This is a genomic window from Streptomyces sp. NPDC046716, from assembly GCF_040645755.1.
GTDB lineage: Bacteria > Actinomycetota > Actinomycetes > Streptomycetales > Streptomycetaceae > Streptomyces.
In genome coordinates this window covers 13250-70755 of the sequence record NZ_JBEYYU010000048.1, presented here as the reverse complement: position 1 = coordinate 70755, position 57506 = coordinate 13250, and the positions used below count along the sequence as shown (strand labels likewise).

Annotated in this window: 52 protein-coding genes (1 of these 52 cut by a window edge); 36 read left to right on the top strand and 16 right to left on the bottom strand. The window is 72.6% G+C overall.

Translation table 11 applies throughout. The features are described from left to right. From ABZ930_RS30055 to ABZ930_RS30010, 10 genes are all read left to right on the top strand, one after another. A protein-coding gene (locus ABZ930_RS30055; protein ID WP_361554491.1) for a beta-ketoacyl-[acyl-carrier-protein] synthase family protein crosses the window boundary here: on the top strand, window positions 1–793 show its 3' portion. It extends 494 nt beyond the left edge of the window; only the last 793 of its 1287 coding nucleotides appear in the window; its start codon lies beyond the left edge, outside the window; the stop codon is at window positions 791–793. Further along, window positions 790–2010: a ketosynthase chain-length factor gene (locus ABZ930_RS30050; RefSeq protein ID WP_361554488.1), complete on the top strand. Its 1221-nt coding sequence runs from the start codon at window positions 790–792 to the stop codon at window positions 2008–2010. Before ABZ930_RS30055 ends, ABZ930_RS30050 begins: the two co-directional genes overlap by 4 nt. 59 nt (window positions 2011–2069) lie before the next feature. Continuing rightward, window positions 2070–2534, top strand: a complete 465-nt coding sequence (locus tag ABZ930_RS30045) for an SRPBCC family protein (protein WP_361554485.1) — start codon at window positions 2070–2072, stop codon at window positions 2532–2534. Between the two features lie 9 nt (window positions 2535–2543). Next, window positions 2544–2999, top strand: a complete 456-nt coding sequence (locus ABZ930_RS30040) for an anthrone oxygenase family protein (protein ID WP_361554482.1) — start codon at window positions 2544–2546, stop codon at window positions 2997–2999. A gap of 67 nt (window positions 3000–3066) precedes the next feature. Beyond that, window positions 3067–3822: an SDR family oxidoreductase gene (locus ABZ930_RS30035; protein ID WP_361554479.1), complete on the top strand. Its 756-nt coding sequence runs from the start codon at window positions 3067–3069 to the stop codon at window positions 3820–3822. Continuing rightward, a complete protein-coding gene (locus ABZ930_RS30030) occupies window positions 3822–4142 on the top strand; it encodes an antibiotic biosynthesis monooxygenase family protein (protein WP_361554476.1) in 321 nt (106 codons plus the stop codon). The genes ABZ930_RS30035 and ABZ930_RS30030 overlap by 1 nt, the downstream gene beginning before the upstream one ends. Further along, on the top strand, window positions 4132–4455 hold the full coding sequence (locus tag ABZ930_RS30025) for an antibiotic biosynthesis monooxygenase (protein ID WP_361554473.1): 324 nt from the start codon (window positions 4132–4134) through the stop codon (window positions 4453–4455). The genes ABZ930_RS30030 and ABZ930_RS30025 overlap by 11 nt, the downstream gene beginning before the upstream one ends. Then, window positions 4347–5393 carry an NAD(P)-dependent oxidoreductase gene (locus ABZ930_RS30020; RefSeq protein WP_361554515.1) on the top strand — a complete coding sequence of 349 codons (1047 nt, stop codon included), beginning with the start codon at window positions 4347–4349 and terminating at the stop codon, window positions 5391–5393. Before ABZ930_RS30025 ends, ABZ930_RS30020 begins: the two co-directional genes overlap by 109 nt. Continuing rightward, window positions 5387–7075, top strand: a complete 1689-nt coding sequence (locus tag ABZ930_RS30015) for an FAD-dependent oxidoreductase (protein WP_361554470.1) — start codon at window positions 5387–5389, stop codon at window positions 7073–7075. Before ABZ930_RS30020 ends, ABZ930_RS30015 begins: the two co-directional genes overlap by 7 nt. Then, on the top strand, window positions 7072–7386 hold the full coding sequence (locus ABZ930_RS30010) for an antibiotic biosynthesis monooxygenase family protein (RefSeq protein WP_361554467.1): 315 nt from the start codon (window positions 7072–7074) through the stop codon (window positions 7384–7386). Before ABZ930_RS30015 ends, ABZ930_RS30010 begins: the two co-directional genes overlap by 4 nt. Window positions 7387–7468: 82 nt before the next feature. Here the strand turns inward: ABZ930_RS30010 and ABZ930_RS30005 are convergent, their stop codons facing one another. After that, window positions 7469–8938 (bottom strand): MFS transporter, encoded by a 1470-nt coding sequence (locus tag ABZ930_RS30005; protein WP_361554464.1) that lies wholly within the window; start codon window positions 8936–8938, stop codon window positions 7469–7471. Between the two features lie 224 nt (window positions 8939–9162). On the opposite strand from ABZ930_RS30005, the gene ABZ930_RS30000 reads away from it, so the two are divergent. Genes ABZ930_RS30000 through ABZ930_RS29990 form a run of 3 tightly spaced genes read left to right on the top strand, consistent with a single transcriptional unit; the run spans window position 9163 to window position 13767 of the window. Further along, window positions 9163–10998: an asparagine synthase-related protein gene (locus ABZ930_RS30000; RefSeq protein WP_361554461.1), complete on the top strand. Its 1836-nt coding sequence runs from the start codon at window positions 9163–9165 to the stop codon at window positions 10996–10998. Continuing rightward, window positions 10995–12191 carry a Xaa-Pro peptidase family protein gene (locus ABZ930_RS29995; RefSeq protein ID WP_361554458.1) on the top strand — a complete coding sequence of 399 codons (1197 nt, stop codon included), beginning with the start codon at window positions 10995–10997 and terminating at the stop codon, window positions 12189–12191. The genes ABZ930_RS30000 and ABZ930_RS29995 overlap by 4 nt, the downstream gene beginning before the upstream one ends. Window positions 12192–12198: 7 nt before the next feature. Continuing rightward, window positions 12199–13767 carry a multicopper oxidase family protein gene (locus tag ABZ930_RS29990; RefSeq protein WP_361554455.1) on the top strand — a complete coding sequence of 523 codons (1569 nt, stop codon included), beginning with the start codon at window positions 12199–12201 and terminating at the stop codon, window positions 13765–13767. A 66-nt stretch (window positions 13768–13833) separates the two neighbouring features. Here ABZ930_RS29990 and ABZ930_RS29985 read toward each other — a convergent pair whose 3' ends face one another. Then, the gene (locus tag ABZ930_RS29985) at window positions 13834–15471 is read right to left on the bottom strand and encodes an FAD-dependent oxidoreductase (RefSeq protein ID WP_361554452.1); all 1638 of its coding nucleotides are present in this window, start codon (window positions 15469–15471) and stop codon (window positions 13834–13836) included. A 154-nt stretch (window positions 15472–15625) separates the two neighbouring features. On the opposite strand from ABZ930_RS29985, the gene asnB reads away from it, so the two are divergent. From asnB to cydC, 8 genes are all read left to right on the top strand, one after another. Continuing rightward, on the top strand, window positions 15626–17476 hold the full coding sequence (asnB, locus tag ABZ930_RS29980; protein WP_361554449.1) for an asparagine synthase (glutamine-hydrolyzing): 1851 nt from the start codon (window positions 15626–15628) through the stop codon (window positions 17474–17476). Continuing rightward, the gene (locus tag ABZ930_RS29975) at window positions 17473–18336 is read left to right on the top strand and encodes a DUF6410 domain-containing protein (RefSeq protein WP_361554446.1); all 864 of its coding nucleotides are present in this window, start codon (window positions 17473–17475) and stop codon (window positions 18334–18336) included. Before asnB ends, ABZ930_RS29975 begins: the two co-directional genes overlap by 4 nt. 23 nt (window positions 18337–18359) lie before the next feature. Continuing rightward, the gene (locus tag ABZ930_RS29970) at window positions 18360–19100 is read left to right on the top strand and encodes a GNAT family protein (protein ID WP_361554443.1); all 741 of its coding nucleotides are present in this window, start codon (window positions 18360–18362) and stop codon (window positions 19098–19100) included. Then, window positions 19097–20065 carry a 2,3-diaminopropionate biosynthesis protein SbnA gene (gene sbnA, locus ABZ930_RS29965; RefSeq protein ID WP_361554440.1) on the top strand — a complete coding sequence of 323 codons (969 nt, stop codon included), beginning with the start codon at window positions 19097–19099 and terminating at the stop codon, window positions 20063–20065. Before ABZ930_RS29970 ends, sbnA begins: the two co-directional genes overlap by 4 nt. Window positions 20066–20248: 183 nt before the next feature. Further along, complete coding sequence (locus ABZ930_RS29960; RefSeq protein ID WP_361554437.1) at window positions 20249–21565, top strand: cytochrome ubiquinol oxidase subunit I; 1317 nt, start codon at window positions 20249–20251, stop codon at window positions 21563–21565. Between the two features lie 37 nt (window positions 21566–21602). Continuing rightward, window positions 21603–22613, top strand: coding sequence for a cytochrome d ubiquinol oxidase subunit II (locus ABZ930_RS29955; RefSeq protein ID WP_361554434.1), 1011 nt, complete (start codon window positions 21603–21605; stop codon window positions 22611–22613). Further along, window positions 22613–24307, top strand: a complete 1695-nt coding sequence (gene cydD, locus ABZ930_RS29950) for a thiol reductant ABC exporter subunit CydD (protein WP_361554431.1) — start codon at window positions 22613–22615, stop codon at window positions 24305–24307. The genes ABZ930_RS29955 and cydD overlap by 1 nt, the downstream gene beginning before the upstream one ends. Next, the gene (cydC, locus tag ABZ930_RS29945) at window positions 24304–26052 is read left to right on the top strand and encodes a thiol reductant ABC exporter subunit CydC (RefSeq protein WP_361554428.1); all 1749 of its coding nucleotides are present in this window, start codon (window positions 24304–24306) and stop codon (window positions 26050–26052) included. The genes cydD and cydC overlap by 4 nt, the downstream gene beginning before the upstream one ends. Before the next feature lie 15 nt (window positions 26053–26067). Here the strand turns inward: cydC and ABZ930_RS29940 are convergent, their stop codons facing one another. Further along, window positions 26068–27987 carry an AarF/UbiB family protein gene (locus ABZ930_RS29940; protein WP_361554425.1) on the bottom strand — a complete coding sequence of 640 codons (1920 nt, stop codon included), beginning with the start codon at window positions 27985–27987 and terminating at the stop codon, window positions 26068–26070. A gap of 384 nt (window positions 27988–28371) precedes the next feature. On the opposite strand from ABZ930_RS29940, the gene ABZ930_RS29935 reads away from it, so the two are divergent. After that, entirely contained in the window at window positions 28372–29868 is a 1497-nt protein-coding gene (locus ABZ930_RS29935; protein WP_361554422.1) for an oligopeptide:H+ symporter, read from the top strand. Between the two features lie 11 nt (window positions 29869–29879). Here the strand turns inward: ABZ930_RS29935 and ABZ930_RS29930 are convergent, their stop codons facing one another. Both ABZ930_RS29930 and ABZ930_RS29925 read right to left on the bottom strand, forming a co-directional pair. After that, a complete protein-coding gene (locus ABZ930_RS29930; RefSeq protein WP_361554419.1) occupies window positions 29880–30386 on the bottom strand; it encodes a GNAT family N-acetyltransferase in 507 nt (168 codons plus the stop codon). 25 nt (window positions 30387–30411) lie between these two features. After that, a complete protein-coding gene (locus tag ABZ930_RS29925) occupies window positions 30412–31104 on the bottom strand; it encodes a hypothetical protein (protein WP_361554416.1) in 693 nt (230 codons plus the stop codon). Window positions 31105–31350: 246 nt separating this feature from the next. Here ABZ930_RS29925 and gcl point away from each other — a divergent pair, with 246 nt between their 5' ends. Together gcl and ABZ930_RS29915 are read left to right on the top strand one after the other, a co-directional pair. Then, window positions 31351–33129 (top strand): glyoxylate carboligase, encoded by a 1779-nt coding sequence (gene gcl, locus ABZ930_RS29920; protein ID WP_361554512.1) that lies wholly within the window; start codon window positions 31351–31353, stop codon window positions 33127–33129. Window positions 33130–33254: 125 nt separating this feature from the next. Then, window positions 33255–33686, top strand: coding sequence for a hypothetical protein (locus tag ABZ930_RS29915; RefSeq protein ID WP_361554413.1), 432 nt, complete (start codon window positions 33255–33257; stop codon window positions 33684–33686). A 368-nt stretch (window positions 33687–34054) separates the two neighbouring features. Here the strand turns inward: ABZ930_RS29915 and ABZ930_RS29910 are convergent, their stop codons facing one another. The 3 genes from ABZ930_RS29910 to ABZ930_RS29900 form a co-directional block, all read right to left on the bottom strand. Continuing rightward, a complete protein-coding gene (locus ABZ930_RS29910) occupies window positions 34055–35521 on the bottom strand; it encodes a catalase (RefSeq protein ID WP_361554410.1) in 1467 nt (488 codons plus the stop codon). A gap of 221 nt (window positions 35522–35742) precedes the next feature. Continuing rightward, complete coding sequence (locus tag ABZ930_RS29905; RefSeq protein WP_361554407.1) at window positions 35743–36639, bottom strand: 2-hydroxy-3-oxopropionate reductase; 897 nt, start codon at window positions 36637–36639, stop codon at window positions 35743–35745. A gap of 64 nt (window positions 36640–36703) precedes the next feature. Beyond that, window positions 36704–37540, bottom strand: coding sequence for a TIM barrel protein (locus tag ABZ930_RS29900; RefSeq protein WP_361554404.1), 837 nt, complete (start codon window positions 37538–37540; stop codon window positions 36704–36706). Between the two features lie 136 nt (window positions 37541–37676). Here ABZ930_RS29900 and ABZ930_RS29895 point away from each other — a divergent pair, with 136 nt between their 5' ends. The 8 genes from ABZ930_RS29895 to ABZ930_RS29860 all read left to right on the top strand — a co-directional run bounded on the left by ABZ930_RS29895 (window position 37677) and on the right by ABZ930_RS29860 (window position 44952). Then, window positions 37677–37940 (top strand): hypothetical protein, encoded by a 264-nt coding sequence (locus ABZ930_RS29895; RefSeq protein ID WP_361554401.1) that lies wholly within the window; start codon window positions 37677–37679, stop codon window positions 37938–37940. After that, a complete protein-coding gene (locus ABZ930_RS29890) occupies window positions 37937–38314 on the top strand; it encodes a helix-turn-helix domain-containing protein (RefSeq protein WP_361554398.1) in 378 nt (125 codons plus the stop codon). The genes ABZ930_RS29895 and ABZ930_RS29890 overlap by 4 nt, the downstream gene beginning before the upstream one ends. A 149-nt stretch (window positions 38315–38463) precedes the next feature. Beyond that, complete coding sequence (gene uraD / locus ABZ930_RS29885) at window positions 38464–38988, top strand: 2-oxo-4-hydroxy-4-carboxy-5-ureidoimidazoline decarboxylase (RefSeq protein ID WP_361554395.1); 525 nt, start codon at window positions 38464–38466, stop codon at window positions 38986–38988. Then, window positions 38988–39386, top strand: a complete 399-nt coding sequence (uraH, locus tag ABZ930_RS29880; RefSeq protein WP_361554392.1) for a hydroxyisourate hydrolase — start codon at window positions 38988–38990, stop codon at window positions 39384–39386. The genes uraD and uraH overlap by 1 nt, the downstream gene beginning before the upstream one ends. Before the next feature lie 5 nt (window positions 39387–39391). Then, window positions 39392–40327, top strand: coding sequence for a factor-independent urate hydroxylase (gene pucL, locus ABZ930_RS29875; protein WP_361554389.1), 936 nt, complete (start codon window positions 39392–39394; stop codon window positions 40325–40327). A gap of 88 nt (window positions 40328–40415) precedes the next feature. Beyond that, window positions 40416–41828, top strand: a complete 1413-nt coding sequence (locus ABZ930_RS29870) for a nucleobase:cation symporter-2 family protein (protein WP_361554386.1) — start codon at window positions 40416–40418, stop codon at window positions 41826–41828. Between the two features lie 45 nt (window positions 41829–41873). Further along, complete coding sequence (locus ABZ930_RS29865) at window positions 41874–43271, top strand: 8-oxoguanine deaminase (RefSeq protein ID WP_361554383.1); 1398 nt, start codon at window positions 41874–41876, stop codon at window positions 43269–43271. Between the two features lie 334 nt (window positions 43272–43605). Next, a complete protein-coding gene (locus tag ABZ930_RS29860) occupies window positions 43606–44952 on the top strand; it encodes a nucleobase:cation symporter-2 family protein (RefSeq protein WP_361554509.1) in 1347 nt (448 codons plus the stop codon). Between the two features lie 102 nt (window positions 44953–45054). On the opposite strand, the gene ABZ930_RS29855 is transcribed toward ABZ930_RS29860, so the two are convergent. The 4 genes from ABZ930_RS29855 to ABZ930_RS29840 all read right to left on the bottom strand — a co-directional run bounded on the left by ABZ930_RS29855 (window position 45055) and on the right by ABZ930_RS29840 (window position 47888). Further along, on the bottom strand, window positions 45055–45843 hold the full coding sequence (locus ABZ930_RS29855; RefSeq protein ID WP_361554506.1) for a chitosanase: 789 nt from the start codon (window positions 45841–45843) through the stop codon (window positions 45055–45057). A 189-nt stretch (window positions 45844–46032) separates the two neighbouring features. Beyond that, a complete protein-coding gene (locus tag ABZ930_RS29850) occupies window positions 46033–46455 on the bottom strand; it encodes a thioesterase family protein (protein ID WP_361554380.1) in 423 nt (140 codons plus the stop codon). 119 nt (window positions 46456–46574) lie between these two features. Beyond that, window positions 46575–47216, bottom strand: a complete 642-nt coding sequence (locus tag ABZ930_RS29845) for a hypothetical protein (protein ID WP_361554377.1) — start codon at window positions 47214–47216, stop codon at window positions 46575–46577. A 78-nt stretch (window positions 47217–47294) separates the two neighbouring features. Then, window positions 47295–47888, bottom strand: a complete 594-nt coding sequence (locus tag ABZ930_RS29840) for a histidine phosphatase family protein (RefSeq protein WP_361554374.1) — start codon at window positions 47886–47888, stop codon at window positions 47295–47297. Window positions 47889–48092: 204 nt separating this feature from the next. Here ABZ930_RS29840 and ABZ930_RS29835 point away from each other — a divergent pair, with 204 nt between their 5' ends. Both ABZ930_RS29835 and ABZ930_RS29830 read left to right on the top strand, forming a co-directional pair. After that, the gene (locus ABZ930_RS29835; RefSeq protein ID WP_361554371.1) at window positions 48093–50960 is read left to right on the top strand and encodes a DEAD/DEAH box helicase; all 2868 of its coding nucleotides are present in this window, start codon (window positions 48093–48095) and stop codon (window positions 50958–50960) included. Next, window positions 50957–52261, top strand: coding sequence for an SWIM zinc finger family protein (locus tag ABZ930_RS29830; protein WP_361554368.1), 1305 nt, complete (start codon window positions 50957–50959; stop codon window positions 52259–52261). The genes ABZ930_RS29835 and ABZ930_RS29830 overlap by 4 nt, the downstream gene beginning before the upstream one ends. Window positions 52262–52276: 15 nt before the next feature. On the opposite strand, the gene ABZ930_RS29825 is transcribed toward ABZ930_RS29830, so the two are convergent. Both ABZ930_RS29825 and ABZ930_RS29820 read right to left on the bottom strand, forming a co-directional pair. Then, complete coding sequence (locus ABZ930_RS29825) at window positions 52277–52819, bottom strand: hypothetical protein (protein ID WP_361554365.1); 543 nt, start codon at window positions 52817–52819, stop codon at window positions 52277–52279. Window positions 52820–52856: 37 nt separating this feature from the next. After that, window positions 52857–53315, bottom strand: a complete 459-nt coding sequence (locus ABZ930_RS29820; RefSeq protein ID WP_361554362.1) for a hypothetical protein — start codon at window positions 53313–53315, stop codon at window positions 52857–52859. A 72-nt stretch (window positions 53316–53387) separates the two neighbouring features. On the opposite strand from ABZ930_RS29820, the gene ABZ930_RS29815 reads away from it, so the two are divergent. Further along, a complete protein-coding gene (locus tag ABZ930_RS29815) occupies window positions 53388–54122 on the top strand; it encodes a hypothetical protein (protein WP_361554359.1) in 735 nt (244 codons plus the stop codon). Between the two features lie 350 nt (window positions 54123–54472). On the opposite strand, the gene ABZ930_RS29810 is transcribed toward ABZ930_RS29815, so the two are convergent. Continuing rightward, window positions 54473–55111, bottom strand: coding sequence for a peptidase (locus tag ABZ930_RS29810; protein WP_361554356.1), 639 nt, complete (start codon window positions 55109–55111; stop codon window positions 54473–54475). Then, window positions 55108–56316, bottom strand: a complete 1209-nt coding sequence (locus ABZ930_RS29805) for a pyridoxal phosphate-dependent aminotransferase (RefSeq protein ID WP_361554353.1) — start codon at window positions 56314–56316, stop codon at window positions 55108–55110. The genes ABZ930_RS29810 and ABZ930_RS29805 overlap by 4 nt, the downstream gene beginning before the upstream one ends. Window positions 56317–56422: 106 nt before the next feature. On the opposite strand from ABZ930_RS29805, the gene ABZ930_RS29800 reads away from it, so the two are divergent. After that, a complete protein-coding gene (locus tag ABZ930_RS29800) occupies window positions 56423–57058 on the top strand; it encodes a helix-turn-helix domain-containing protein (protein WP_361554350.1) in 636 nt (211 codons plus the stop codon). Window positions 57059–57506 lie beyond the last annotated feature (448 nt).

Here is a 57506-nt window from a genome sequence, read left to right as displayed (position 1 = left end):
CTCCACCGGCTGCACCTCGGGCCTGGACTCCATCGGCCACGCGGTGCAGCTCATCGAGGAGGGCTCGGCCGACGTCGTGGTCGCCGGGGCCACCGACGCGCCCATCTCGCCGATCACCTCCGCGTGCTTCGACGCCATCAAGGCGACCACCCCGAACAACGCGGACCCCGAGCACGCCTCGCGCCCCTTCGACGGCAACCGGGACGGCTTCGTCCTCGGCGAGGGGTCCGCCGTCCTGATCGTGGAGGAGCGGTCCGCCGCGCTCGCCCGCGGCGCCCGCGTCTACGCGGAGATCGTCGGGTTCGCCGGCCGCAGCAACGCGTACCACATGACCGGACTCAAGCCCGACGGGCGGGAGATGGCCGAGGCCATCACCGTCGCCCTGGACCAGGCCAAGCTGGATCCGACCACCGTCGACTACATCAACGCGCACGGCTCCGGCACCAAGCAGAACGACCGGCACGAGACCGCCGCGTTCAAGCGGAGCCTCGGCGCGCACGCCTACGACGTGCCCGTCAGCTCCATCAAGTCGATGGTCGGGCACTCGCTCGGCGCGATCGGCTCCATCGAAGTGGCCGCCTGCGCGCTGGCGCTGGACCGCCAGGTCGTCCCGCCCACCGCGAACCTGAGCACCAAGGACCCGCTGTGCGACCTGGACTACGTGCCGGTCACCGCGCGCGAGCACGCCATGGACGTCGTGCTCTCCGTCGGTAGCGGCTTCGGCGGCTTCCAGAGCGCCATGGTGCTGGCCCGGCCGGACACCGCGGCCGCCGCGGCCGGAAGGAGTGCATGACCGTGACCGATCCGACCGCTCCCGTCATCACCGGCCTGGGCATCGTCGCGCCCACCGGCATCGGCGTCGAGGCCCACTGGTCGGCGGTGCTCGCCGGCAAGTCGGCGCTCGGCCCCATCGCCCGCTTCGACGCGTCCGGCTACCCGGTGCGCCACGCCGGCCAGGTGCCGGACTTCGACACCGCGGCCAACGTGCCGAGCCGGCTCATCGCGCAGACCGACCACTGGACGCACCTGGCGTTCGCGGCCGGCGAGGCGGCGCTCGCCGACAGCGGCGCCGACCTCGACTCCCTGCCCGAGTACGACATGGCGGTGGTGACCTCCTCGTCGTCCGGCGGCACCGAGTTCGGCCAGAACGAGATGACGGCCCTGTACCGCAACGACCCCAGCTGGGTCGGCGCCTACCAGTCCATCGCCTGGTTCTACGCCGCCACCACCGGCCAGCTCTCCATCCGGCACAAGATGCGCGGCCCGTGCGGCGTGCTCGCCTGCGAACAGGCCGGCGGGCTCGACGCCATCGGCCAGGCCAGACGGCTCGTGCGGCGCGGCGCCCGGCTCGTCGTCACCGGCGGCACCGACGCCTCGCTGTGCCCGTACGGCCTGACCGCGCAGCTGAGCACCGGCAAGCTGTCCACCGTCCAGGACCCGGACCGGGCCTATCTGCCCTTCGACCCGGCGGCCAGCGGCCATCTGCCGGGCGAGGGCGGCGCGATCCTGGTCGTCGAACAGGCCGCGGACGCCGCCGAACGGGGCGTCGGCTACGGCCGGGTGCTCGGCTACGCGGCGGGCTTCGACCCGGCCCCCGAGTCGGAGCGGCCGCGGGCACTGCCGCGCACGATCCGGGCGGCCCTCGCCGACGCGGGGCTCGAACCGTCCGACATCGACGTGGTCTTCGCCGACGCCTCCGGGGTGCCGGCCGACGACCGCGACGAGGCGGCGGCCATCACCGCCGTGTTCGGGCCGCACGGCGTCCCCGTCACCGCGCCCAAGGTGCTCACCGGCCGGCTCTACGGCGGCGGCGCGCCGCTCGACGTGGCCACCGCGCTGCTGGCCCTGCGCGAGGGCGTCGTCCCGCACACCGCGCACGTGGCCGAACCGGCGCCCGGTCTCACCATCGACCTGGTCACCGGCGCGCCCAGGGAACGGCCGCTGCGCCACGCGCTGGTGCTGGCCCGCGGCCACGGCGGCTTCACCTCGGCCCTGGTCCTGGGCCGCTGACCCACCGCGCACCCGCACGCCCCCATTTCCGTACCGAGAGCCGTCCCGAGGAGAGTCCCATGGCCGGGCACACCGACAACCACATCGTCATCGACGCACCCCTCGACATCGTCTGGGAGCTGACCAACGACGTCCCCAACTGGCCCAACCTGTTCAGCGAGTACGCCTCCGCCGACGTCCTGGAGCGGGACGGCGACACCGTCGTCTTCCGGCTCACCATGCACCCCGACGAGGACGGCAACGTCTGGAGCTGGGTCTCCCGGCGCACCGCCGACCCGGCGGCCCGCACCGTGCGCGCCGAGCGCGTGGAGACCGGCCCCTTCGAGTTCATGAACATCTTCTGGGAGTACACCGAGGAGCCCGCCGGCGGCGTGCGCATGCGCTGGATCCAGGACTTCCACATGAAGCCCGCCGCCCCGGCGACCGACGACGCGATGACCGAGCACCTGAACGTCAACACCAAGGTGCAGATGAAGCTCATCAAGGAACGCGTCGAAGCCGCGGCCCGTGCCCTGGTCCGCTGAGGCGCGACGGTGCTGAACTATCTCGCCCCGCTGCTGCTGCTGTGCAACGGCCTCGCCGCCGGAGTCCTCTTCGGCACCCAGCTCGGCGGCTTCCCCTATCTCGCCTCGCTGCCCACCGACCGCTACGTGCACGCCCACGCGTTCTTCGGGCAGCGCTACGACCCGGCCATGCCGGTCTGCCTGATCGCCACCGTGGTGCTCGACGTGGTGCTCGCCCTGTCCGGGAACGGCACCGGCGCCCGCACCCTGTTCGCGCTCGCCGCACTGCTCGCCGCGGCCACGGCGCTCATCTCCGTCACGAAGAACGCACCGGTCAACCGCTGGATGCGGACCATCGACCCGCAGAACATCCCGGCGGACTTCCGCGACCCGCGCCACGCGTGGGGGCTGTGGAACAAGCGGCGCAGCCTGCTCACCATCACCGCGCTCGTCGTCAACTGCGCCGCGCTCGGCCTCCTGCTCTGAGCCCGCCGCACGCACTCGACGCCTTCTCACGAACCCACGAACCCACGAACTCACGGAGGACACACCCATGGATCTCGACCTCAAGGGCAAGAAGGCCCTGGTCACCGGAGGCACCCGCGGGGTCGGCCGGGGCATCGTGCTCGCGCTCGCCCGGGCCGGTGTCGACGTCGTCACCTGCTACCAGAACGACAGCGAGTACGTCGCCTCCCTGGAGCGGGAGCTGAAGGACATCGGCGGCGACCACCACGTGGTGCGGGCCGACCTGTCACGGCCCGAGGAGATCGCCGGCCTGCTCGTCCGGGTCCGGGAACTGCACGGCGACCGGCTCGACCTGCTGGTCAACAACGCCGGCGCCATCAGCCACATCCCGTACGCCGAGCTGCCCCTGGAGGAGTGGCAGCGCATCCTCACCACCAACGTCACCGGCGCGCACCTGGTCATCCAGCACGCCCTGCCGCTGCTCGGCGCCGGTTCCTCGGTGGTGTCGATCGGCTCCCGCGCCGTCGACGCGGGCATTCCGCTGCGCTCGCACTACACCGCGACCAAGGCGGCCCTCGTCGGCCTGAACCGGTCGCTGGCCAAGGAGTTCGGCGGGCAGGGCATCCGCTTCAACGTCGTCGCGCTCGGCGTCATCGAGACCGAGAACTTCCACGGCATGCCCGCGGAGCAGCAGAAGCTGATGTCCGAGCGGTACGGCGCCAAGACGGCCCTGGGCCGGCTCGGCACCCCGGACGAGGTCGCGGGCGCGATCCTGTGGCTGGCCAGCGACCTGTCCCGGTACGTCACCGGCAACACCATCGGCGTCGACGGGGGAATCTCCTGATGGCCTTCCGAGTGATGCTCCGCATGGAGATCGAGCCCGGCAAGGAGGGCGACTTCGAGCAGGCGTGGCTGGCCGGCACCGAGGCCGTCACCGGGCACCCCGCCAACCTGGGGCAGTCCCTGTCCCGCGAGTCCGGCGCCGACAACACGTACGTCATCGTCAGCGACTGGGTCGACGAGCCGCAGTTCCGCGCCTTCGAGGACAGCCCGGCCCATCTCGAGCACCGGGCCACCCTGCACCCGTTCCGCAAGGGCGGCAGCTTCCACGTCATGGAGGTGCTGCACGGCATCGAGGGCAGGGCGGCCGGCCGTGCCCGGTGACACCTCCGGCGAGGTGCGGGTGCTGGTGTACCAGGCGGCCCTCGACGACGGCCAGCTGGCCGCCGTCCGGGCCGCCTACCACCAGGTCAGCGAACGGCTGGCGGGGGTGCCCGGCATGCTCGGCAACGAGCTGCTGCGCAGCCCCGCCGACCCCACCGCGCTCGCCGTGATGAGCCGCTGGGAGTCGCTCGCCGCGTTCCGGGCCTGGGAGGAGGGGGCGGAGCACCGGCAGGACACCGCACCGCTGCGCCCCTTCCGCGACACCCGCTCCGGCGCCCCCTTCGCCCTCTACCACGTGGACGCCGCCTACTGAGGGTCGAGCCAGGCCCTGCCCATCGCCCGAGCGCACAGAGGAGACAACGCAGCATGGAAAAGCGCCAGTTGGCCGTGATCGGTCTCGGCAACATGGGCGGCGGCATGGCCCGCCGGCTGCTGGAGACCGGGTACGCCCTGACCGTCTACAACCGGACCGCCGCCAAGGCGGCCCCGCTCGTCGAGGCGGGCGCCCGGCTCACCGACGCCCCCGAGCGCGCCGCCGCCGGACACCAGCTCGTCCTGCTCAGCCTCAGCGACGAGAACGCCGTCGAGGAGATCCTGTTCGGCCGCGTGGTCCCGGTGCTCGCCGAGGGCGCGGTCGTCATCGACACCTCCACCGTGTCCCCCGGCTACGCAAGGGAGGCCGCGGCCCGCCTCGCCGCCAAGGGGCTGCGCCGGGTCGAGGCCTGTGTCGTCGGCAATCCGCTCCAGGCCCGCAAGGGCGAACTGCGGGTGTTCACCGCCGGCGAGGCGCAGGACGTGTACGAGGCCCGCCCGGTCCTGGAGGCCATCGGCAGCGAGGTCGTGCACCTCGGCGCCCCCTCCACCGCCACCAGCATGAAGCTCATCCTCAACCTCCTGCTCGGCGCCCAGGTCGCCGCGCTGGCCGAGGCCGTCGAGTACGGCGTCGGCGCGGGACTCGACCGCGACCAGCTGATCGGCGCGGTCTCGGCCAGTGGATTCAGCTCCATGGTGATGCGGTTCCGGGCCGACCTGATGCTCAAGCGCACCTACGAACCGGCGTTCTTCCGCTCCGCGCTGATGGAGAAGGACATCCGCATCGCGGTGGAGGCGGCCGGCGAGCAGGGCACCGCCATGCCCGTCCTCGACCTGGTGCGCGAACGCTTCGCGCGGGTGCTCGCCGCGGGCGACGGGGACAAGGACGCGTCGGTGCTCGTCGAGCACCCGGCGGAACGCGAGGGGGCACCATGCTGAGCAGCGCCCGGAACACGCTCAGGAACACCGATGTCCTGGTGGTCGGCGGGGGACTCGCGGGACTGTCCACCGCCGTCTTCCTCGCCCAGCAGGGCGTGGACTGCCTGCTGGTCGAACGCCGGCCGGAGCTGTCCGGCCACCCGCGCTCGCGCGGAGTGCACCCGCGCGCCATGGAGCTGATGCGGGCCGCGGGCGTGGAGGAGGAACTGCGCGCCACGCCCTCGGCCCGGACGCTCGCGGACAACTCCGGTGTCCTCGCGGCCCGTTCGCTGGCCGGGCCCGAACTGGGCGTCCTCGACGAGAAGTACGTCATGGACGTCGGCGCCGACGTGGGCAACCTGTCGCCGACCGGCTGGTGCCTCTGCCACCAGGGCGAACTGGAGGACGTGCTGCGCACCCGCGCCGAACGCCTCGGCGTCGCCCTCCGGTTCGGCACCGAACTGATCTCCTTCGAGCAGGAGGGACCGCCGGGGGAGGAGGTCACCGCCCTCGTCCAGGACCGCGCCACCGCGGTGCGGCGCAGCATCAAGGCCCGCTATCTGGTGGCCGCCGACGGCGCGCACAGCGGGATCCGCACCGACCTCGGCATCCCCTTCGACGGCCGGACCCTCGGCTCCTACGTCAACATCCACTTCCGGGCCGACCTGTCCGAGCAGCTGGCCGGGCGCCGGTTCCTGATGTGCTACACGTTCAACGACCGGCTGCGCGGCGCCCTGATGCCGCTGGACAACGCCGAGGACTGGCTGCTGCACGTCGCCTACGACCCGGCCGAGGAGGACCTGGAGTCCTTCACCGAGGAGCGCTGCGCCGATCTGGTCCGGGCGGCCTGCGGAGTGGAGTCGCTCAGCCCCCGCATCCGGTCCGTCTCCCCGTGGGAGGGCGCGGCCCGCACCGCCGGGCGCTACCGCGACGACCGGGTGTTCCTCGTCGGCGACGCCGCCCATGTGATGCCGCCCAGCGGCGGGTTCGGCTCCAGCACCGGCATCCAGGACGCGCACAACCTGGCCTGGAAACTGGCCGCCGTGCTCGACGGCTGGGCGGGTGCGGAGCTGCTCGACAGCTACGACGAGGAGCGCCGCCCGATCTGCGAGGCCACCGTCGAGCAGGCGGTGCTGCGCTCCCAGGACCGGCCCCGGCTGTTCGGCGCGGAGGCCGAGACACCGCCGGCCCCGGACGGCATCGTCGAGGACGCCCTGGTGTGGCTGTCCTGGCGCTACCGCTCCTCGGCGGTGACCCCCTGGGACGACGGGGTGCTGCCGGGCCACGGCGTCTGGTCCGCGGAGAACGACGGCCGGCCGGGCAGCCGCGCCCCGCACCTGCGGCTGCGCAGGGGAGGCGCCGAGCTGTCCGTCCTCGACCTGTTCGGCACCGAACCGGTGCTGCTCACCGGCCCCGACAACCGGGCCTGGCGGGAGGCCGCGCGGGCCGTCGCGCACGAACTCGGCGTGCCCCTCGCCCTGCACGGCATCGGCGCGGAACTCACCGACATCGAGGACCGCTGGCCCGAACGGTACGGCGTGACGGCCCAGGGCGCGGTGCTGGTCCGCCCCGACGGGGTGGTCGCCTGGCGCTGCGCGGACACCCCCGTGTTCGCCCGCAACACCCTGCGCGGCGTCGTGCGCAGGCTCCTCGCCAACGAGGGACGGCCCGAAGGACTCCAGGGAGAGGGAGCGCAGGCATGACACACAGGGTGATCCTCCGGATGGAGGTCTTCCCGGAGCTGGCGGCGGACTTCGAGCGGACCTGGCAGGAGGTGGCCGAGGCGATCTCCGCCGAGCCCGCCAACCTGGGGCAGACGCTGGTGCGGGACACCGAGGACGAGGGCGTGTACTGGGTGCTCACCGACTGGTCCGACGAACCCCGGTTCCGGGCCTTCGAGTCGAGCCCGCAGCACGTGCTGCACCGCATGCGGCTCAAGCCGTACCGCAGGGGCGGCGCGATGTACGTCACCGAGGTCGTCCGGCACCTCGAGCCCGCGGTCCCCGCGACCTGACCCGCGGGGCCGCGCGAAGGGCGCCGGCCGCGAAGGGAACTCCCTTCGCGGCCGGCGCCCTTCGGCGTTCCGGCCGGGTCCCTCAGCCGGCCGCGCCCTCCGGTACGGCCGCGATCCGCTCGTCGGCACCGGCGGTACCGGCCGGGCGCGACGGCCGCGGAATACCGATCCGCAACAGCGCCAACGCCCCGAGGCACATGGCCAGTTGGCAGCCGAGCGACCAGCCGATCGCCGGTCCCGAGCCGAGCGCGTCGCCCGCGACGCCGTAGAACACCGTGCCCACGACGGCCACCCCGGACGCGTTGCCGATCTGCCCGAACGTGGCGAACACCCCGCTCGCCGAGCCGATGCCGCCCTTGTCCATCGAGGAGAGCGTGATGTTGTACAGCGGCGGGCTCAGCAGCCCCATCCCCGCGCCGCACAGCACCAGTCCGGGCAGCACCTCCAGCGGTTCGAGGCCGGCGCCCTGCGCGAGCGTCGTCCACAGCAGGGTGCCGGTGCCGAGCGCCATCAGCAGCGCCCCGCACTCCAGAAGGGGGCGCCCGAGGCGGCCGGTCAGCGGCACCGAGGCGCCGGAGGCCACCGCGGCGGACAGGGCGAACGGGAGCAGGGTGAAGCCGGTCTGCCGCGCGCTGAAGCCCAGCCCCTCCTGCAGATGGACGACGTAGACCAGGAAGAACGAGGCCACGGCGCCCATCACGAGGAAGTTCACCGCCGCGCCGGACGGGAAGGCGCGGCCGCGGAACAGATCGGGCGCCAGCAGCGGGGTGCGCCCGCGCCGGGCGGCCCGGCGCTGCAGCGGGACGAGCCCGGCGAGCACCACCAGACCGGCCAGGGACAGCGGCATCAGCAGCCACGGATGCCCCGACTCCCGTCCCTCCACCAGCGGCACCAGGAGCAGCAGCAGCCCCGCCGTGGCGGTGCCGACGCCGACCAGGTCCAGGCGCGGCGCCCGTTCGGCGCTCCGCTCGGCGGGCAGCCAGCACAGGGCCAGCACCAGGGCGAGCACCCCCACGGGCAGATTCACCAGGAACACCGCGCGCCAGCCGACGCCGAACAGATCGGCGTGCGCCAGCAGCCCGCCGAGCACGGGCCCCGAGCAGGTGGCCGCCGCGATCACCGCGGCCTGCACCCCGAAGGCGGCGCCGCGCCGTCCGGCCGGGAACAGCAGGATGATCACCGGCGCGATCTGCGGAGCGAGCAGCGCCGCCGACAGCCCCTGGAGCACGCGCGCGGCCAGCAGCACCCCGGTGCCGGGCGCGGCCGCGCAGAGCGCCGAGGCGAGGGTGAACGAGACGATGCCCCACAGCACCAGCGGACGGCGCCCGTAGGCGTCGCCCAGCCGGCCCGCGGTCACCAGGAGCAGGGCGAACGCCAGGCTGTATCCGGCCAGCAGCCACTGCACGGCCGCGTCGGACGTGCCGAGTCCGTCCTGGATCGACGGGGCCGCGACGCTCACCACGGTGACGTCGAAGGTGTGCAGGAATCCGGCGAGCAGCACAGCGCCCAGCGCGAGCCAGGAGCTGCGCGGCACAGTCGGTCGGGTGGTCACGTACGCCTCCTCTGAGTTCTTCCGACGAGTTCTTCCGAGACCGATGACACGGTCTCCGCCACTGTCCGGACCGGTCACCGAGCGCGGCTCGAGGATCGTTGGTGCGCCCCGCGGGCCGGCCCTTCGACTGCCGCTCATGCGGGGCACGACCGCCGCCCCGGATGCTGACGCCGGCTCATCCGAACCATTCAGACGCAGACAGAGCAGAGACGAGAGGTGAGGGCGTGTCCGGGCTCGTTGGCTGGATCGACTTCGACAGAGACCTGCGCCGGCAGCGCCCGGTGGTCACGGCGATGGCCGCCACCCTGGCGCAGCGCGGACCCGACGCGGAGGCGGTGTGGACGGGCGAGCACGCCGCGCTCGGCGCCCGCCTGCTGCACGTCGACGGCGCACCCGAGGAACAGCCGTACATCGTGCGGGCCGGCGAGCACGACATCGTCGCCTGCCTCACCGGCTGGCCCACCGGCACCGACGCGCTCGGCGCCGACCTGGTCGCGGCCGGAGTGCCGCTGCCCGACGGGGCCGGCCCCACGGCGCTGATCGCGTACGCCTACCGCGAGTGGGGCGCCGACTTCCTGCCGCGCCTCAACGGCGCCTGGGCGGTGGCCATCTGGGACGGCCGCACCGAGGAGATGGTGCTGGCCCGAGACCACCTGGGCGGCCAGCCGCTGTACTGGACCCGCACCGCCACCGGCATGGTCTTCGGCTCCGAGCGCAAGGTGCTGCTCGCCCACCCCGAGGTGGACCCGGTCGTGGACGCGGCCGGACTGCGCGAGGCGGTGTCCCAGGCGCTGCCGCACGGCGGCATCTTCTCCGGCTTCGACCGGATCGGCGCGGCCGAGATCGCCCACTGGGGCCGCGCGGGCCTGCGCCGCCGCAAGTACTGGGGGATCAGCACCCGGCCGCACACCGACGACTACGACACCACCGTCGCCACCGTGCGGGAGATCCTGGCGCGCAGCGTCGAGGAGAACCTCACCGACGACCCGGCCCAGATGCTGGTGATGCTCTCCGGCGGCGCCGACTCCTCGGCCGTCGCGAGCCTGGCCGCGGACTCGATGGCCCGCTCGCAGAGCGGCAGCCTGCGCGCCTTCACCATCGAGTTCCGCAGCAGCGAGTTCCAGGCCGACGTCATGCGCAGCACGCACGACACGCCGTTCGCCCAGGAGGTCGCCGCCCACATCGGCGCCGACCACACCGTGGTGGAGCTGGAGACGGGCGACATCCTGGACCCGATCGTGCGCCTCGGCATGCTGAAGTCGAAGGACTTCCCCACGCGCCAGTACGACATGGACACCGCCCAGTACCTGACGGTGCAGCGGGCCGCGCAGGAGGGCTGCAAGGTCGTCTTCGCCGGGTACGGCGGCGACAAGTACTTCCAGGGCGCGACCTGGTTCACGCACAAGGACCTGGTCCTGTCCGGCACGTTCCCGTGGGTGGCGCTCGCCCAGAAGTACGGCGCCGCGAACGGCTTCGGCACCGGCCTGTTCAACGCCGACGCGCTCGCCGCGCTCGACTTCCAGGGCTACTACAAGGACATGTACGACACGGCGGTCGCCGAGGTCGAGTACCTGCCCGAGGAGGACGAGTGGCAGCGCCACATGCGGCGCGTCGCCTACCTGATGAACACCCGGTTCGGCATCGACGCGGGCTCCTACTCCGCGGCCGGCCTCCAGCTGCGTACGCCCATCAACCATCCCGAGCTGGTGCAGTACGCGTACAACATCCCCAACGAGATGCACAACCGGCGGGGCATCGAGAAGGGCATCCTGCGCGCGGCCGTCGCCGACCTGATGCCCGAGTCGGTCCTCAACCGGCACCGCAGCGCCTCCCCGGTCTCCAACCACCCCGACTACCCGGCCGGTCTGCAGCGCGCCATGAAGGCCGTGCTCGCCGACCCGGACGCGCCGGTGCGCCAGATCATGGACGCGACGGCGGCCGGCGCGGTCGCGTCGAGCCTGGAGCGGCTCACCAAGGACCGGATGGCCCGCGCCGACGTGGAACTGATGCTCCAGCTCAACCTGTGGCTGGACCACTACCGGGTCAGGCTCTCCCTGTGACGGGCGACGCGCGGCGCGTCGCCCGCCACCTCGCCGCGGCCGGGCTGGACGCGCTGGTGGCCACCTCCGCCGAGAACGTGCTGTATCTGACCGGCGTCTCCAGCGTCGGCGGGCAGAACCACCCCTACAGCAGCCGGGCGCTGGCCGTGGTCACCCGGGACCGGCCCGACGCCCCGTACTTCGCCAGCTCGCGCGGGGACGTGGACCAGTTCCTGGACGCCACCACCGCGCTCAGCGGTGTCGTCGGCTACGGCACGTTCCACCGCGAGCTGCCCGCGGGGCTCGAACTCACCGAGCGCGAGCGGCGGTTCAAGGAGATCGGGGTGGACGCCCCGGTCGTCCCGGACGCGCTGAGCGCCCTCGTCGGCGTCCTCACCGAGGCGGGCCTGGCCGGGGCCCGGATCGGGGTCGACGAGAACGCGGCACCGCTCGGCTTCCTGGAGCGGCTCGCCGAGGCGCTGCCCGGCAGCAGCGTCGTCCCGGCGGCCGCCGTGCTGCACAGGATCCGCAAGGTCAAGAGCGCCACCGAGATCTCCCGGATCACCGAGGCGGCGGCGCTGGCCGAGAACGGGGTGCGGGCCGCGCTCGCCATCGCCGCCCCCGGCGTCACCGAGCAGGACATGGTGCGCGAGTTCGAGACCGCCGTCGTCCGCGGCGGCGGCCGGCCCCGCTTCACCCTCATCAAGTTCGGCCGCGACGGCGTCCTCGGCCAGACCCGGCCCACCACCGCCCCGCTGCGCCGCGGCGACTCCATCTGGTTCGACGCGGGCTGCACCTGGCGCGGCTACTGGTCCGACATCGCCCGCACCGCCAGCTTCGGACCGCCCGCGCCCCGGCTCACCGCGGTGTACGCGGCGATGCTCGCGGGGGAGCAGGCGGCCCTCGACGCCGCCAAACCCGGCATGACCGGCGGAGAGCTCTTCGACCGCACGGTCGAGGCGGTCCGCGACGCGGGAGTGCCGCACTACCGCAGACACCACGTGGGCCACGGCATCGGCGCGGAGATCTACGAACCGGTCCTGATCACCCCCGGCAACCCGGATGTGATCGAGGAGGGCACCGTCGTCAACTCCGAGACGCCGTACTACGAGTTCGGCCTCGGCGGCGTCCACGTGGAGGACCCGTTCGTGGTCACGGCCGACGGCAACCGGCTGCTGACCACCCTGGACCGCGACCTCATCGTCATCGACTAGGACGGACATGTCTCCTCTCTCCCGGCGCCGCCTGCTCGGCGTCATCGGGGCCGGCTCCGCCGGTCTCGCCCTCCCGTTCGCCGCGGGATGCGACAACGGCGGTGACAGCGGTGCGGTGCTCCGCTCCGAACAGGCCGCCCTGCCCGCCCACTTCACCCTTCCCTTCAAGAAGCCCCCGGTGATCCAGCCGACCTCCAGCGCGGGCACGACCGACTACTTCGACGTACGGGCACAGGTCGCCAAGGTCGAGATCCTGCCCGGCCTGCAGACCGAGATCTTCGGCTACAACGGCCTCTTCCCCGGCCCGACCTTCGCGGTCCGCAAGGGCCGCACCGCGGTGGTCCGCACCCGCAACGACCTGCCCGTGCCCCTGGTGACCCATCTGCACGGCGGCCACACCCCGCAGACCAGCGACGGATACCCGACCGACCTGGTGCTGCCCACGTCCGGCTGGCCGGCGGCGCACGCGGAGCACCACGCCGGCATGAAGATGGCGGGGGAGACCTCCGACGGCTCGCGGGACTACACCTACCCGAACGACCACCGGGCCTCGACCCTCTGGTACCACGACCACCGGATGGACTTCACCGGACCGCAGGTCTGGCGCGGCCTGTTCGGCCTCTACCTGGTGCACGACGACGTGGAGGACGCGCTGCCGCTGCCCAAGGGCGAACGCGACGTGCCGGTGATCATCGCGGACCGGGCGTTCGACGCGGACGGCAAGCTGGTCTACCCCTCCATCGACCCGACACTCAAGACCACTCCGGGCGTCACCGGCGACGCGCACAACGGCATGACCGGCGACGTCATCCTGGTCAACGGCGTGCCGTGGCCGAAGTTCGAGGTGCAGGGCGCGAAGTACCGGCTGCGGCTGCTCAACGCCTCCAACTCCCGCCGCTACCGCGTGAAGCTGGACCCGAAGCCGGGCTCCGGCGCACCCTTCACCCTGGTCGGCAGCGACGGCGGACTGCTCGCCAAGCCCCAGACGATGGACTCCATCTACATGGTGCCGGGCGAACGCTTCGACGTCGTCGTCGACTTCGGCGCCTACGCGCCCGGCACCAAGGTCACCCTGAAGAACAGCCTCGGCGACGGCGGCACCGCGGAGCTGATGCAGTTCGTCGTCGGGGCCAAGGTGAGCGACGGCTCCAGCGTGCCGGCCACGCTGTCCACGGTCGAGCGGCTCGACCCGGCGAAGGCGGTGCGCACCCGCACCTTCACCTTCGCCGAGTTCCGCGAGAACGGGCACAGCATGTACAAGATCAACGGCCAGGTGTTCAGCCCCGACCGCAGCTGGGCCGACGTCAAGCGCGGCGAGACCGAGATCTGGGAGTTCACCTCCTCCACCCACCACCCCGTGCACATCCACCTGTCGCCGTTCCAGGTGTACAAGCGGGGCGGCTCCACCTCCCTCAACCCCGAGGACGTGGGCTGGAAGGACACGGCACGGCTGATGCCCAACGAGAAGCTGAGCGTGCTCGTCCGCTTCGACGGCTACACCGGGAAGTACGTCTTCCACTGCCACAACCTCGAGCACGAGGACATGGCGATGATGGCCAACTTCACCGTGTCGTAGCGCCCCTTCCGCACGGCGAACGGGCCGTCACCCTCTCCCCGGGGTGACGGCCCGTTCGCCGTGCGGTCAGCGCGCCAGCATCCGCAGCAGCGCCGCGGTCAGCTCCCCGGCGCCGTCCGCCGGCGCGTCCGCCGAGCGCCACGCCACGAAGCCGTCCGGCCGCACCAGGACGGCGCCGTCGGCGCCCACCCCGTACCGCGTGTGCCACCCGGCCCGCGACGGCGTGCCGAGCTCCGAGACGTCCGACCCGACCGCGCACACCCGCAGCCGCGCCCCGGCGCTCTCGGCGGCCTCCTCGCCGGCCCGCCGCCACGCCGCGCCGGCCGCACCGCACAGCAGCACCGGCTCGGTGCCGTACACGTCGAGCAGCGAGCCCTCGACGCCGTCGCCCATACGCACCGGCACGTGCGGCGCCCGGGTGCCGGGCTCACCGCTCAGCTCGCCCGGCTCCCGGAACCCGGGCAGCTGCGGATCCGCGCCCGGAGCCGCCGGATAGGCGTGGCCGAGCATCACCGTGAGCACGTCCAGGGTGGCCGCGCGCTGTTGCTCGTCCGCCCGGCCCGAGCGGGTCAGCAGCCGCAACTGCGCCTGCTCCACGGTGGCCAGGGCGACGGGCCTGCGCTCCGCCTCGTAGGTGTCGAGCAGCGCCTCGTCCGCCTCCCCGCGCAGCACCGTGGCCAGCTTCCACGCCAGGTTGTGCGCGTCGTGGATCCCGGTGTTCGCGCCGTAGCCGCCGATGGGCGGGATGACGTGCGCGGCGTCCCCGATCAGGAACGCGGAGCCGTCCCGGTACCGCTCGGCGGTCAGCGCCGCCAGCTCCCACGGCAGTACGCCGATGATCTCCACCTCGGCGTCCGGCACACCGAGCGCCGAACGCACCAGGCGCACACACCGGTCGGTGTCGAAGTCCTCCGGCTGCTCGCCCTCCTCGGGCTTGTACCGCAGGATCAGGGTGCCGCGCCGCAGCGTGTCGTCGTGGCCCAGCACCGCGCCGCTGAGCTCGTCGTTCTCGATCTGGCAGATGGAGAACCGGCGTCCGTCCAGCGGCCCTTCGAGGTCCGCCCGGAACAGGATGCTCACCTGGTGCTGCAGCGTGCCCCGGCCCGCGCGCGCGATGCCCAGCGTCTCGCGGACCGGGCTGCGCCCGCCGTCCGCCGCCACCAGCCAGCGGGCCCTGATCCGGCGCCCGGCCCCGGTCGCCCGGTCCTTCACCTGGCCCACCACCGGCCCGTCCGGCCCCTCGGGCCGCTCGAACGAGGTCAGTTCGGCGCCGAACCGCAGCTCCGCGCCGGCCCGGGAGGCCGCCGCGCGCACGATCGGCTCCACCCTGTCCTGGCCCAGCGAGATCTGCCGGGACGGGGTCAGGTCCCGCAGATCGCCGGGCTCCGGCAGCATCGCCGCCCGCACCTCCCGGCCCGCCAGCGACTCCACCGTCGCCTGCCGCCGATGGTCCGCGTACCCGGCCGCCGCCGCCAGGATCTGCTCCTCCGCCCCGACCGAGCGCAGCAGCTCCAGCGTGCGCGGGTACCAGCCCCAGGCCCGCGGATGGATGGACGTCGACGCGTGCCGCTCCACCAGGACGCAGCGCACCCCGTGATGGCGCAGGAACAGTGCGCAGCTCAGCCCCGTGATGCCGCCTCCCACGATCAGGACGTCGGTCGACTCCTCGGACGGCTCCTGGATGATCTCGGGCTCCTTGCCCACGGCCACTCTCCCTTCCGGTACCGAAGGCCCGGCCCGTGAGATTCGGGTCCCGGCCGTCCCGCATCGTCGTCATCCGCGCTGGAGGGCCCGTCCAGCCAAACTTGAGGTACCGCCGCCAGCCTGTGGCTCCACCGCCGAAAAGGAGCCCGAACCGATGTCAGGAATCACAGGCTGGATCGATCACGGAAGAGATCTGCGGCGTGAACGGCCCACGCTGCTGGCCATGACCGCGGCCCTGGCCCAGCGCGGCGGCGACGGCGAACGGCTGTGGTCCGCCGAGCACGCGGCCCTCGGCGCCCGCTGGTCCGACGCCGACGGCAGCGGGCGCCCGCAGCAGCCCTGGGTCCTCGAGGAGGGCGGCCGCACCGTCCTGGCCGCCACCGTCACCGGCGTCCTCTACGACACCGACGCGCTCCGCGCCGAACTCGGTGTCCGCGGCCCCGCCCCGCAGGCCGAACTCGTCGGCCGCGCCTATCTGCGCTGGGGCGAGCACTTCGCCGAACACCTCGACGGCGCCTTCGCCGTCGCCCTCTGGGCCGAGCGCGAGCGGACCCTGGTCCTCGCCCGGGACCGGCTCGGCAACCAGCCGCTCTACTACTACCGGCTGTCCTCGGGCGTCCTGTTCGGTTCCGAGCGCAAGGCGATCCTGGCCCATCCCGCCGTCGAGCCGGTCATCGACGCCGACGGCCTGCGCGAGCTGTTCTCCTACGCCGGCACCTCCGGGCACGGCATCCTCAAGGGCTTCCGGCAGGTGCCCCCGGGCCACGTGCTGCGCATCACGCCGCAGGGCGAAACGGCGCACAAGTACTGGGAGTTGACCGCCGAGGAGCACACCGACGACCAGGAGCAGACCATCGCCCGGGTGCGCGAGCTGCTCGGCGCCTCCGTGCGCCGCACCCTGGGCACCGGCGCGGTACCCGGCATCCTGCTGTCCGGCGGCATCGACTCCAGCGCGGTCACCGCCCTGGCCCACGAGGCGCTGCGCGAGCGCGGCGGCGAGCCGGTGCGCACCTTCACCGTCTCCTTCGGCGACGCCGAGGAGTTCAAGCAGGACGAGATCTGGGGCAGCCCCGACGCCCCCTTCGTGCAGTCCGTCGTGCGCCACCTGGGCACCCAGCACACCGACCTGGTCCTGGACACCGCCGACATCATCGACCCCGCGGTCCGCTCCGCGGTGCTGCGCGCCAAGGACGTGCCGAGCCCGCTCGGCAACATGAACACCTCGCTGTACCTGCTCTGCCGCGCGGTGCGCGAACACGTGGGCTCCGTGCTGCTGGGCGAGATCGCCGACGCCGTCTTCGGTGGCTTCGCCTGGGTGCACAACAAGGAACTCGTCGAGGCCCCCACCCTGCCCTGGGTGGCCATGGCCCGCTTCGGCGGCGGCAAGCACGGCCTGGGCGGCGACCTGCTCGCCCCCGACCTGCTCGGCAAGCTGGACCTCAACGCGTACTGCGGCGACGCCTACACCACGAGCATGGCCCAGGTCCCCCGGCTCGACGGGGAGAGCGGCCAGACCCTGCGGATGCGCGAGATCACGTACTTCCACCTCACCCGCTGGCTGGAGACGCTGCTCAGCCACGACGAGTCGCTCGGCGCGGCGGCCGGCCTCGGCACCCGGATGCCGTTCTGCGACTGGCGCCTGGTCAACTACGCCTACAACGTGCCGTGGTCGCTCAAGAGCTTCGACGGCCGGGAGAAGTCCCTGCTGCGCGCCGCCGTCGCCGACCTGCTCCCCGACGACGTCGTCAACCGGGCCAAGAGCCCCTACCCGGTCACCCAGGACCCGGCCTACGGCCGCGCCCTGTGCGACGGCATGGCCGGACTGCTCGCCGACCCCACCGCCCCGGCCGCGCCCCTCGCCGACACCGCGGCCGTGCGCTCCCTCATCGAGGACCCGTCCGTCCTGGACAGCGGCATGCGCGCCTGGGTCGCCCGCGCCAACGTCGAGATGCTGCTCGGGCTCGACGACTGGCTGCGTCGCTACGGCGTCCGGGTGGAGCTGTGAGGGCCCCCGTGATCGGCCGCGACGCCGGACCCGCCGGACGGCTGGTGCGCATCGCGGCCGGCGCCGCCGCGCTCACCCAGATCGTCACCACCAAGGCGCACGGCGACAGCGGCGGCGAACTGCTCGCCGCGGCCGGCACCGCCCTCGGCCTCGTGCTCGTCTACACGGCGCTGCTGCACCTCGCGGGACCGCTGCTGCGCCGCGGCGCCGGGCACGGACTGTCCGGCTGGCCGGGCGGCGGCCTGTTCCTGCTGCCGATGCTGCTCTACCCGATCGGCGTGCTGCCCGACGGAGCCGCCCTGGGCGTCGCCCTGTTCACCGAGTTCTCCGTGCTCGTCGCGGGACTCAGCGGCTACGGCGGCCTCGAACTGGCCGCGCTGCCCGCCCTGCTGCTCAGCCGCAGGCCCGTCCTGTACAGCCCGTTCAACGCGGTCGACCTCGCCGAGCGCGGGATCCGCCGCAGGTGGCACGCCACGCCCGAGCGGCTCGGCGGGGTCCTCGCCGTCGCCGGTCTCGCCTGGTTCTGGGTGGTACCGCCGCTGGCCGCCGTGCGCGGCGGATTCGGTGACGCCTTCGACACGCTGAAGCCCCTGAACGTCGTGGCCTGCGGGGCGCTGGTGATCGCCGGTGTGCTGCTCGCCGTACCGGCGCCCGGACCGGCCCGGCTGCGCCGGCTGCGCGCCGCGGCCTTCCTGCTGCTCGGCCTGGCCGGCACCGTCGGCGCACTGCCCGACGTGCTGTGGCCGGTCCTCATCGCGTCCGGCCTGGTGGTCGGCGTCCGGCGGCTCGCGACCCGGCCCCGGCCGGCGCCCCGGCTGCCGGCCCGGCCTCAGGTCGAGACGTCTTCCACTGCCCTTTGAGACCGTCTGCGGAGCATTCCCCCATGGCTGAGAACATCCCTGAAACCGCACCCGGCCCCGCCGACCCACCGTCCCCCGCCGTCACCCGGGACCGGGCGGCCCTGGCCCTCTGGGCACCCCAGTTCCGGCTCCGGCTGACCACGCCCCGGCTCGAGCTGCGCGTACCCGACGAGCACGATCTGCGCACCCTCGCCGAACTCGTCGCCGACCAGGGCATCCACGCCCCCGACGCCGCCCCCTTCCAGGGCGGCTGGAGCAACGCCCTGCCGCAGGTGGTGGCGGGCCGCGTCCTTCAGTACCTGTGGAAGGGGCTCGCCCTGACCCGCCCCGACTACTGGAACCTGGGCCTCGCCGTCTTCCTGGACGGCGAGCCCGTCGGCGTCCAGGGACTGCAGGCCCGCGCGTTCCCGACGCTGGCCGAAGTGGCCACCGAGAGCTGGCTGGCCCGCGGCCACCAGGGCCGGGGCATCGGCACCGAGATGCGGGCCGCGGCGCTGCGCCTCGCCTTCGAAGGACTCGGCGCCCGGCACGCCACCTCCGCCGTCTACGAGGACGGCGCCGCCGCCCTCGCCGTCAACAAGAAGCTCGGCTACCACCCGGACGGCATCGAGGTGCAGGCCCGCCGGGGCACGCCCGTGGCCCTCACCCGCTGGCGCCTGACCCGGGCCCAGTGGGAGCTGAGCCCCGCCGCCGAGCGGGAGAGCACCATCGAGGGCCTCGACGGCTGCCGGAACCTGTTCGGCGCGGCCCTGGAGGCGGCGTGATCCGCGACTCCATCACCGACTGCGTCGGCGGCACCCCGCTCGTGCGGCTGAGCCGGCTCTTCCCGCAGGACGGCATCGAGGTCCTCGCCAAGCTGGAGATGCTCAACCCCGGCGGCAGCGTCAAGGACCGCTCCGCGCGCTACATCGTGGAGCGCGGCATCGCCGACGGCATGATCCGGCCGGGCACCCACATCGTCGAGAGCACCTCCGGCAACTTCGGGGTGGCCCTCGCCATGGTGGCGATCCGGTACGGGCTGCGCTTCACCGCCGTCGTCGACCCGCACGCCTCCCGGACCAACCTGCGCATCCTGCGCCAGTTCGGCGCCGAGATCGAGATGGTCGCCGAACCCGACACCGCGGGCGGCTATCTGCACACCCGGCTCGCCCGGGTCCAGGACCTGCTGACCGCCGACCCGGACGCCGTGTGGATCAACCAGTACGCGAACCAGCTCAACTGGGAGACCCACGCGGCCACCACCGCCCGCGAGGTCATCGACGACTGCCCGGACGGCGTCGACGTCCTCGTCGCCGCCGTCAGCACCACCGGCACCCTGCACGGACTCGCCCGCGGGCTGCGCCACGTCTGGCCGCGGCTGAAGGTGGTCGCCGTCGACGCGGTGGGCTCGGTCATCTTCGGCACCCCGCCCGGCCCCAGAATGCTCCCCGGGGTCGGTTCCAGCCGGGTGCCCGAACTGCTCACCCCGGGCGAGATCGACCGGGTCGTGCACATCGACGACGCGGCCGCCGTCCGCGGCTGCCACCGGCTGCTGCGCCAGGAGGCGATCTTCGCCGGCGGCTCCTCCGGCTCGGTGGTGACGGCCATCGAGGAACTCCTGCCCGAACTCCCGCGCCCCAGCCGCGTCCTGACGCTGCTGGCCGACCGGGGCGAGCGCTATCTCGACCTCGTGTACACCGACGAGCTGGCCATCGAGCACGACGAGTTCGCCTACTCGGCCCGCTCCTGAGACCGCGGGCCGCGGGCCGTCCACCCCCACCGGACGCCCGCGGCCCGCTCCAGCCGCCCTCCACCGGCGTGCGAGCGGTGCTCGAGGCCGCTCGGCTGAAGTGGACGGGCCGTCCATCCGCCCGCGGCACCACGCAAGCCGCCAACGACTTCCGGCCGCCCAAGCCGACCGAGGGGAACCACCGTGGACGACGTGCTCGTACCCGCACGGCTCCAGTTCGCCATCACCGCCATCTCCCACTACCTGTTCGTCGCCCTGACGCTCGGGCTCGTGACGTACCTGGTCGTGATGCAGACCCGATGGGCCGTCACGGGCAAGGAGGCACACCGCCGCCAGACCCGCTTCTGGGGCCAGCTCTACGTCATCAACTACGCCCTGGGCATCGGCACCGGCATCGTGATGGAGTTCCAGTTCGGCCTCACCTGGAGCGGCCTGACCCACTTCGTCGGCAACGTCTTCGGCGCCCCGCTGGCCATCGAGACCCTGGTCGCGTTCTTCGCCGAGTCCACCCTGCTCGGACTGTGGATCTTCGGCTGGCACCGGATGGGCCGCACCCTGCACACCGTGCTGCTGTGGCTGGTCGCGCTCACCGCGTACGCCTCGGTCTTCTTCGTCCTCACCGCCAACGGCTTCCTCAACCACCCCGTCGGCTACGAGATGAAGGACGGCACCGCCCGCCTCACCTCCTTCACCGAGCTGCTCACCAACCCCAACGCGCTGGCCGCCGAGTCCCACATCCTCGCGGGCTCCCTGGTCACCGGGTCCTTCTTCATCGTCGCGGTGAGCGCCTGGCACCTGCGCCGGCGTACCGGGCACGAGGAGTTCTTCTGGTCCTCGATGAAGCTCGCGCTGCCGCTCACCCCGGTGTTCATCCTGCTCACCGCCTCCCTGGGCGGCTGGCAGATCGGCTACTCCGTCAAGGAGACGCCCACCAAGTACGGCACGCGCTCGGACCGGGCCCAGGCCATGGTCGACACCTTCACCGACAAGTTCGGCCCCGGCAACTACTTCCCGCCGGGCTTCAGCCAGACCGCCGAGTTCGTCATGATCATCCCGGCGCTCTTCATGATGCTGATCGCCGTCATCGGCGTGCTGTTCATGATCAAACGCAATCTGATCCGGCGCAAGGTCCTGCTCTGGCTGCTCAGCGCCGCGCTCGTGCTGCCGTACATCTCGAACATCGCCGGCTGGGTCTTCCGCGAGGTGGGCCGTCAGCCATGGGTCGTCTACGGCGTGCTGAAGACCGAGGACGCCCTCACCCCGGGGCTCGGCGCGGGCACCGTCCTCACCTCGCTCATCGTCTTCGGCACCCTCGTCGTCGTGCTGCTCGTCGTGGACTGGACGCTGCTGCTGCGGTTCGCCAGGCGCGGACCCGACGGCTCGCACCTGGGCCGCGAGCCCGGCGCCGCCGTCCCCGCGAGCCGCGGCGAACAGGACCCCGCCCACGCGCCGGACGTGGACACCGAGACGGCCGAGCCGACGTCGGCCCCGTCCTTCTGACGCCCTTCGACAGCGCCGAACCCACTGGGAGTTCATCGTGTGGCACAACATCTGGTACGCGCTGCTGGGGCTGCTCGCCGCCGGCTACCTCGCCCTGGACGGCATCACCCTCGGCACCGGCATCATCGGCCGCCGGCTGGCCCGTGACGACGTCGAGCGGCATGTCGTCGCCGCCGCGACCGGGCCCTTCTTCCTCGGCAACGAGGTCTGGCTGATCGCCGCCGCCGGCGTGACCCTGGGCGGCTTCCCCGGACTCGAGTCCAGCGTCATCAGCGGGATGTACCCCGTGATCGTGTTCGCCGTCGCGGCGCTCCTCGTGCGCGAGGCGGCCACCCAGTTCCGCCGCCGCACGGCCGACGGACGCCGCAACGGGCTCTGGGACGGACTCGTCCAGGCCGCCTGTGTGGTCCTCGCCCTGATGTGGGGCACCCTGGGCGGCGCCCTCATTGGCGCCCTGCCGGTCAAGGGCACCCACCTCGCCGTCGACGCGTCCGTGCTGCTGCGTCCCGTGACCGTGCTGTCCGCGCTGACCGCCGTCGCCGTGGTCGCCCTGCACGCCGCCGTCTTCCTCGCGGTGCGCACCGTCGGTGCCGTCAGCGTGCGGGCCGCCGGGTACGCCCGCCGGCTGGCCCCGGCCGCGGCGGGCCTGGCCGTGCTCACCGCCGTCGCGCTGGTCGCCGACGCCACCCCGCGGGCCGGACTGCTCAACCCGGTGCCGGTCGCCCTGCTGTTCCTGGCCGTGCTGGCGGCGCTCTTCCTCGCCCCCGGGCTCGCCGCCCGCGGCGCCTGGGCGGCCCCCGTCGTCAGCGCCTTCGCCGCGCTCGCCCCCGTCCTGTTCATCGGCGCCGCGCACTTCCCGCAGGCCGTCGTCAGCACCGCGGGCGGCTCCGCGCACCTCTCCGTCGCCGAGGCCGCGGCCGACCCCTCGACGCTCGGCGTCGTCGGCCCGGTGGTGCTCCTCGTGCTCCCCGTACTGCTGGCGTTCCAGGCCATGCAGTGGTGGGCGCACCGCGCCAAGGCCGACGAGCGCTCGCCGGCGTACTTCTGATGGGACGGCGATCCGCTCCCGACTCCGACCGCGCCGTACGCGGCCGGCTGCTCGCCCTGACGCCCCGGGCCCGGAGCCTCGGCGCCCTGGTGGCGGCAGGCGCGCTGCTCGGCGCCGCCGGCACCGTCGGACAGGCGCTCGCGCTGGCCCGGCTGCTCGCCGAGGTGTTCGCCGGCCACCCGCCGTCCACCGGCGCCCTGGCCGGCGCGGCCGTATCCGTCGTGGCCCGCGGCGCCGCCGGCTGGCTGCGGGCCGCCGCCGCGCAGCGGGCCGCCGCCGGGCTCAAACTCGCGCTGCGCACCAGCCTGTTGGAGAACGCCGCGCGCCGCAGCTCCTATGCCGCGCCGCAGCGCCGCTCCGGCGAGGTCAGCACCCTGCTGACCCGCGGCCTCGACGCCCTCGACCCGTATGTCGTCGGCTACCTGCCGCAGCTGCTCGTGGCCGCGCTCGTGCCCCCCGCCGTGCTGGTGGCGACAGCCGTCCACGACCCGCTCAGCGCGGTCGTCCTGCTCGTCACCCTGCCGCTCGTACCGGTCTTCGGCGCACTCGTCGGCCTGCACACCCGGGACGCCACCGCCCGTCAGTGGACGGCCCTCGCCCGGCTCGGCGGGCACTTCCACGACGCCCTGCGCGGCCTGCCGACCCTGCGCACGTTCGGCCGGGCCGGCGCCCAGGAGGGGATCGTCGAGCACGTCGCGGACGACCACCGCCGGGCCACCGTGCGCACCCTGCGCATCACCTTCCTGTCCACCCTGGTCCTGGACACGGTGGCCACCCTCTCGCTCGCCCTGATCGCCGTCCCGGTCGGCCTGCGCCTGCTCGGCGGCTCCCTGGACCTGACGACCGCGCTGAGCGTGCTGCTGCTCGCCCCCGAGGCGTATCTGCCGCTGCGCGTCCTGGGCAGCCAGTTCCACGCCGCCGCCGAGGGCACCCAGACCGCGCGCACGGCGTTCGCCCAGCTCGACGAGGGCCGCCCCGAACCGTCGCCGCGCGCCCGGCCCCGCCCCACGGGCGCCGGCGAACGCATCGAGGTCGACCACGTCACCGTACGACTGCCCGGACGCCCGCAACCCGTCCTGCACGACGTCTCGTTCACCGTCGAGCCGGGGGAGCGGATCGCCCTCACCGGCCCCAGCGGCGCGGGCAAGTCGACCCTCCTTGCGCTGCTGCTCGGCCTCGTACGGCCCGACGAAGGACGCGTCCTGATCGGCGGCCGGGACCTCGCCGGACTCGACCTCGACGCCTGGCGCGACACCGTCGCCTGGGTACCGCAGAGCCCCTACCTCTTCGACCGCGCGGTCTCCGACAACATCCGCCTCGGCGACCCGGACGCCACCGACGCCGCCGTCGAACGCGCCGCACGCGCGGCCGCCGCCCACGACTTCGTCGCCGCCCTGCCCGACGGCTACGCCACCCGGCTCGGCGCCCGCGGCACCGGACTGTCCGCGGGGCAGCGCCGCCGCATCGCCCTCGCCCGCGCCTTCCTGCGCGAACACGCCCCGCTCGTCCTGCTCGACGAACCCACCGCGGGACTCGACGCCGACAGCGAGGCGGCCGTGCTCACCGCGAGCGAACGCCTGATGTCCACCCGCACCGTCCTGCTTGTCGCCCACCGCCCCCGCCTCCTGGCGGGCGCCGACCGCACCCTCGTGGTGCGGGACGGCCGGGTGCTGGTGGCGGAGGCCGTGTCGTGACCGACCTCGCCCCGGGGAGAACCGTGCTGAAGCCGCGCCCGCGCCGCATCGAACGCGGCGGGATCCGGGCCCTGTTCCCGTTGGTCTCCGTCCTGCGCACGGCCGGTCCGCTGTGGCGGCTGCTGCCCGCCGCCGCCCTGGCCGTCCTCGCCGACCTGGCCGGCACCGGACTGCTGGCGCTCGCCGCGTGGCTCATCGCCCGGGCGGCGCAGCAGCCCCCGATGGGCGCCCTGTCCGTCGCGATCGTCGCCGTCCGCACGCTCGCCGTGACGCGCGGACTGCTGCGCTACGGGGAGCGATTGGCCGGCCACGACGTCGCGCTGCGCGGGGTGGCCCGGCTGCGCGGCCGGGTCTTCGGCGCGCTCGCCGCCCGCCCGCCCGGCGACGACGCCCGCACCGTCCGCGACGCGGACGCCGCCTCCCGGCTGGTCGCCGACGTCGACCTCGTCCAGGACGCGCTGCTGCGGGTGGCGCTGCCCGCTCTGTCGGCGCTGGCCGTCGCGCTCGCCGCGTTCTGCGGCACGTTCCTGGTCAGCCCACCGGCCGCCCTCGTCCTCGGCGCCGGCCTGCTCGTCGGCGGACTGCTGGTGCCCGCCCTCACGGCGGCGGCGTCGGCGCGGTCGGCGCGCGCCGGTGCGGCCCTGCGCGCCGAACTCGCCGTGCGCACCGTCGACCTGCTCGACGGCGCGGCCGATCTGACCGTCTTCGGCGCGGCCCGACGGGAGACCGACGGGGCCGTGGCCGCCGCCCGCCGCCTGCGCGCGCACGACCGGGGCACGGCGCTGGCGAACGCGCTCGCCGCCGCCGCCCTGACGGTCGTCCAGGGCGGCACGGCGCTGGCCGTCGCACTGACCTGCGCCCACACGGGGGCCGCCGCCGTCTGGTCGGTGACCCTGCCGCTGCTGGCCCTCGCCGCGTTCGAACCGCTCACCCCGCTGCCCGGGGCCGCCCAGCGCCTGATGGCACTGCCGGAAGGTGCCCGCCGGGTGCGGGCCCTGCTGCGTCCGGCGGGCCCGGCCGCCGCACCGGACATCCCCGTCGACCGGGCCCGGGACACGGCGCACCTGTCCGTGCGCGACCTGTACGTCAGCCACCGGCCCGATGGTCCTGACGCCCTGCGCGGCGTCGACCTCGACCTGCCGCCCGGCCGCCGGGTCGCGGTCATCGGGGCCAGCGGCGCGGGCAAGTCGACGCTGCTCGCCGCGCTCGCCCGGTTCGTCCCGCCGCGGCGGGGCGGGATCCTGCTGGACGGCACGGACCTGGCCGACGTGCCCGAGGCGGCGCTGCGCGGTGCGGTCAGCGGAGCGCTCCAGGACGCGCACGTCTTCCACACCTCGCTCCGCAACAACCTGGTGTTCGCCCGGCCCGGGGCACCGGACGCCGAGCTGCACGAGGCGCTGGACCGCGCCGGGCTCCTGGAGTGGGTGCTGTCGCTGCCGCACGGGCTCGACACGATCGTCGGCTCCGACGGCGACCGCCTCTCCGGCGGCCAGCGCCGACGCCTCGTCCTGGCCCGCGCCCTGCTCGCCGCACCGCCCGTCCTCCTGCTCGACGAACCGACCGAGGGCCTGGACCCGGCGACCGCCGACGCGGTCCTCGCCGACGTCCTCACCGCGACCCGCGGCCGCTCCCTCGTCCTGGTCACTCACCGGCTGGAGGGCCTCGACGCCCTGGACGAGGTCCTGGTGATGGATCGGGGACGCATCGTCCGCCGGGGCACCCCGGACACGGTCCTGGCCGGGTGACGGCGGGCCGGCCGGTCAGGGCTGCGGCCGGGTCAGCACGTGGATCGTGCGGAGCACCACCGCCGCGGAGAGCACCAGCAGATGGCAGCCGATCAAGGCGTACAGGCTCAGATCGTCCGTCACCCGCGGCCCCCCGCCGGTCTGCAGGAGCTGCACCCCGACGACGCCGAAGAAGACCCCCAGGCCGGTCAGCAGCACCCGGCCGAGCAGGTCGCCGATCACCCGGCGGTCCCTCGGGTCGGCCAACAGGCGGACGTTCACGCCGAGCCGGCCCTCCTCCAGCGCCCCGCTGATGCGGTCGATCCGGCGCGGAAGCCGGCGCAGCACCGGCAGCAGGGCGAGCAGTTCGTCGCGGGCGGCGTCCCGGACCGTCTCCGGTTCCAGCTGGCGGATCAGCCGCGCGGAGGCGTAGGAGCGGGACGCCGCCAGGATGTCGAAGCCCGTCGCGACCCGGTCCAGCGTGCCCTCCAGGGTGGCCAGCGCCCGGAACACCGCGGCGATCTCCGGCGGCACCGTCAGCCGGAAGTCGGCGACCAGCCGGAACAGATCGGTGAACATCCGCACGTCCGGCGCCGCCCCGCGCACCAGATGCCGGCCGCTGAACTGCCCGAGCGCCCGCTGCAGCCGCTGTTCGTCGACGTCCTCCGGACGCTCCGTCACCTCCAGCAGGGCGTCGCGCAGGGCCGCCGGGTCCCCGCGGTCCACCGCGAGGAACAGACCGGCCATCGCGGCGCGCAGCCCCCCGTCGAGACGGCCCACGGAGCCGAAGTCGAGCAGCGCCGGGCTGCCGTCGGGCAGCAGCATGACGTTGCCGGGGTGCGGGTCCGCGTGGAAGACGCCGTCGTACATGATCTGGTCGAGCAGACAGGTGAGCAGGGTCGATGCCAGCTTCGTGCCGTGTTCGGGGCTGTCCGGCCGGGCCCGGCCGAGCGGAATCCCGTCGATGCGTTCGAGGACCAGCACGTCCTCGCCGCTCAGCTCCTCGTGCAGGCCGGGCAGGGTGACGCCGCCGTCCCTGCGCTCACCGGCCGCGCGGCGCATCACGGCCAGATTCCGGGCCTCCACCCGGAAGTCCAGCTCCTCGCGGAGCGCCACCGCGAAGCCGCGGGCCAGCTCCTCGACCCCGAGCGACCGCCCCCAGCGGGTCCGTGCCTCCAGCGTGCGGGCGAGGCGCTGGACGATGTCCAGGTCGCGCTCGACGACCCGGTCGATCCCGGGCCTGCGCACCTTGACGATGACCCGGGTGCCGTCGCGCAGCTCGGCCGCGTGCACCTGCGCCACGGACGCCGCGGCGAGCGGTGTGCGGTCGAACCGGGCGAACACCTCCTCGGCGGGAGCGCCCAGCGCCGCTCGCAGCACGGCCTCCACCTGCGGCCAGGGCGCCGTCGGCACCCGGTCCTGAAGGCGGCTCAGTTCGGCCACGTACGGTTCCGGCAGCAGGTCCCGGCGGGTCGACATCAGCTGACCCAGCTTCACGAAGGTGGTGCCGCCCGCCTGGAGCGCCTCGCGCAGCTCGCGCGCCAGCTGTTCGTGCCGGGTGCCGCCCGTGGGCTGCCGGCCGGTGAGATAGGGGCCGAGCCCGTGGCGGCCGAGCAGGCCGACGATCTCCGAGTAGCGGCGTATCCGGGCGAAGCGTCCGCGCAGCGCCCGGAGCCGGCCGAGCGGCTGCACACGGCCCCGGGGCACGGCGAGATCGAGCGCGACGAGACAGACCATCGCGGTGAGCAGTCCGGTGCCGAGCATGAGGGTGAGCAGCGCGGGGCCGCGCCCCGGCTGCTGCAACTGCGGGCCGATGAGCGTGCCGGACACCGTGACGCCGACCAGCGCGGCCACCAGCACCCGCAGCGCCCCGGCCCGCATCCCCAGCAGCCGCCGGGCCAGCAGGGCCGGAAGCCCGATGACGACGAATGCCCCCAAAAATCCCATGAGCCACATAGGGGACAGCGTAATGAACGCCCCTCACAGGAAAGGGAGTTGTGGTCGAGAACGACTCGAGCCCGGCTTGAGCCGCGCACCGCCCGGCGGCGCGGAGGCACGAGGTCCGCGCGAGCGGCCCCCGAGCCCGGGGCTGTTCCCTTGGGGGCGTGAGGGAGCGGTTCCCGCAGGGCGGGGGAGCCGGGCCGGCCCGGCGGTGCGCATGACGGTCGCCCCCCTGGCCGCCGCTCCGGCGGCAGGCCGGCCCTCCTCCCTCCGGCGGCGTCCGGCACCCGTCCCCCGGGCCGGACGCCGCCCGAGGTCCGCTCTCGACCCTTCCTCGACCTCGCGTCGAACGCCCCCGGCCAGGCTCGGCGGACCTGCCCCACACCGCACGGAGGAGCCATGGCCGCCCCGCCCCGACCCACCGACACCGAGCGCCCCGCCGCCCTGCGGCCCCGCGCCGGACTCCCGCGCCGGCCGCGCTGGTTCAGCACCCTCTTCGGCACGGACGTCTGGGAGCGCTTCAGCTTCTACGGCATGACCGCGATCCTCGTCCTGTACGCGACGGAGGACGAGAGCCGCGGCGGCCTCGGCATGGCGAGCGGCGACGCCGCCCTGCTGTACGGCCTCTACATGGCCGCCACCTTCCTCGCCTCGGTTCCGGGCGGGTGGATCGGCGACCGGGTGCTCGGCGCCCGGCGCGGCGTCCTGTACGGAGGGATCCTCATCGCGCTCGGGCATCTGACGCTCTCGGTGCCCGTCGCCGCCTCGCTGGGCCCCGGGCTGCTTCTGATCGCCCTCGGCACCGGGCTGCTGAAGCCCAACATGGCCGCCCTGCTCAGCGCGTTCTACGACCGCCGGGACCGCGCGGGCCGGGACGCGGGATTCGCCGTCTTCTATATGAGCGTGCAGGTCAGTGCGCTGGTCGCGCCGATCGTCGTGGGCGCGCTCGGCGAGGGCGTCAACTGGCACCTGGGCTTCGCCGCGGCCGCCCTCGGCATGGGCGCCGGTCTCTTCCAGTACGTGCGCGGCGCCCGCCACTTCGGCGACACGGGCAGCGCCCCGGAACACGGCGCGACCCCGGCCGAACGCGCCCGCGTCCTGCGCGCCACCCTTGCCGCGAGCGCCGTGGTGATCGTCGGTTACACCGTGGACGGTCTCCTCGGCACCTTCCGCATCGCTCATCTCATGGCGCTCGTCGGCCTGTTGTGCGTGGTCCTGCCGGTGGTCTGCTTCTGGCGGCTGCTGCGCACCCCGCGGCTCACCGCCGCGGAACGGGTCCGCGTACGCACCTATGTGTGGCTGTTCCTCGCCGCCGCCGTCTTCTGGGCGCTCTTCCTGCAAGGAGGCTCGGCGTTCGCGCTGTTCGCCAAGCACGCCACCGACCGGGAGGTGCTCGGTCACACGGTGCCCGCCAGCTGGTTCCAGGCCGCCGTCCCGCTGTTCGTGCTGGTGCTCGCGCCGTTCTTCGCCCGGCTGTGGCGCCGGGCGGGCGACCGGATGCCCACGGCCGTCAAGTACGCGGTGGGGATGGCGGCCACGGCCGCCGCCTACCTCGTGATGGCGGGGGCCGCGACGGCCGCGGCCGACGGGTCGCGGGTCTCCCCGGTGTGGCTGGTGCTCGCCTTCCTGCTGCTGGCCGCGGGCGAGGTGGCCTTCGCCCCGATCGGGATGAGCGCCACCACGGCGATCGCCCCGGCCGCGTTCGTGAGCCGGATGGTGGCCCTGTTCTGGCTGGCCGGGGCGTTGGGCGGGGGTGTCGGCGGCAATGCGCTCAAGGTGGCCGGCGACCGGGTGCCGGGCCCCGGCTGGTTCCTCGCGCTGGGTGCCGCCGCGCTGGTCACCGGCGCGGCCCTGCTGCTCGGCAGGCACGCTCTGACCCGCCGCCTGGGTGTCTGAGCGGCGGTGGACTACGGCTCCCGCCGCATGCAGACCCGGGGCCACCGGTCGAGGCCGAGTTCGGCCTCCGCCGCGCGGATCCGGCGCAGGCCCGGGGTGAGCGCGGCGCCGGTCAGGCGGTGGAAGCCCAGCCGCTCGTAGTACGGGGCGTTCCAGGGCACCTCGGTGAAGGTGGTCAGGGTCAGCCCCGCCAGGCCCTTGCGCCGGGAGTGGTCGGCGGCGTGCGCGATCAGCGCCCGGCCGACCCCGCGCCGGGCGGTGTCCGGGTGGACGGTGACCTGCTCGATGTGGAAGGCGCCGTCCACCGCCTCGCCGACCAGGTACGCGAGCACCTTGCCGGAGTCGTCGACGGCCACCCAGGCGTGTCCGGCGGCGCGGTGGCGCTCCAGGTCGGCGAGCGCGGGCGGCTCGTCGTCGGCGACGGCGTCCATGCCGAGCGGGCGGAACAGCTCGCCCGCGGCCCTCTCCAGCTCTTGCAGGCGGGGCAGTTCGGCGGCCTCGGCGATACGAATGATCATGGAGCCAGTATGCGCCGGGCCTGCCTCAGGTACCCCCGGCGATCATCTCGTCCGCCGGGCTGTTCACCGGCTGCGGCTCCCCGGTCAGGTCGAGCACGAACAGGGGCACCATCAGCTCGTCCGCGCGGGTGCGGGCCTCGTCCGCGTAGCCCGCGAGGGAGAAGTAGACGCAGGCCGCCGACTCCGTCATCGACTGCAGCCACAGGCACTCCACGTCGCGCACCGTCGCGGGCCGCACGGAGGGCTCCAGCTGGGCCACGAGCCCGCGCGCGGCGAGCCCGATGCCGGAGGGCGGGCGCTGGTCGGCGCGGCGCACGTCCGGGTAGCCGAGCCAGCGCAGATACAGCGCGACGGCGGTCACCGCGTCGCGCGCGGTGCGGATGGCGACGGGACGGAACGCGGGCCGCGGCGGGGTCGCCGTCCGCGGCAGCGGTATGTGCTGGGGCGGCGGCGCCTGGTCGTCCTGGACCGGCAGGCGCAGCAGGGCGCCGCAGTCGCAGCCCAGTTCGGGCCGGGGCCAGCGGTCGCGGCGGCCGCACACCGGGCACCGCAGGGTGACCCAGTCGTCGTCCCAGGTGTGGTCGCTGACCTCCTCGGCGGCGGCGCCGCGCACCAGCGGCGGGGCCACCGGCGCACCGCACGCGCACGGCAGCGCCGCGGGGACGTACGTGTGCTCGCGCGGGCAGGCCGGGCAGCGCACGCGTACGGGCTCGGCCATCACACCCCCTTGTGGGCCGAAGGATTCCGGATCGTTCGAGTCTCATCATCCACCTTGACGGCCTTCCTGGCGCCCCTCTACATTGCTTCCATATAGCAGAAGCTAGTTTCCACAATGTGGAAATGAACAACGGACTTCAGAGCTCGCCGCGGGGCGCGACGGGAGCGCGAATCCGACATCCGAAGAACGAACAGCCAAGACAGTGACCGTCGGTCACAGGAGGAGTCGGGAGCACTCATGGCTCGAATGACCGCCGCCCGCGCGGCCGTTGAGATCCTCAAGCGCGAGGGCGTCAGCAACGCGTTCGGCGTGCCCGGTGCCGCCATCAACCCCTTCTACAAGGAGCTCAAGGAGAGCGGTGGCATCGACCACACGCTCGCCCGCCACGTCGAGGGCGCCTCGCACATGGCCGAGGGCTACACCCGTGCCAACCCCGGGAACATCGGGGTCTGCATCGGTACCTCGGGGCCGGCCGGCACCGACATGATCACCGGTCTGTACTCCGCGATCGGCGACTCGATCCCGATCCTGTGCATCACGGGCCAGGCGCCCACGCACCTGATCCACAAGGAGGACTTCCAGGCCGTCGACATCTCCTCGATCGCCAAGCCGGTCGCGAAGATGGCCGTCACGGTCCTGGAGGCCGCGCAGGTCCCCGGCGTCTTCCAGCAGGCGTTCCACCTGATGCGCTCGGGCCGTCCCGGTCCGGTCCTCATCGACCTGCCGATCGACGTCCAGCAGACCGAGATCGAGTTCGACCCGGAGACGTACGAGCCGCTGCCGGTCTACAAGCCGGCCGCGACCCGCGCGCAGATCGAGAAGGCGATCCGGCTCCTGGTCGAGTCCGAGCGCCCGCTGATCATCGCCGGTGGCGGCATCATCAACGCGGACGCCTCCGACCTGCTGGTCGAGTTCGCCGAGATCACCGACACCCCGGTCGTGCCCACCCTGATGGGCTGGGGCACCATCCCGGACGACCACGACCTGAACGCGGGCATGGTCGGCCAGCAGACCGGCCACCGCTACGGCAACGCCACGTTCCTGGAGTCGGACTTCGTCCTCGGCATCGGCAACCGCTGGGCCAACCGCCACACCGGCTACAAGCTGGACGTGTACCGCGAGGGCCGTACGTTCGTCCACGTCGACATCGAGCCGACCCAGATCGGCAAGATCTTCGCGCCGGACTACGGGATCACCTCCGACGCCAAGGCCGCCCTCGAACTGTTCGTCGAGGTCGCCAAGGAGCTGAAGGCCGCGGGCAAGCTGCCGGACCGCTCGGCGTGGGTCGCCTCGCACCTGGAGCGCAAGGAGACCCTCCTGCGCCGTACGCACTTCGACGACATCCCCATGAAGCCGCAGCGCGTCTACGAGGAGATGAACAAGGCGTTCGGCAAGGACACGCGCTACGTCACCACGATCGGTCTGTCGCAGATCGCCGGCGCCCAGATGCTGCACGTCTACAAGCCGCGCCACTGGATCAACTGCGGCCAGGCGGGCCCGCTCGGCTGGACGATCCCGGCCGCGCTCGGTGTCGCCAAGGCCGACCCGGACACCCAGGTCGTCGCCCTCTCCGGCGACTACGACTTCCAGTTCATGATCGAGGAGCTGGCGGTCGGCGCGCAGCACCGCATCCCGTACGTCCACGTCCTGGTGAACAACGCCTACCTGGGCCTGATCCGCCAGGCCCAGATCGGCCTCGACATCAACTTTCAGGTCAACCTGGAGTTCGAGAACCAGAACAGCCCGGAGCTCGGCGTCTACGGCGTCGACCACGTCAAGGTCGCCGAGGGCCTGGGCTGCAAGGCGATCCGGGTGACCGACCCCAGCGAGCTGGGCGAGGCCCTGGAGCGCGCCAAGAAGCTCGCCCAGGACCACCGGGTCCCGGTCGTCGTCGAGGCGATCCTGGAGCGCATCACGAACATCTCGATGAGCCCCACGGCCGACATCAGCGCGGTCAAGGAGTTCGAGGAGATCGCGACGGAGCCGGGCCACGCGCCCACGTCGATCCGTCCTCTGAAGGTCTGATGCCGTAAAGGGCGTCCCCAAGGACCCAGGCGGGCCACCGGTGCACCGGTGGCCCGCCTGCTTGTGTTGTCAGTGGGGTGCCCTACCGTTCAAGGCATCGGCCGAAGATCCACGGGGAGTGCCGCATGGGTGCATGGATGGACTACTTCAGTGCAGTCGACGACGAGACGGCGGCGGAGGCGCTGGACGCCGGCGAGGTGCCCGGCGCGGTCTGCGGCAACGGCATCGACCCGTCCGTGATGGTGGCCCGCCTGGAGGCGCTGCTGACCGGCCGCGGCTACGAGGAGGTGCGGGCCCAGCCCCGCCAGTGCGCCCTCGTCGCGCAGGAGGGGGACTGCGCGGTCGTCGTGACGACGCTGACGGACGGGGTGCGGGACGCGCTGGCGGACGCCGAGCCGGCGGCGCTGCGGTCGGCCGCGGTGGCCTGGGGCCGCACCGAGGAGTTCGACGGGGACGAGTCCGAGGACGAACTGGCGGCGCTGGTCGAGTCGTTCGCCGAGCTGGCGCGCGAGGCCCTGGTGTCGGGCCACCGGCTGTACTGCCGCGTCAGCATGTGAGGGAACGCAGAGCGGAGCCCCCGGGTACGGACCGTCGTACCCGGGGGCTCCGGTGCGGGAGGTGGTGGCCGTCCGACGGCGCGCGACTGGCGAGACATGCATGCGCGCCACCGGACGGAGTCCTCGCAGTGGCTGGGACCGCGGCGGCTGTACGACGGTTCCGCGGGCCGCCTGCCTCAGGTCGACAGGGGGCCGGGAACCTTCACCACCGCACTGGCTCGAACGGCCGCCGCGGTCCTCGTCCGCCCGCACCGCCCCGGGACCACCCCTCATCCGGGTCCCGAAGCGGTTCGGGTCTGCGCGTACGGAGCCGACCTCCCATCGGTCCCGTACGCAGTCTGTGCGCCGCCCCGGAGGGCGGGTGGGGCTCAGTCCTCGCGCAGGGCGCGGACCGCCTCCTCCACGCGCTTGCCGTACTCGGGGTCGGCGGCGTGGAAGTGGGCGAGGTTCTTCTCCACGATGTCGTCGTGCGAGACCTGGGAGAGCCCGCCGGCGATGTTCGCCACCAGACGTCCCTTCTCGTCCTCCGACATCAGGCGGTACAGCTCGCCCGCCTGGAAGAAGTCGTCGTCCTTGGTGTGGGCCGGGGCCTCGTGCGTGCCCGTGTACCCGGCGACGGCCACCGGCGCGGCCAGCGGGCGGCCGGTCTCGACCGGGCCGTCGAAGGAGTTCGGCTCGTAGTTCTTGCGGGTGCGGCCGTAGGCGTTGGTCGCCATCAGACCGTCACGGCCGTAGTTGTCCGCCTCGGTCGCCTTCGGCGCGTTGACCGGCAGCTGGGTGTGGTTGACGCCCAGGCGGTAGCGGTGCGCGTCCGCGTAGGCGAACAGCCGACCCTGGAGCATCTTGTCCGGGGAGGGACCGATGCCGGGCACGAAGTTGTTCGGGGAGAACGCGGCCTGCTCGACCTCGGCGAAGACGTTGTCCGGGTTGCGGTCGAGGACCAGCCGGCCCACGCGCTGCAGCGGGTAGTCGTTGTGCGGCCACACCTTGGTGAGGTCGAACGGGTTGAAGCGGTAGTCGGCCGCCTCGGCCGCCGGCATGATCTGCACGTAGAGCGTCCAGGACGGGTGCACACCGCGCTCGATGGCCTGCAGCAGGTCCGTCTGGTGCGAGTTGGCGTCCTTGCCGACGATCTCCTGGGCCTGCTCGGCGGAGAGCGAGCGGATGCCCTGGTTCGTCTTGAAGTGGTACTTCACGAAGAAGGCTTCGCCCTGCTCGTTCGTCCACTGGTAGGTGTGCGAGCCGTAGCCGTTCATGTGCCGGTACGAGGCCGGGATGCCGCGGTCGCCCATCAGCCAGGTCACCTGGTGCGTGGCCTCGGGGGCGTGCGCCCAGAAGTCCCAGACGTTCTCCGGCTCCTGCTTGCCCGTGAACGGGTCGCGCTTCTGGGAGTGGATGAAGTCGGGGAACTTCAGCGGGTCCTTGATGAAGAACACCGGGGTGTTGTTGCCGACGAGGTCGTAGTTGCCCTCTTCGGTGTAGAACTTGAGCGCGAAGCCGCGCGGGTCGCGGACGGCGTCCGCGCCGCCGAGGTTGTCGGCGACGGTCGAGAAGCGCAGGAAGACCTCGGTGCGCTTGCCGATCGTGCTGAGGAAGTCGGCGTGGGTGAAACCGGTGACGTCGTCGGTCACCTCGAAGTGGCCGTAGGCGCCGGAGCCGCGGGCGTGCACCACGCGCTCCGGGATGCGCTCGCGGTTGAAGCGGGCGAGCTTCTCCAGGAGGTGCTGGTCCTGGAGCAGGATCGGGCCGCCGACGCCTGCGGTGGCGGAGTTCTGGTTGTCGGCGACAGGCGCGCCGGACTCGGTCGTGAGCACACGATTCGGCGTTTTCGGCATGGGTTCGAGGCGACCTTCCGTGCAATGGCTGCTGACGATGGCTGCGATGTGGGGGAGCGTAAGGACCCCTGAACAGCTACGTCAACAGTTTGTTGAAGTTCCGGGTGGAGCTTGTTCAACATTTTGTTGAACCATTGGGCATGAGTGGTTCCGGGCCGCGGCGACGCCTGGGCGCGACAGGACAGGTGTCAGCGCCGCCACGGCCCGGAAGTCTTGGAGGGTTACGCGACCTGGTTGCCCGAGAGGCGCTCGACCGAGCGGAGCAGGGCCGAGTGGTCCAGGCCGCCGTCGCCCTGGGCGCGCAGCGAGGCGACCAGCTGGGCGACCACGCCGCCGACGGGCAGGGCCGCGCCGACGTTGCGGGCGGCGTCGGTGACGATGCCCATGTCCTTGTGGTGCAGGTCGATGCGGAAGCCCGGCTTGAAGTCCCGGTTGAGGAAGTTGTCCTTCTTGCGGGTCAGCACGGTGGAGCCGGCGAGCCCGCCGTTGAGGACGTCGAGCGCGGCCTTCAGGTCCACGCCGGACTTCTCCAGGAAGACCACGGCCTCGGCGCACGCCTGGATGTTCACGGCGACGATCAGCTGGTTGGCGGCCTTCACGGTCTGGCCCGAGCCGTGCGGACCGCACAGCACGATGGTCTTGCCGAGCGCGTCCAGGAGCGGCTTGGCCTCGTCGAAGTCGGCCTGCTCACCGCCGACCATGATGGACAGCACGGCCTCGATGGCGCCGGCCTCGCCGCCGGAGACGGGGGCGTCGATGACGCGGATGCCCTTCTCCTGGGCGTTCTTCGCCAGGTCGACCGAGGTCTGCGGGATGATCGACGACATGTCGACGATCAGCGCACCCGACCTCGCGTTCTCGAGGATGCCCTCGGGGCCGTAGGCGATCGCCTCGACCTGCGGGGAGGCGGGCACCATCGTGACGATGACGTCGGCGTCCTTGACGGCCTCGGCGATCGACTTCACGGCCGTGCCGCCGGCCGCGGTGAGCCGGTCCAGCTTGTCCTGCTCCAGGGTGAAGCCCGTGACGTCGTAACCGGCCTTGATCAGGTTCTCCGACATGGGCGAACCCATGATGCCGAGCCCGATCCACGCGACCTTGGGGAGGTTGTTGCTCATGAGGATGACTCCAAAGGCTGGGAAAGCAGTGGTACGTCGATGAGTTGGCGCGACCGGCAGGTGCTCAGGCGGCGCGGTGCTCGCGCGGCAGCCAGTCGAAGGCCTCGGCGCTCGGGCGGTCGCCCGGCTTGTACTCCAGGCCGACATAGCCCTCGTAACCGGCCTTCGTCAGCTGGTCGAGCAGCTCCTCCAGCGGCAGCGAGCCGGTGCCCGGCGCGCCGCGGCCCGGGTTGTCGGCGATCTGCACGTGGGCCGTCTTGTCGGCGTAGGCGCTGATGACCTGCGGCAGGTCCTCGCCGTTCATCGACAGGTGGTACAGGTCCATCAGGAACCTGGCGTTGCCGAGGCCGGTCGCCGCGTTCACCTTGTCCACGATCTCGATCGCCTTGGGGGCGCTCACGATCGGGCACTTCGGCGACTCCGGCGCGTTGAGCGCCTCGATGAGCAGCACGGCGCCGACGCGGTCGGCCGCGCGGGCCGCCAGCGTCAGGTTCTCCAGGGCGAGCGCGTCCTGCGTCGCCTCGTCGACACCGTCCACGCGGTTGCCGTACAGGGCGTTGAGCGCCTTGCAGCCGAGCGACCGCGCGAAGTCGGCCGCGATGTCGATGTTCGCCCGGAACCTGTCGCTCTCCTCGCCGGGGATCGACAGGGCGCCCCGGTCGGGGCCCGGCAGCTGCCCCGCGTAGAAGTTCAGGCCGGTCAGCTGGACGCCCGCTTCCGTGATCGCGGTGCGCAGGGAGTCCAGCTCGGACTGTGCGGGGGTGGGGGCGTCGACCCAGGGCCACCACAGCTCGACCGCGGTGAAGCCCGCCGCGGCGGCGGCCGCGGGACGCTCCAGGAGCGGGAGTTCCGTGAAGAGGATCGACAGGTTGACGTTGAAGCGCTGATCTGCGAATCCCATGAGGGTCGGCGCTCCCTTCCGTAAGTTGTTCCGTATTGCGGAAGTTCGTTTCTGCTTAATGGAAGATTGCCTGTGGGGGTCGATGGCTGTCAAGAGGGGCTGCCGGAAAAACCGCCGACGGCGTTAGGTTGAGCGCGTGCGATTGAGAGTGGAGTTCACGACCGAGCCCTTCGACCTCGACGAGGCGCCGCCGCACGCGGTGGTCGCCCGGGACGTCCTGGAGGGGGCCGACCTGGACGCGGTCGACGTCGGCCCGTTCGGCAACACCGCGGAGGGGGAGTCCGACGGGGTGCTGACCGCGGTCGACGCGATGCTGCGCAAGGCGCTCGCGGCCGGGGCCACCCGGGTCTCGCTCCAGGTGAATGTGATCGGGGACGAGTCCGGGGAGGGCGATAAGTGACCGGGATCGTTGACGATGCCTCCGACCCCTTCGTCCGGGCGGTCAAGCCGCTCGTCGACGCCATGGGGGGCGAGATGATGCCGCCGCAGGCGGCCGGCCAGGACGACGTCGTGCTGAGCTGGGAGGGCGTGGACGTGCTGGCCGTCAGGCTGCCCCAGCTGGCCGACTCCCTCGATCACATCCTGGCCGCCATGGAGCGCAAGCAGGGCAAGCCGCTGGCGGACCTCGACCGCAAGGAGAAGCAGGAGGTCGTACGCGTCCTGGAGGCGCGCGGCGCCTTCTCCGTGCGGCACGGGGTGGAGACCGTGGCCGGCGCCCTGGGCGTATCGCGCTTCACGGTGTACAACTACCTCAACCGCGAGAAGGCCACCTGACCTGCACAGATCCTCCTCTTCCCGAACCGCCGTCCGACTATCGAACGGCGGTTTTCGTCACTCCAAGTTTTCAACAAAGTGTTGACGCGGTGTTTCCGAGGGCGTTAGCTATCCGCAGCCCGTCCAGCACAAGGCCACGGAGGCATCCCGTGACTTCAGGTACATCAGGCACACATCGGGGGTTGACCCGGTTCAACGCCTCGGACGAGAGCGCGGCCCAGGCCGAGCTCCACGAGGTGTGTGCTTCATCGGCGTGGGGGAGCAAGCTGCTCGCCCAGCGCCCCTTCGCCACCGTAGAGGCCCTTTTCGAGGCCAGCGACGCCGCGACGGCCGAGCTGAGCGCCGACGACCTCACCGAGGCGATGGCGGGGCACCCGCCGATCGGCCGCCCGAAGCCCGGCGACCCGACCTCCTCGCGCGAGCAGCGCGGCATGGCGGGGGCCTCCGAGGAACTCAAGGCGGAGATGCTCGAACTGAACCTGGCCTACCAGGACCGGTTCGGACATGTCTTCCTCATCTGCGCCACCGGAGCCACCGGCGCACAGATGCTCGAGGCCCTCAAGGCGCGCATCGCGAACACGCCCGAGCAGGAGCGGGCGATCGTCCGCACCGAACTGGGCAAGATCAACCGCATCCGCCTGACCCGCCTCGCAGAAGAAGGGGACAACGCCTGATGAGCACCGAGACCACGGCGTCGGTGTCCACGCACATCCTGGACACCAGCATCGGACGCCCCGCCGAGGGCGTCGCCATCTCCCTTGCGGCACGCGCCGGTTCGGGCGCCGCCTGGGCGGCGCTCGGCGGTTCGGCCACCGACGCTGACGGGCGCTGCAAGGACCTCCCGGCCCTGCCGGAGGGAACCACCCACGTACGGCTCGACTTCGAGACCGAGGCGTACTTCGACAAAAAGCAAGCCGATGCGCAGCAGGACGCCCCCGCGAGTCGGGACAGCGGCACGAGCGGAGCGTTCTTCCCGGAGGTGGCGATCACGTTCGCCGTCACGCCGGGCGAGCACTACCACGTACCGCTGCTGCTCAACCCGTTCGGCTACTCCGTTTACCGAGGGAGCTAGCAGACATGCCCACGATCCTGGGACAGAACCAGTACGGCAAGGCCGAGAACCGAGTCGTAAAGATCACGCGGGACGGCGACACTCACCACATCAAGGACCTGAACGTCTCGGTCGCCCTCAGCGGTGACCTCTCCGACGTCCACCTCACCGGGTCGAACGCCAACTGCCTGCCGACCGACACCACCAAGAACACCTGCTTCGCCTTCGCCAAGGAACACGGCATCGAGTCGGCGGAGCAGTACGGGATAGAGCTTGCCCGGCACTTCGTCGACAGCCAGCCGTCCATCCACCGGTCGCGCATCCGCATCGAGGAGTACGCCTGGGAGCGCATCGCCGGCTCCGACGCGGGCTCCAACTTCATCGGTGCCGACGAGGTCCAGCACTCCTTCGTCCGCAAGGGCCAGGAGACGCGGCTCGTGCAGGTCACCTACGACGGCGAGAAGTTCGAGGTGCTGTCCGGTCTCAAGGACCTGACGGTCATGAACACCACGAACTCCGAGTTCTGGGGCTACATCAAGGACAAGTACACGACGCTCAAGGAGGACTACGACCGCATCCTCGCCACGTCGCTCTCCACGTGGTGGCGGCACAACTGGACGGGCGCCGAGGGCGAGCGCACGCCCCAGTGGAACAAGTCCTACGAGCAGGCCAGGAAGCACATCCTCCAGGCCTTCGTCGAGACGTACTCGCTCTCGCTCCAGCAGACCCTCTTCCAGATGGGTTCGCGCGTCATCAACAACCGCGCCGAGATCGACGAGATCCGCTTCTCCGCGCCGAACAAGCACCACTTCCGCCAGGACCTCTCGGCCTTCGGCCTGGAGAACGAGGCGAAGGACGGCGCCGTGTACTGGGCCGCCGACCGCCCGTACGGCCTGATCGAGGCCACCATCCTGCGCGACGGCGCCGAGCAGCGCATCCCGACCGACATGACCAACCTCTGAGGTCATCGTCATGTCCTCGTGAGTCCTTGTGAGGCGTGCCCCCACCCACCCGCAGTGGGCGGGGGCACCCCCTCCCGGAGGGAACAACATGGCAACGCCTGCAAAGGGGCCGGCCGAAGGCCCGTGTTCCACCCTGCCGGACGGCACCGTCGAAGTCACCAAGGTGCACCCGGTGGACGAAAAGCTCCACGCCTCGCGGCTCGTCCCCGCCGCGCTCCAGCACATCGCCGCCATGTACGCCGGCGTCGTCACCCCTCCGCTCATCATCGGCCAGGCCGTCCACCTGGACACCGCCGGCCAGACCCGGCTGATCGCCGCGTCTCTGCTCATCGCCGGAGTGGCCACCCTGCTCCAGACGCTCGGCGTCAAGGGGTTCGTCGGCAACCGGCTGCCCTTCGTGAACGCCGCGTCGTCGGCGGGCATCGCGCCCATGCTGGCCATCGCCGAGACCAACGCCACCGGCGACCAACTCCCCGCCATCTACGGGGCGGTGATGGTCGCGGGCGTCTTCTGCCTCGCCATCGGACCGTTCTTCGGACGGCTCCTGCGCTTCTTCCCGCCGCTCGTCACCGGCGTCGTCATCACCCTCATCGGCGTGACCCTGATGCCCGTGCCCGTCGGCTGGGCCCAGGGCGGCGACAAGACCGCCGCCGACTACGGCGACATGCGCTACCTCGCACTCGCCGGCTTCACCCTCGTCGTGATCCTGCTGATCCAGCGCTTCGGCAAGGGCTTCGTCAAGCAAGTCGCCCTGCTCTTCGGCCTGTTGATCGGCACGCTCGCCGCGATCCCGTTCGGCATGGCCGACTTCAGCTCCATCAAGTCGGCGCCGGTGGCCGCCCTGCCGACCCCGTTCGCCTTCGGCACGCCCGAGTTCCAGCCCGCCGCGATCGTCTCGCTCTGCCTCGTCATGCTCGTCCTGATGACCGAGTCGAGCGCCGGCATGCTGGCCATCGGCGAGATCTGCGAGCGCGACTGCAATGGCAGGACCATCACGCGCGGGCTGCGCACCGACGGCATCGCCACCTTCCTCGGCCCGGTCTTCGGCGGCTTCCCCACCTCCGCCTTCGCGCAGAACGTCGGCGTCGTCTCGCTCACCAAGGTGCGCAGCCGGTACGTCGTCGCCGTCGCGGGCGGCGCCCTGCTGATCCTCGGCGCCTTCCCGGTGCTCGGCGCGGTCGTCTCGATGGTCCCCATGCCGGTTCTCGGCGGCGCGGGCATCGTCCTCTTCGGCTCCATCGCCGTCAGCGGCATCCGTACGCTGTCGGAGGCGGGCCTCGACGACAGCTCCAACATCATCCTGGTGGCCGTCTCGCTCGGCGCGGGCATCATCCCGCTCGCCGCGCCCACCTTCTACGCCGACTTCCCGGCCTGGGCGCAGACCGTGCTCGGCTCCGGCATCAGCGCCGGCGCGCTCGTCGCCGTATCGCTGAACCTCTTCTTCCACCATCTCGGCACCCGCGGCAGCGCCAGCGCGCCCGCGGCACTCAAATCCTCCTAGGGTCCTGCCGTGCCCAATCGCCACTCAAGAAATGAAGGAAGCACCATGGCACCTTCCACGGCTTCTTCTTCGGCAGACCGCATCGTCATCGAGAACGTCGCCATCGCGACGGTCGACGCCCAGGACACCGAGTACGCCTCGGGCCACATCGTCGTCGCGGGCAACGTCATCGAGTCCATCGGCGCGGGCAGCGCGCCCGAGGGCCTCGAGAACGTCGTGCGCCGCATCGACGGCACCGGCCACCTCGTCACGCCCGGCCTGGTCAACACGCACCACCACTTCTACCAGTGGATCACCCGCGGTCTGGCGACGGACCACAACCTGTTCAACTGGCTGGTGGCGCTGTACCCGACCTGGGCGCGCATCGACGAGCAGATGACGTACGCGGCCGCGCAGGGCTCCCTCGCGATGATGGCCCGCGGCGGTGTCACCACCGCGATGGATCACCACTACGTCTTCCCGCAGGGGTCGGGCGACCTCTCCGGGTCGATCATCCGTGCCGCCTCCGAGATGGGCGTGCGCTTCACCCTGGCCCGCGGCTCCATGGACCGCAGCGAGAAGGACGGCGGCCTGCCGCCGGACTTCGCCGTCGAGACCCTCGAAGGCGCCCTCGCGGCGACCGAGGAGACCGTCAAGAAGCACCACGACGCCTCCTTCGGCGCGATGACCCAGGTGGCCGTCGCCCCCTGCTCGCCGTTCTCCGTCTCCACCGAACTCCTCAAGCAGGGCGCCGAGTTGGCCCGCCGTCTCGGCGTACGGCTGCACACCCACGGCAGCGAGACGGTCGAGGAGGAGAAGTTCTGCCACGAGCTGTTCGGCATGGGCCCCACCGACTACTTCGAGTCGACGGGCTGGCTCGGTGAGGACGTGTGGATGGCGCACAGCGTCCACATGAACGACTCCGACATCGCCGCGTTCGGCCGCACGAAGACGGGTGTCGCGCACTGCCCGTCGTCCAACGCCCGCCTCGCGGCCGGCATCGCCCGCGTCCCCGACATGCTCGCCGCCGGTGTCCCGGTCGGCCTCGGCGTCGACGGCACCGCCTCCAACGAGTCCGGCGAACTCCACACCGAACTGCGCAACGCGCTCCTGATCAACCGCCTCGGCGCCCACCGCGAGGCCGCCCTGAACGCCCGTCAGGCGCTGCGCCTCGGCACGTACGGCGGCGCCCAGGTGCTGGGCAGGGCGGCGGAGATCGGCTCCCTGGAGGCCGGGAAGCTGGCCGACCTCGTGCTGTGGAAGATGGACACCCTCGCCCACTCCTCCATCCTCGACCCGGTCACCGCGCTCGTCTTCGGCGCGGCCGCCCCGGTCACCCTCTCCCTCGTCAACGGCGTACCGGTGGTGGAGGACAGCCGCCTCCTGCACGTCGACGAGGACGCCATCGCCCGCTCCACGCGGGACGAGGCGCAGCGCCTGGCGCGGATCGCCGCGCGGGCCTGACCCGAGAAGTCCGGCCGGGGAGGACGGTCCCCGGCCGGACCCGAGCAGCCGAGCGGGCTGCTCGGGTGCCGCCCCGGAACGTGGCCCAAAGCTTCACGTTCCCGGGGCGGTCCGCACTACCTGGGCGCACGACAACCGCATATCGGGTACCACCGCACGACCTTGCACCACCTCCCAGAAGCGAAAAGTGCCGGCGACCGTCCGGGACTGGAAAACAACCGGAGGAGCCGCAGTGGCGACGAAGCCCAGGTTCACCAAGCAAGGCACCACCCCCGCCGACCAGGAAGCGGGACATACCAAACATCCGGTCGACGAGACCCTGCCCCCGCTCAAGATGGCGACGACCGGCCTCCAGCACGTGGCCGCCATGTACGCGGGCGTGGTCGCGCCCCCACTCATCGTCGGCGCCTACATAGGTCTCTCGGCGAAGGACCTCACGTTCCTGACCGGCGCCTGCCTCTTCACGGCGGGCCTCGCCACCTTCCTCCAGACGCTCGGCATCTGGAAGATCGGCGCCCGGCTGCCCTTCGTCAACGGCGTGACGTTCGCGGGCGTGGCCCCGATGCTCGCCGTCGTCGACTCCACGAAGGACAAGAGCGACGCCCTGCCGATCATCTTCGGCGCGGTGATCGTCGCGGGCCTCCTCGGCTTCATCGCCGCGCCCTTCTTCTCCAAGGCGATTCGTTTCTTCCCGCCGGTCGTCACGGGTACGGTCATCACGCTCATCGGCATCTCGCTGATGCCGGTCGCCTTCGGCTGGGCCCAGGGGCCCGACGCCAAGGCCGCCGACTACGGCTCCATGAAGAACCTGGCCCTCGCCGGGATCACCCTCGTCATCGTGCTGCTGCTGCGCCGGTTCACCACCGGCTTCGTCAAGCAGATCGCGGTGCTGCTCGGCCTGGTCGTCGGCACGCTCGTCGCGATCCCGTTCGGCGTCACGGACTTCTCGCCGGTCGGCGACGCGGACATCGTCGGCTTCCCGACCCCGTTCCACTTCGGCGCCCCGCAGTTCGCCGGCGCGGCCATCGTGTCGATGATCGTCGTCATGGTCGTGTCGATGACGGAGTCGACGGCGGACATGCTCGCGCTCGGCGAGATCGTCGACCGTCCCGCCGACGAGAAGACCATCGCGGCCGGCCTGCGCGCCGACACCCTCGGCACGGCGATCAGCCCGGTCTTCAACGGCTTCATGTGCAGCGCCTTCGCCCAGAACATCGGCCTGGTGGCGATGACCAGGATCCGCAGCCGGTTCGTGGTCGCGGTCGGCGGCGGCTTCCTCGTCCTGATGGGTCTGTGCCCGATGGCCGCGTCCCTGATCGCGGTCGTGCCCCGCCCGGTCCTCGGCGGCGCGGGCGTCGTCCTCTTCGGCTCGGTCGCGGCCAGCGGTATCCAGACCCTCGTCAAGGCGGGCCTGGACAAGGACAACAACGTCCTGATCGTCGCCGTCTCGCTCGCCGTGGGCCTGATCCCCATCGCGGCGCCGGAGTTCTACCACGCGTTCCCGGAGCGCGCGAAGATCATCCTGGACTCGGGCATCTCCACCGGCTGCGTCGCGGCGGTCCTGCTCAACCTGGTCTTCAACCACCTGGGCCGCGGACGCGAAGCGGACGACGTGACGGCCCCGATGGAGTCGGGCGGGGCGATCGCGGAGCAGCGCACGACGTCCGCCGCCGCGCACTGACCCGCCGGACCCGCCCTCGACCGTCCTCTTCCGCAAGGCCGACGCCGCTCCCGAGATCCGGGGGCGGCGTCGGTGCTGTCCGGGCTCCTTCGGGGGTGCTGGTCAGCCGATGTGGTAACTGTCCCCGTAGACCTTCCAGTCCAGCGGCGGGTCCAGGTTCAGGTTGCCCTTCTGCAGGAACACGCGCTGGGCGGTGTCGACGCGGCTGGTGTCGCTGTGCGCCTCCTCCTGCTTCATCGCCCACACCCGCGCGTCGAGGAAGGCGTTCAGCCAGGTGGTCTCGTCGCCGCCCTGCGCCGGCGGCTTCGCCTGGCCCAGGGCGCGCTTGCGGATGCCGGAGAAGCTCGTCGGGTCGCCTCCGTCGCCGTGCATCACGATGGCGTCGTAGTACGTGAACTGGCCGAGCGTGCCGACCCCGTCGGCCTTGCCCTGCTCGACCGCCGGGTTGAAGTACACCCGGTCGCGCTCGTCGTTCTGCGCCTGCTGGAACGCGGAGTCCTGGGCCGCCTTCGCCCAGTCCTTCGGGAAGTCCGGGTCCAGGCCGTCGTGCGAGTCGCTGCCGTCGACGTCGCGCAGCGCGGGCAGGTACTTCGCGAGGACGTTGCCGGGCTTGCGTTCGGCGTAGAGCTCGACGAGGTCGAGCATGTCGTGGGTGCCGGAGCAGAAGCCGATGATCCCGGCGGTGTAGCCGCGGCCGTCGCCGATGTCCTCGATGTACTCGTACTGGGCCTTCCAGTCGAGCGAGGAGTTCTCCGCGCTCGACACCAGCTTCATGGCGATCTCCTTCTTCGCCGGATCGTCGACCCCGGCGGCGGCGACCGGAGCCGCGCCGGCGAGCTGGGTGGTCAGCAGCGGGGCCGCTACGGCCGTGGCCCCGAGGAGGGCGAGCATGGTGCGACGGGAGGGGCGGGAGGTGCGTATGTGGGGGGTGGGCACGGGTCCTCCAGAGGGGAGTTCGTCGTTCCGTCGACTGTTAGGAAGGTTTCCTACCAGAAATTCGGCGTGACGTATACCCGTCAAGGCGGCCCGGGGTGCGGGGAGTTGGGCGTGCGGGCGGCCGGCGGGAGCGGCCGCCGGGCACTACAGGCCGAAGACGGCGGGGTCCTGCGCGAGCTCCTTGAAGATCTCCCCGGGGTGCGCCACCAGCTTGCGCCGGTCGAGGTCCAGCACGCCGCCCACGCCGGTGATCTCGGCCGACAGGGTGCCGTCGGTCCGCCGGATCGCCTGGAGCACGCGGAACGTCTTGCCCTCGCCCCACTCGAAGACGCACTCCACGTCCACGGCGTCGCCCGCGCGCAGCTCCCGCAGGTAGCGGATGGTCGTCTCCAGCACGACGGGACCCACCCGCCGCGCGAGCAGATCGTGCTGCTCGATGCCGCCGCGCCGCAGCATCTCCCACCGGGCGTGCTCCGCGTACTGCAGGTACACCGCCTGGTTGAGATGGCCCTGCGTGTCGGTCTCGTACCCGCGTACCTCGACCCGGACGGAGAACGGCTCTGTCACGATGATCCTCTCGACGACCAGGTGAACCTGGTGGTGGGCCGACCTGAGCGCTCGCTCAGGTCCGGTCGACGGGTTCAACCGGGCGCCGCCGCCCGGCATTCCGCACCGGGACGCCCGGCTCAGGTCCGTCTCGGTGAGGCCAGCAGATAGCGGCCGCCGCGCGGCCGCGCGTGCTCGCTCACCTGCCAGCCCGCCCGGCGGAGCGCCTCCGCGCAGGCCGTGAGGGCGGCGGGCTCGGGATGCCGGACGGCGACGGCCTCGGGCTGCGGGGTGTCCGTCACCCGGTAGCCGGGCAGCGTCTCTGTCGCCGGGACACAGCCCGCCGCCTCCAGGGCGAGGGCCGCGGAGTGCGCGAGGCGGCCCCGCTCCCACACACACGGCCGGTCGGTCGCCCCGTCCGGATGCGTCATCCGGCGTATCTCCAGCAGCCCCTGCCAGGCCGTGCGCACCTCACGGGCCCGCGCCGGCGTGGCGACGGCGTCCGGCTCACCGCCCAGCCGCGCCGTGAAGACCCCGCCCGGCGCGGACGGCTCCGCCGCGGGCTCCGGGCGCGGTCCGGTTGGTGGCGCCGCGTCGGCGGCCTCGCGGATCCGGTGGCCCGCCGGCGTCAGGAAGTGGTCGTGCGGCGGCCGGGGGTGCCGGAACGCGAGGCGCAGCGCGACGAGCCGCGCGAGCTGGGTCCCGGTCCCGGTGATCCGGCCCGTCTCCGGCTCGGCGGCCTCGATGACGCGCCGCTGTGCGGCGGTCGGCGGTCTGGTCATGGCACACCCCCGTCTCGGGAGTGCCGTCGGCCGCGGACTCCCTGCCGACGATGGTGCACGACCGGACTGACAACGGCCTCAGGGCCGCAGGTTCCAGCCCGAGATCACGGGCCTGCCGTGCTCGAAGGTCAGCCGGCTCACCGTGCCGGTCGACAGCAGGAAGTGGGCACCGCCCGACGGCGGCAGCCCCAGCCGGCGCGCGGTCAGCACCCGCAGGAAGTGACCGTGCGAGACGAGCACCACGCTGCCCTCGTTGTTGGCGAGGGCCGCGTCGACCTTGGACAGCATCCGGTCGGCCCGCGCCCCCACCTCCTCGGGCGTCTCACCGGGATGCTCCGGCGGCCCCTCCGGCACCCCGTCGTCGAAGAGGAACCAGTCGGGCCGCGTGCGCTGGATCTCCCGCGTGGTCACGCCCTCGTAGGCGCCGTAGTCCCATTCGACCAGGTCGTGATCGACGGTGACACGGGAGAGGCCGGCCAGTTCGGCGGTCTCCCGCGCGCGCTGCAGCGGGCTGACGAAGACGGCGCCCACGTGGTAGCTGCCGACGAGCGGCGCGACCCGGCGCGCCTCCTCCCGACCGTTCTCGGTCAGCGGGAGGTCGGTGAGGCCGGTGTGCTGGCCCGTCAGGGCCCACTCGGTCTCGCCGTGCCGGACAAGGAGCAGGTCACCCAAGGCGCGCACCGTTCTGTCAGGGTCCGAAATGGTTCACAGGACATGCAAGGGACATTCTCGCTGGAACCGTACCCGGGGCGCGCGTCACCGCAGGCAGCGGGGATTGTCCGACCCGGCCCGTAAGGTTTCAGAGATCGAACGGATCGTAGGGATCGAGCGGGCCGAGCGGGTCCGCCGAGCGCAGAGAGAGGAGGCCGGGTCGCCGTGCCGGAACTGCCGGGTGCCGTGCTGCGCGCCGCCGCCGTCTTCCTGCCCGCGCCGCTGCCGCGCGAGGGCCGGATCGCGTTCTGGTCCCCGGACGACCCGGCGGGCCTGCCGGGCGCCGACGCGGAGATCGCCGTGGTGCGGCCGCACGGAGCGGGCGTGCGCAGCCGCCAGGTGCCCGCCCTCGTCCTGCCCGTCGTCGACGCGCTGCCCCTGCTGGTGCGGGCCCGCCGCACCGCGGGCGCCCACCCCGCCGCCGCGGCCTGGGGCGCGGCCGCCGCGCACGCGCTGCATCTCGTCGCCCGCGGCCGGCTGCTGCCCGGACTCACCGCGTCCGACCACGACGCCTGGCGCGCGGGCCCGCTCGACGAGGACGACGTCGCCCAGCTCAAGGGGATCGCCGCCGCCCTGCCGCCCGAGGGCTTCGCCGTGCCGGTGGCCGGCCGCAGGCCCGTCCAGGTGCCCGATCCGCAGGCGCTGGTGCGGGCGTTCCTCGACGCCGTGGCCGACGCGCTGCCGCGCACCCCGGCGGCGGCGCACGCGGCGGGCGCCCCGTTCGCCGCCGCCGCCGCACAGCACATCCCGCAGGCGCGGCCCTGGGCGGTGGAGGCGGCCGCCGGGCTCGACGCGGGCGTGAAGATCTCCCTCCGGCTCGACCTGTCGAACAAGGACCTGTTCGACACCGAGGACCCCGCAGAGGGCGCCGACGACGGCACCGGCGCCCCGCCCGCCCCCGAGGCGCGCCGCGCGGGGACCGCCGTCGTACAGGTGCACAGCCTCGCCGACCCCACGCGCGTGGTCGACGCCGCACACCTGTGGGCGGGCGACGCCGACGACCACTTCGGGCCGCGCGCCCGGATCGACGCCGTGCTCGCGGTGCGCCGGGCGGTCGCCGCCTGGCCGCCACTCGGCCGCCTCCTGGAGCAGGACGTCCCCGACGTGCTGGCCCTCGCCGAGAGCGAGCTGATCGACCTGCTCGGGCCCGGCGCGGCGCGGCTCGCCAAGGCCGGTGTCTCCCTGCACTGGCCGCGCGAGCTGGCCCGCTCGCTGACCGCCACCGCCGTGGTGCGCGCGCGGACCGCGCCGGGCTCGGCGACCGACGGCACGACGTTCTTCGACGCCGACGACCTGATGGCGTTCAACTGGCAGCTGGCGCTCGACGGCGACCCGCTGACCGAGCGGGAGATGGACCGGCTCGCCGAGTCGCACCGGGCCGTCGTCCGGCTCCGCGACCAGTGGGTGGTCGTCGACCCCGACCTCGTCCGCAAGGCACGCAAGCGGGAGCTGGGCCTCCTCCAGCCCGTCGACGCCCTCGCGGTCGCCCTCACCGGGGAGGCCGAGGTCGACGGCGAGCGGGTCGCCGCCGTGCCCACCGGACGCCTCGCCGAGCTGCGCGACCGGCTCACCCGGGGCCTCGACACGGTCGAGCCGCCGCCCGCCCTGCGCGCCACCCTGCGCGACTACCAACTGCGCGGCCTCGCCTGGCTCGACCTCATGACCTCGCTCGGACTCGGCGGCTGCCTCGCCGACGACATGGGCCTCGGCAAGACGGTCACCCTCATCGCGCTGCACCTGCGCCGCGACCGGCCGCAGCCCACCCTCGTCGTCTGCCCCGCGTCGCTGCTCGGCAACTGGCAGCGCGAGATCGAGAGGTTCGCGCCCGGCGTCCCCGTCCGCCGCTTCCACGGCGCCGACCGCAGCCTCGACGACGGCACCGGAGGCTTCGTCCTCACCACCTACGGCACCCTGCGCACCCGCGCCGCCGACCTCGCCGGGCACGACTGGGGCATGGTCGTCGCCGACGAGGCACAGCACGTCAAGAACCCCAACTCGGCGACGGCGAAGGCCCTGCGCACCATCGACACCCCCGCGCGCGTGGCCCTCACCGGCACCCCGGTGGAGAACAACCTGTCGGAGCTGTGGGCGCTGCTCGACTGGACGACCCCCGGCCTGCTCGGCCCGCTCAAGGCCTTCCGCGCCCGGCACGCGCGGGCCGTCGAGGGCGAGGGCCCGCTGGAGAACCCCGAGGCGATCGAGCGCCTGTCCCGGCTGGTCCGCCCCTTCATCCTGCGCCGCAAGAAGTCCGACCCGGGCATCGTCCCCGAGCTGCCGCCCAAGACCGAGTCCGACCACCCTGCGCCGCTCACCCGCGAGCAGGCCTCGCTCTACGAAGCGGTCGTCCGCGAGTCCATGGCGCAGATCGAGGAAGCCGAGGGCATCGGCCGCCGCGGCCTCATCATGAAGCTGCTGACCTCCCTGAAGCAGGTGTGCAACCACCCCGCCCAGTACCTGAAGGAGGGCGAGCAGACCCGCCCGCGCCTGATCGGACGCTCCGGCAAGCTCGCCCTGCTGGACGAGCTGCTGGACACGATCCTCGCCGAAGGAGGTTCCGGCGGCTCGGTGCTGGTCTTCACCCAGTACGTGTCCATGGCCCGCCTCCTGTCCACCCACCTGACCACCCGCGCGATCCCCAGCCAGCTGCTGCACGGCGGCACCCCGGTCGCCGAGCGCGAGCGCATGGTGGACCGGTTCCAGTCCGGCGAGATCCCCGTCTTCCTGCTGTCCCTGAAGGCGGCGGGCACCGGACTCAACCTCACGCGCGCGGGCCATGTCGTCCACTTCGACCGCTGGTGGAACCCGGCGGTGGAGGAGCAGGCCACCGACCGGGCCTACCGCATCGGCCAGACCCAGCCCGTGCAGGTGCACCGGCTCATCACCGAGGGCACGGTCGAGGACCGGATCGCCGAACTGCTCGCGGCCAAGCGGGCCCTGGCGGACGCCGTCCTCGGCTCCGGCGAGGCGGCGCTCACCGAACTGACCGACCGTGAGCTGAGCGATCTCGTATCGCTGAGGAGGGGGCCGGAATGAGACGCGGCGACACCGGACGTCCCGGCGCCCACATCCCCGGCCGGGCCCGGGCGGCCGAGCAGGCGCAGGCCCGGCACACCGACGGCCGGCGCACCTTCCCGCCGCTGCCGCCGCGCGCGCAGACCGGCGACGCGGCGCTGACCTGGTGGGGGAACGCGTGGGTGGACGCCCTGGAGGACACCGCCCTCGACCCGGCCCGCCTCGCCCGCGGCCGGACCTACGCGGACCGCGGCCACGTCGACGCGATCACCGTCACACCGGGCCGCGCCGTCGCCTACGTGCACGGCTCCCGCCCCCGCCCCTACCGGGCCGAACTGCGCCTGCGCCCGCTCTCCGACGAGGCCTGGGACCGCTTCCTCGACACGGCGGCCGCCCGCCCCGACCACATGGCCTCCCTGCTCGACAAGGACGTGCCGCACGCGCTCGCCGCCGTCGTCGACCTGCTGCCGACCGCCGACGACCTGACACCCGAGTGCACCTGCCCCGACCGCGCCCACCCGTGCAAGCACGCGGCGGCGCTCTGCTACCAGACGGCGCGGCTCCTCGACGAGGACCCGTTCGTGCTGTTCCTGCTGCGCGGACGCGGCGAGCAGGAACTGCTCACGTCGCTGACCCGGCGCAACGCCACGCACACGGCGGCGGAGCAGACCGGCGCGGCGGCCCCCGGGATCGACACGGTCCCCGCCCGCGACGTCTTCGCGCCCCGCGCCGAACTCCCCCCGCTCCCACCGGAGTTCCCCGCCCCGGACCACCCCGAGCGGCCGCCGTCCTACCCGCAGCACCCGCAGGGCCCCGACCCGCTCGCCCTCGATCTGCTGGCCACCGAGGCGGGCGCCCGCGCGCACGCCCTGCTCACCACCGGCAGCGACCCGATCGCCGGGCTCACCCCGTGGCAGGACGCCGTCCGCGTCGCCGCGGGACACCCCGGCTCGGGGCTCACCGCCGCCACCCGCACGCTCTACGCCTCGCTCTCCCGCGGCACCGGCCGCACCCCCGCCGACCTGGCCCGCGCCGTCGCCGCCTGGCGCCAGGGCGGCCTCGAGGGGCTCTCGGTCCTGGAGGAGGAGTGGGACCCGCCCGCCGGCCCCTTCGACCGGGCCCGCCCGGCGCTGCTCGCCCAGGGCCACCCGGAGTTCCGCCCCCGCCGCAACCACCTCTCCACACCGTCGGTCCAACTCCGCCTCGGCCGCGACGGCTTGTGGTACGGCTACGAGTCCGACCCGGGCCGCGACGACTGGTGGCCCCGCGGCGACCCGGCCCGGGACCCGGTGACGGCCCTGGACACCGTCCTCGGCCGCTGAGGCCCGCCACACGCTCTACGAGCGGCCCAACTCCTCGGCCCAGGAGCGCAGCCGCACGAAATCCGCGGTCCGCAGGCCGTGCCGGGGATGGACGGTGAGCAGCAGCGCGGGCGCCCCGTGACGCTCGGCCACGTACGCCACGTCGGCGTCGGTCACCATGTCGTCGACCCAGGCGAAGGGCCGCCCGGCCGCCCACTCCACGAGCGTCCGCGTCTTCCAGTACAGACCGTCCGGATCGGTCGCGAACAGCCGCGGCCACTCGATGACCGGCAGATCCCGCGGCAGCCCGACCGCGGGCGCGATCATCTCGTTCGCCTCGTGCATCCAGGTCGTGGCCCAGGCCAGCTCGTACGGCAGCGCCCGCAGCAGCGCCCCGTGCCCCGGGTGCAGCACCACGCGCAGCCCCCGCCGGTGCCGGCGCGAGCCCGGCTCCTGCCGCGACATCCAGTTCGAGGGCTTCAGCCGGTGCGCGCGATAGCCGCGCAGCCGGGCGAACCGGTCCGCGTACGGGTTGAGCGGGCCGTCCACGTCGAGCAGCAGCAGCGGCTTGTCCGTCATGGGGAAGAGGTGCCCGCGCGGAGGTGTTCGTACGCGCTCAGCGCACCGTCGGGGCCGCCGCCGACACGAACGCGTCCAGCGTCCGCTTCGACTGCTGGGAGCGCCGGTCACGGTCGTCCGCGTCGGTCGCCTCGTGCAGACAGTTCACGAACTCGAAGGACTGCTCGGCGAGTTGACGCAAGCGTGCGTCGTCGCAGATCAGCTGTACGCGGGTGAGCGCGGACCGGGCGGTGATCCGCGCCTCGTACGACGTGAACCGGGAGGCGTCCACGACCGCCTCCGGCGCGTTCTCGTGCGACCGGAACCAGCGGTCGTTCTGGCTGCGCCGGTAGTCGTGCAGCGCGCCCGCGAACGCGCTGTAGGTGGAGATCCGCTCCTGCCGCACCTGCTCGGCGCGCGCCAGCTCCGCGCTGCGCACGCTCGCCCGCCCCTGGAAGAAGTGGGTGACCACCGAGCCGAGCAGGGTGCCGAGCACCGCTATCAGAGCCGCGTCCACCGTTGTCGTACTCCCTCAACGCGCCGTTAATTCAGTCGATTTCACGTCCGCCGACTCGCTACCGTCACAGACGTGTCCACGAAACTCAACCAGATCATCGCTGTCGAGAAGGGCGTGAAGGCCAAGGCCCACCAGGACCTCGCGACAGCCCACCACGGACTGCAGAAGGCGCCGCTGCTCGCCGGCATCGCGCGCACGTACCAGCCCAAGGACGAGGAGGGCGAGCAGCTGCCTCCCGAGTCGACCCGGGTGCAGGTGCGGGCCGAGGACGTGCTGAAGCAGACCGCCACGTCGCTGACCCGCCTGTTCGACGTGACCGCCACGAAGGACTGGGCGAACTGCGAGGCGCGCGCCGACGTGACCGTCGACGGGCAGGTGCTCATCGGCCGGGCCCCGGTCTCGTATCTCCTGTTCCTGGAGAAGCAGTTGACCGACCTCGCCGCCCTCGTGCGCAAGCTGCCCGTGCTCGACGCCGCCGAGTCGTGGACGCAGGACCCGTCGACCGACGACTGGCGCACCGAGCCGGTGCGGACCGTCCGCACGAAGAAGGTGCCGCGCAACCACGTGAAGGCGGAGGCCACCGAGAAGCACCCGGCGCAGGTCGAGGTGTACTACGAGGACGTGCCGGTCGGGTACTGGACGACGGTGAAGTTCTCGGGCGCCCTGCCCGCCCGCCGCGTGTCGCAGCTCCTCGACCGGGTCGAGAAGGTGCAGCAGGCGGTCAAGTTCGCCCGCGAGGAGGCGAACGCGTCGGAGGTCACCGACCAGCGGGCCGGCGACCCGATCTTCGGGTACCTCTTCGGCTGAGCCGCCGGCACGGTCCCGATACCGTGAAGACTCCCCGGGCGTCACCGCGTGACGGTGGCGGCCGGGGTGCGCGAGGAGCGCAAAGCTGAAACTGAGCCTTGTCGTGAACAGCGCGGTGCGCACGGAGAAGTGCGTACCGTCGTCAATCTCAGACTCTCGCTCCAGACTCAGCATGCGCCGCTCGTCGCCGGAGTGCGGGTCCCCGGGCCCGATCCCGTAGTGCCGGTTCGAATCCGGCCCGCCCAGCTCGATGGGCGGTGGTCCAACGGCAGGACGCGGGACTTGTGAGACTGACCGGGGTCCAGGCGGTCCGGCGCGACATGAGCGGCATTCCAGGTGCCGGGGGCAGGCTACGCCTCCGGCACCGCCGCACGTCGGGGGACGAGCGACATGCCGCGTCCCGCGAAGAACTCCGCGAACCGCTCCACCGGCAGCGACGCGGTGCGGGTCGCCTCGTCCGTGCCCGACGGATTGTGGAAGTGATAGCCGGACCCGTCCGCCGTACGGGCCGTGACCAGGACCAGATGACCGCCCCTGCCGGGCGCCGGCTCGTGCGGGCGGCGGATCGCGTAGTGGACGGAGGCGATGACGAGCCGGCCCGCGTCGAGGAGCGCGCCGATGCCGTCCGCCGCCAGCTCCCGGTGCACCGCCGCCTCGACGCCGTGCTCCTGGCGCAGGTACGCCACGGCCGGCGCGTAGATCATTCCGTGGATGTCACCGTCGGTGTCCACCGTGTACGCGCCGAACTTCAGCGCACCGTCGCGCAGTTGGAAGAGGGACGGCGCTCCGGCACCGAGCGCCATCCGCAGACAGGTCGCCCCGCACAGATGCCCGCACCAGCGGGTGTAGTCCTCGACCGTCGCCGCGCCCGAGTCGGCCCACGCGGGGTCCAGGGCCCGGTCGAACCCCTCGTTCACGATGGGCCCGACGAGCTCGGGCGAGGCGAACTGGGTGTGGCTCGGGTACGGACAGGTGGTGCAGGAGGTCACTGACGGTATCCGCTCAGGAAGCGCCCGATCCGGCTGATCGCGGCGTCGAGATCGTCAGCGTAGGGGAGGGTGAGGATCCGGAAGTGGTCGGGACGCGGCCAGTTGAAGCCCGTGCCCTGCACCACCTGGATCTTCTCGCGCAGCAGCAGATCGAGGACGAACTTCTCGTCGTCGACGATGGGGTGCACCTTCGGGTCCAGGCGCGGGAACGCGTAGAGCGAGCCCTTGGGCTTGACGCAGCTGACGCCCGGGATCTCGTTGAGCTTCTCCCACGCCTTGTCGCGCTGCTCGCGCAACCGGCCCCCGGGGGCGGTCAGTTCATGGATGGACTGGCGGCCGCCGAGTGCGGCCTGGATGGCGTACTGGGCCGGCGCGTTCGGGCACAGCCGCATGGAGGCCAGCATCGTCAGGCCCTCCAGATAGCTCTTCGCGTGCTGCTTCGGCCCGGTGATCACCAGCCAGCCCGAGCGGAACCCGGCCACCCGATACGTCTTCGAAAGACCGCAGAAGGTGAGGACGACCAGGTCGGGGGCGAGGGCGGCGGCGCTGTGGTGGACGGCGTCGTCGTACAGGATCTGGTCGTAGATCTCGTCCGCGAAGACCATCAGTCCGTGGCGGCGGGCGAGGTCGAGGATGCCCTCGACGATCTCCTTGGGGTAGACGGCGCCGGTGGGGTTGTTGGGGTTGATGATGACGACCGCCCTGGTGCGGTCGGTGATCTTCGACTCCATGTCGGCGAGGTCCGGGTACCACTCGGCCTGCTCGTCGCACAGATAGTGCACGGCCTTGCCGCCGGAGAGCGTCGTGACCGCGGTCCACAGGGGGAAGTCCGGTGCGGGGACGAGGACTTCGTCGCCGTCCTCGATCAGCGCCTGTACGGCCATGGAGACCAGCTCCGACACGCCGTTGCCCAGGAAGACGTCCTCGACGTCGACCTCCAGGCCGAGCGTCTGGTAGCGCTGGGCGACCGCGCGGCGGGCCGAGAGGATGCCGCGCGAGTCGGTGTACCCGTGCGCCTGCGGAAGCATCCGGATCATGTCCTGGACGATCTCCTCGGGCGCCTCGAAGCCGAAGAGCGCGGGGTTTCCGGTGTTCAGGCGCAGGACGCTGTGGCCCGCCTCCTCCAGCGCGTTGGCGTGCTCGATCACCGGGCCGCGGATCTCGTAGCAGACCTCGCTCAGCTTGCTCGACTGCCGGAACTCCATGCGCTTGCCCTCCAGGCGGACCAGGTGTCACTGTGCTGAACCGTTGTTACTTGGTTTTACCAAGTGGACGCTTGGAAAGTCCAACAAGTTGCATAGACTGCGAGCCATGCCACGCCGAAGCTACGACCAGTACTGCGCAGCGGCCCGCGCTCTCGACTCCGTCGGGGACCGCTGGACCCTCCTGATCGTGCGCGAACTCCTCGCCGGGCCGCGCCGCTACACCGATCTGCACGCCGACCTTCCCGGCGTCAGTACGGACATGCTGGCCTCGCGGCTGAAGGACATGGAGCGCGACGGGCTCGCGGCCCGGCGGCGGCTCGGTGCGCCCGCTTCGGTGTACGTGTATGAACTCACCCCGCGCGGGCGGGGGTTGCTGCCGGTGCTCCAGGCGCTGGGGGAGTGGGGCGCGGCCGATCTCGCCGAGCGGCGGCCCACCGACGCGGTGCGGGCGCATTGGCTGGCCCTGCCGTTGTTGCGGCAGTTGGAGGCGCTCGGGGAAGTGGGGGTCGTCGAGGTGCGGGTGGATGAAGGGGAGTTCCACCTGCGGTTGGGCGGGGAGCCGGTGTACGGGGACGGTCCCCTGGGGGGCGGGGTTGCTGATGTGCGGCTGGAGTTGGACGCGGAGGTGTGCGGGGCCGTTGCCCGGGGGGAGGTCGGGGTGGTGGAGGCAGCGCGTGCCGGGCGGGTCGCCGTCTCGGGTGACGGCGCCCTGGCCAAGCGGCTCCTCGCCGCGGACGCCTGACGACTTCGTAGCCGGGCGCGCCCCGGCGGGGCTTCTCGCGCAGTTCCCCGCGCCCCTGTGCCGTCCGTCACGCGCGGCTCTCGCCGTGGCTGGTCGCGCAGTTCCCCGCGCCCCTGAGATGCGCACTGCGTGCGCCATCTCATCAAGAGAGGCGCGCCCCGTCCGGCACCTCGACAGAGAGGCGCGCCCCATGCGGCGCCTCGGCAGAGAGGCGCGCCCCGTCCGGCGCTTCGACAAGGAGGCGCGGCGGAGTCGCAGCCTCAGGGGAGGCGGCGCGCAGCGCCTGCCTCAGGGGCGCGGGGAACTGCGCGGGAAGGGGCCACCGGCCGGCTGTCGACCGACAACCGGAAAAGAGGGGCGCGGGGAACTGCGCGGGAAGGGGCCACCGGCCGGCTGTCGACCGACAACCGGAAAAGAGGGGCGCGGGGAACTGCGCGGGAAGGGGCCA

Bases quoted from the DNA above. Each gene is read 5' to 3' on its own strand.
- ABZ930_RS30050 (WP_361554488.1), top strand. From the start codon at position 790: ATGACCGTGACCGATCCGACCGCTCCCGTCATCACCGGCCTGGGCATC.
- ABZ930_RS30045 (WP_361554485.1), top strand. From the start codon at position 2,070: ATGGCCGGGCACACCGACAACCACATCGTCATCGACGCACCCCTCGAC.
- ABZ930_RS30035 (WP_361554479.1), top strand. From the start codon at position 3,067: ATGGATCTCGACCTCAAGGGCAAGAAGGCCCTGGTCACCGGAGGCACC.
- ABZ930_RS30030 (WP_361554476.1), top strand. From the start codon at position 3,822: ATGGCCTTCCGAGTGATGCTCCGCATGGAGATCGAGCCCGGCAAGGAG.
- ABZ930_RS30015 (WP_361554470.1), top strand. From the start codon at position 5,387: ATGCTGAGCAGCGCCCGGAACACGCTCAGGAACACCGATGTCCTGGTG.
- ABZ930_RS30010 (WP_361554467.1), top strand. From the start codon at position 7,072: ATGACACACAGGGTGATCCTCCGGATGGAGGTCTTCCCGGAGCTGGCG.
- ABZ930_RS29990 (WP_361554455.1), top strand. From the start codon at position 12,199: ATGTCTCCTCTCTCCCGGCGCCGCCTGCTCGGCGTCATCGGGGCCGGC.
- asnB (WP_361554449.1), top strand. From the start codon at position 15,626: ATGTCAGGAATCACAGGCTGGATCGATCACGGAAGAGATCTGCGGCGT.
- ABZ930_RS29970 (WP_361554443.1), top strand. From the start codon at position 18,360: ATGGCTGAGAACATCCCTGAAACCGCACCCGGCCCCGCCGACCCACCG.
- cydD (WP_361554431.1), top strand. From the start codon at position 22,613: ATGGGACGGCGATCCGCTCCCGACTCCGACCGCGCCGTACGCGGCCGG.
- ABZ930_RS29940 (WP_361554425.1), bottom strand. From the start codon at position 27,987: ATGTGGCTCATGGGATTTTTGGGGGCATTCGTCGTCATCGGGCTTCCG.
- ABZ930_RS29935 (WP_361554422.1), top strand. From the start codon at position 28,372: ATGGCCGCCCCGCCCCGACCCACCGACACCGAGCGCCCCGCCGCCCTG.
- ABZ930_RS29930 (WP_361554419.1), bottom strand. From the start codon at position 30,386: ATGATCATTCGTATCGCCGAGGCCGCCGAACTGCCCCGCCTGCAAGAG.
- ABZ930_RS29925 (WP_361554416.1), bottom strand. From the start codon at position 31,104: ATGGCCGAGCCCGTACGCGTGCGCTGCCCGGCCTGCCCGCGCGAGCAC.
- gcl (WP_361554512.1), top strand. From the start codon at position 31,351: ATGACCGCCGCCCGCGCGGCCGTTGAGATCCTCAAGCGCGAGGGCGTC.
- ABZ930_RS29915 (WP_361554413.1), top strand. From the start codon at position 33,255: ATGGGTGCATGGATGGACTACTTCAGTGCAGTCGACGACGAGACGGCG.
- ABZ930_RS29910 (WP_361554410.1), bottom strand. From the start codon at position 35,521: ATGCCGAAAACGCCGAATCGTGTGCTCACGACCGAGTCCGGCGCGCCT.
- ABZ930_RS29905 (WP_361554407.1), bottom strand. From the start codon at position 36,639: ATGAGCAACAACCTCCCCAAGGTCGCGTGGATCGGGCTCGGCATCATG.
- ABZ930_RS29900 (WP_361554404.1), bottom strand. From the start codon at position 37,540: ATGGGATTCGCAGATCAGCGCTTCAACGTCAACCTGTCGATCCTCTTC.
- uraH (WP_361554392.1), top strand. From the start codon at position 38,988: ATGAGCACCGAGACCACGGCGTCGGTGTCCACGCACATCCTGGACACC.
- pucL (WP_361554389.1), top strand. From the start codon at position 39,392: ATGCCCACGATCCTGGGACAGAACCAGTACGGCAAGGCCGAGAACCGA.
- ABZ930_RS29870 (WP_361554386.1), top strand. From the start codon at position 40,416: ATGGCAACGCCTGCAAAGGGGCCGGCCGAAGGCCCGTGTTCCACCCTG.
- ABZ930_RS29865 (WP_361554383.1), top strand. From the start codon at position 41,874: ATGGCACCTTCCACGGCTTCTTCTTCGGCAGACCGCATCGTCATCGAG.
- ABZ930_RS29860 (WP_361554509.1), top strand. From the start codon at position 43,606: ATGGCGACGACCGGCCTCCAGCACGTGGCCGCCATGTACGCGGGCGTG.
- ABZ930_RS29855 (WP_361554506.1), bottom strand. From the start codon at position 45,843: ATGCTCGCCCTCCTCGGGGCCACGGCCGTAGCGGCCCCGCTGCTGACC.
- ABZ930_RS29845 (WP_361554377.1), bottom strand. From the start codon at position 47,216: ATGACCAGACCGCCGACCGCCGCACAGCGGCGCGTCATCGAGGCCGCC.
- ABZ930_RS29830 (WP_361554368.1), top strand. From the start codon at position 50,957: ATGAGACGCGGCGACACCGGACGTCCCGGCGCCCACATCCCCGGCCGG.
- ABZ930_RS29825 (WP_361554365.1), bottom strand. From the start codon at position 52,819: ATGACGGACAAGCCGCTGCTGCTGCTCGACGTGGACGGCCCGCTCAAC.
- ABZ930_RS29805 (WP_361554353.1), bottom strand. From the start codon at position 56,316: ATGGAGTTCCGGCAGTCGAGCAAGCTGAGCGAGGTCTGCTACGAGATC.
- ABZ930_RS29800 (WP_361554350.1), top strand. From the start codon at position 56,423: ATGCCACGCCGAAGCTACGACCAGTACTGCGCAGCGGCCCGCGCTCTC.